General features: G+C 39.8%; 59 protein-coding genes and 1 CRISPR repeat array (1 of these 60 running past the window's edge). Of the genes, 44 read left to right on the forward strand and 15 right to left on the reverse strand.

What is annotated here, in order from left to right:
- The 6 genes from P2W72_RS00005 to P2W72_RS00030 all read left to right on the forward strand — a co-directional run.
- Nucleotides 1-772 (forward strand): tail fiber domain-containing protein (locus P2W72_RS00005; RefSeq protein WP_276358738.1); only part of this gene is annotated, 772 nt, incomplete at its 5' end.
- A gap of 56 nt (nt 773-828) precedes the next feature.
- The gene (locus tag P2W72_RS00010; RefSeq protein WP_276358741.1) at nt 829-3,447 is read left to right on the forward strand and encodes a hypothetical protein; all 2,619 of its coding nucleotides are present in this window, start codon (nt 829-831) and stop codon (nt 3,445-3,447) included.
- A gap of 29 nt (nt 3,448-3,476) precedes the next feature.
- On the forward strand, nt 3,477-4,184 hold the full coding sequence (locus P2W72_RS00015; RefSeq protein WP_276358742.1) for an FKBP-type peptidyl-prolyl cis-trans isomerase: 708 nt from the start codon (nt 3,477-3,479) through the stop codon (nt 4,182-4,184).
- 229 nt (nt 4,185-4,413) lie between these two features.
- Nucleotides 4,414-5,748: a gliding motility-associated C-terminal domain-containing protein gene (locus P2W72_RS00020; protein ID WP_276358743.1), complete on the forward strand. Its 1,335-nt coding sequence runs from the start codon at nt 4,414-4,416 to the stop codon at nt 5,746-5,748.
- 1 nt (nt 5,749) lies between these two features.
- A complete protein-coding gene (locus P2W72_RS00025; RefSeq protein ID WP_276358745.1) occupies nt 5,750-6,679 on the forward strand; it encodes a type IX secretion system membrane protein PorP/SprF in 930 nt (309 codons plus the stop codon).
- A 444-nt stretch (nt 6,680-7,123) separates the two neighbouring features.
- Nucleotides 7,124-8,329, forward strand: coding sequence for a hypothetical protein (locus tag P2W72_RS00030; protein WP_276358748.1), 1,206 nt, complete (start codon nt 7,124-7,126; stop codon nt 8,327-8,329).
- Nucleotides 8,330-8,352: 23 nt separating this feature from the next.
- Here the strand turns inward: P2W72_RS00030 and P2W72_RS00035 are convergent, their stop codons facing one another.
- Nucleotides 8,353-8,931: a hypothetical protein gene (locus P2W72_RS00035; protein ID WP_276358750.1), complete on the reverse strand. Its 579-nt coding sequence runs from the start codon at nt 8,929-8,931 to the stop codon at nt 8,353-8,355.
- Nucleotides 8,932-9,192: 261 nt separating this feature from the next.
- On the opposite strand from P2W72_RS00035, the gene rplC reads away from it, so the two are divergent.
- The 31 genes from rplC to P2W72_RS00190 all read left to right on the forward strand — a co-directional run bounded on the left by rplC (nt 9,193) and on the right by P2W72_RS00190 (nt 27,765).
- Entirely contained in the window at nt 9,193-9,810 is a 618-nt protein-coding gene (gene rplC / locus P2W72_RS00040; RefSeq protein ID WP_276358752.1) for a 50S ribosomal protein L3, read from the forward strand.
- A gap of 4 nt (nt 9,811-9,814) precedes the next feature.
- The gene (rplD, locus tag P2W72_RS00045; protein WP_276358754.1) at nt 9,815-10,444 is read left to right on the forward strand and encodes a 50S ribosomal protein L4; all 630 of its coding nucleotides are present in this window, start codon (nt 9,815-9,817) and stop codon (nt 10,442-10,444) included.
- A 1-nt stretch (nt 10,445) separates the two neighbouring features.
- A complete protein-coding gene (rplW, locus tag P2W72_RS00050) occupies nt 10,446-10,736 on the forward strand; it encodes a 50S ribosomal protein L23 (protein WP_276358756.1) in 291 nt (96 codons plus the stop codon).
- A 7-nt stretch (nt 10,737-10,743) separates the two neighbouring features.
- Complete coding sequence (rplB, locus tag P2W72_RS00055; protein WP_276358758.1) at nt 10,744-11,568, forward strand: 50S ribosomal protein L2; 825 nt, start codon at nt 10,744-10,746, stop codon at nt 11,566-11,568.
- Nucleotides 11,568-11,834: a 30S ribosomal protein S19 gene (rpsS, locus tag P2W72_RS00060; RefSeq protein ID WP_276358759.1), complete on the forward strand. Its 267-nt coding sequence runs from the start codon at nt 11,568-11,570 to the stop codon at nt 11,832-11,834. Before rplB ends, rpsS begins: the two co-directional genes overlap by 1 nt.
- A 3-nt stretch (nt 11,835-11,837) precedes the next feature.
- On the forward strand, nt 11,838-12,200 hold the full coding sequence (gene rplV / locus P2W72_RS00065; protein ID WP_276358761.1) for a 50S ribosomal protein L22: 363 nt from the start codon (nt 11,838-11,840) through the stop codon (nt 12,198-12,200).
- A gap of 6 nt (nt 12,201-12,206) precedes the next feature.
- Nucleotides 12,207-13,079: a 30S ribosomal protein S3 gene (gene rpsC, locus P2W72_RS00070; protein WP_276358762.1), complete on the forward strand. Its 873-nt coding sequence runs from the start codon at nt 12,207-12,209 to the stop codon at nt 13,077-13,079.
- 38 nt (nt 13,080-13,117) lie between these two features.
- On the forward strand, nt 13,118-13,540 hold the full coding sequence (gene rplP, locus P2W72_RS00075; protein WP_276358764.1) for a 50S ribosomal protein L16: 423 nt from the start codon (nt 13,118-13,120) through the stop codon (nt 13,538-13,540).
- Between the two features lie 90 nt (nt 13,541-13,630).
- Nucleotides 13,631-13,858 carry a 50S ribosomal protein L29 gene (rpmC, locus tag P2W72_RS00080; protein WP_276358765.1) on the forward strand — a complete coding sequence of 76 codons (228 nt, stop codon included), beginning with the start codon at nt 13,631-13,633 and terminating at the stop codon, nt 13,856-13,858.
- Between the two features lie 13 nt (nt 13,859-13,871).
- Entirely contained in the window at nt 13,872-14,126 is a 255-nt protein-coding gene (gene rpsQ / locus P2W72_RS00085) for a 30S ribosomal protein S17 (RefSeq protein ID WP_079702232.1), read from the forward strand.
- Nucleotide 14,127: 1 nt separating this feature from the next.
- The gene (rplN, locus tag P2W72_RS00090) at nt 14,128-14,496 is read left to right on the forward strand and encodes a 50S ribosomal protein L14 (protein WP_276358769.1); all 369 of its coding nucleotides are present in this window, start codon (nt 14,128-14,130) and stop codon (nt 14,494-14,496) included.
- Between the two features lies 1 nt (nt 14,497).
- Nucleotides 14,498-14,839, forward strand: a complete 342-nt coding sequence (rplX, locus tag P2W72_RS00095) for a 50S ribosomal protein L24 (protein ID WP_346429758.1) — start codon at nt 14,498-14,500, stop codon at nt 14,837-14,839.
- A complete protein-coding gene (rplE, locus tag P2W72_RS00100; RefSeq protein WP_276358772.1) occupies nt 14,839-15,405 on the forward strand; it encodes a 50S ribosomal protein L5 in 567 nt (188 codons plus the stop codon). The genes rplX and rplE overlap by 1 nt, the downstream gene beginning before the upstream one ends.
- Nucleotides 15,405-15,674 (forward strand): 30S ribosomal protein S14, encoded by a 270-nt coding sequence (gene rpsN, locus P2W72_RS00105; RefSeq protein ID WP_276358773.1) that lies wholly within the window; start codon nt 15,405-15,407, stop codon nt 15,672-15,674. The genes rplE and rpsN overlap by 1 nt, the downstream gene beginning before the upstream one ends.
- A 143-nt stretch (nt 15,675-15,817) precedes the next feature.
- Nucleotides 15,818-16,219, forward strand: coding sequence for a 30S ribosomal protein S8 (rpsH, locus tag P2W72_RS00110; RefSeq protein ID WP_276358964.1), 402 nt, complete (start codon nt 15,818-15,820; stop codon nt 16,217-16,219).
- 14 nt (nt 16,220-16,233) lie between these two features.
- Nucleotides 16,234-16,791, forward strand: a complete 558-nt coding sequence (rplF, locus tag P2W72_RS00115; RefSeq protein WP_276358775.1) for a 50S ribosomal protein L6 — start codon at nt 16,234-16,236, stop codon at nt 16,789-16,791.
- Between the two features lie 5 nt (nt 16,792-16,796).
- The gene (gene rplR / locus P2W72_RS00120; protein ID WP_276358776.1) at nt 16,797-17,150 is read left to right on the forward strand and encodes a 50S ribosomal protein L18; all 354 of its coding nucleotides are present in this window, start codon (nt 16,797-16,799) and stop codon (nt 17,148-17,150) included.
- 59 nt (nt 17,151-17,209) lie between these two features.
- On the forward strand, nt 17,210-17,728 hold the full coding sequence (gene rpsE / locus P2W72_RS00125; protein ID WP_276358777.1) for a 30S ribosomal protein S5: 519 nt from the start codon (nt 17,210-17,212) through the stop codon (nt 17,726-17,728).
- A gap of 5 nt (nt 17,729-17,733) precedes the next feature.
- Entirely contained in the window at nt 17,734-17,913 is a 180-nt protein-coding gene (rpmD, locus tag P2W72_RS00130) for a 50S ribosomal protein L30 (protein ID WP_276358778.1), read from the forward strand.
- A gap of 2 nt (nt 17,914-17,915) precedes the next feature.
- Nucleotides 17,916-18,362 (forward strand): 50S ribosomal protein L15, encoded by a 447-nt coding sequence (gene rplO / locus P2W72_RS00135; RefSeq protein ID WP_276358780.1) that lies wholly within the window; start codon nt 17,916-17,918, stop codon nt 18,360-18,362.
- A 6-nt stretch (nt 18,363-18,368) separates the two neighbouring features.
- On the forward strand, nt 18,369-19,697 hold the full coding sequence (gene secY / locus P2W72_RS00140; RefSeq protein WP_276358782.1) for a preprotein translocase subunit SecY: 1,329 nt from the start codon (nt 18,369-18,371) through the stop codon (nt 19,695-19,697).
- 5 nt (nt 19,698-19,702) lie between these two features.
- On the forward strand, nt 19,703-20,488 hold the full coding sequence (gene map, locus P2W72_RS00145) for a type I methionyl aminopeptidase (RefSeq protein WP_276358783.1): 786 nt from the start codon (nt 19,703-19,705) through the stop codon (nt 20,486-20,488).
- 156 nt (nt 20,489-20,644) lie between these two features.
- On the forward strand, nt 20,645-20,863 hold the full coding sequence (gene infA, locus P2W72_RS00150; RefSeq protein WP_026897900.1) for a translation initiation factor IF-1: 219 nt from the start codon (nt 20,645-20,647) through the stop codon (nt 20,861-20,863).
- A 4-nt stretch (nt 20,864-20,867) separates the two neighbouring features.
- Nucleotides 20,868-20,984 carry a 50S ribosomal protein L36 gene (gene rpmJ / locus P2W72_RS00155; protein WP_276358784.1) on the forward strand — a complete coding sequence of 39 codons (117 nt, stop codon included), beginning with the start codon at nt 20,868-20,870 and terminating at the stop codon, nt 20,982-20,984.
- A gap of 74 nt (nt 20,985-21,058) precedes the next feature.
- Nucleotides 21,059-21,436 (forward strand): 30S ribosomal protein S13, encoded by a 378-nt coding sequence (rpsM, locus tag P2W72_RS00160; RefSeq protein ID WP_276358785.1) that lies wholly within the window; start codon nt 21,059-21,061, stop codon nt 21,434-21,436.
- A gap of 126 nt (nt 21,437-21,562) precedes the next feature.
- The gene (gene rpsK, locus P2W72_RS00165; RefSeq protein WP_276358787.1) at nt 21,563-21,952 is read left to right on the forward strand and encodes a 30S ribosomal protein S11; all 390 of its coding nucleotides are present in this window, start codon (nt 21,563-21,565) and stop codon (nt 21,950-21,952) included.
- A gap of 71 nt (nt 21,953-22,023) precedes the next feature.
- A complete protein-coding gene (gene rpsD / locus P2W72_RS00170) occupies nt 22,024-22,632 on the forward strand; it encodes a 30S ribosomal protein S4 (RefSeq protein ID WP_276358790.1) in 609 nt (202 codons plus the stop codon).
- Nucleotides 22,633-22,703: 71 nt separating this feature from the next.
- The gene (locus tag P2W72_RS00175) at nt 22,704-23,696 is read left to right on the forward strand and encodes a DNA-directed RNA polymerase subunit alpha (RefSeq protein ID WP_276358792.1); all 993 of its coding nucleotides are present in this window, start codon (nt 22,704-22,706) and stop codon (nt 23,694-23,696) included.
- Between the two features lie 70 nt (nt 23,697-23,766).
- Nucleotides 23,767-24,315: a 50S ribosomal protein L17 gene (gene rplQ, locus P2W72_RS00180; protein ID WP_276358794.1), complete on the forward strand. Its 549-nt coding sequence runs from the start codon at nt 23,767-23,769 to the stop codon at nt 24,313-24,315.
- Nucleotides 24,316-24,676: 361 nt separating this feature from the next.
- Entirely contained in the window at nt 24,677-26,581 is a 1,905-nt protein-coding gene (gene dnaK, locus P2W72_RS00185; RefSeq protein ID WP_276358795.1) for a molecular chaperone DnaK, read from the forward strand.
- Nucleotides 26,582-26,691: 110 nt separating this feature from the next.
- Nucleotides 26,692-27,765 carry a hypothetical protein gene (locus P2W72_RS00190; protein WP_276358798.1) on the forward strand — a complete coding sequence of 358 codons (1,074 nt, stop codon included), beginning with the start codon at nt 26,692-26,694 and terminating at the stop codon, nt 27,763-27,765.
- 79 nt (nt 27,766-27,844) lie between these two features.
- Here P2W72_RS00190 and P2W72_RS00195 read toward each other — a convergent pair whose 3' ends face one another.
- The 6 genes from P2W72_RS00195 to P2W72_RS00220 form a co-directional block, all read right to left on the reverse strand.
- On the reverse strand, nt 27,845-28,759 hold the full coding sequence (locus P2W72_RS00195; protein WP_276358800.1) for a sugar phosphate nucleotidyltransferase: 915 nt from the start codon (nt 28,757-28,759) through the stop codon (nt 27,845-27,847).
- A 57-nt stretch (nt 28,760-28,816) separates the two neighbouring features.
- Nucleotides 28,817-30,343 carry a helicase HerA-like domain-containing protein gene (locus tag P2W72_RS00200; RefSeq protein ID WP_276358803.1) on the reverse strand — a complete coding sequence of 509 codons (1,527 nt, stop codon included), beginning with the start codon at nt 30,341-30,343 and terminating at the stop codon, nt 28,817-28,819.
- Between the two features lie 43 nt (nt 30,344-30,386).
- On the reverse strand, nt 30,387-32,816 hold the full coding sequence (locus P2W72_RS00205) for a prolyl oligopeptidase family serine peptidase (protein WP_276358804.1): 2,430 nt from the start codon (nt 32,814-32,816) through the stop codon (nt 30,387-30,389).
- Nucleotides 32,817-32,899: 83 nt separating this feature from the next.
- Complete coding sequence (locus P2W72_RS00210) at nt 32,900-34,006, reverse strand: M42 family metallopeptidase (RefSeq protein WP_276358806.1); 1,107 nt, start codon at nt 34,004-34,006, stop codon at nt 32,900-32,902.
- Between the two features lie 8 nt (nt 34,007-34,014).
- Nucleotides 34,015-34,425, reverse strand: coding sequence for a GNAT family N-acetyltransferase (locus P2W72_RS00215; RefSeq protein ID WP_276358808.1), 411 nt, complete (start codon nt 34,423-34,425; stop codon nt 34,015-34,017).
- Nucleotides 34,426-34,436: 11 nt separating this feature from the next.
- The gene (locus P2W72_RS00220) at nt 34,437-35,978 is read right to left on the reverse strand and encodes an acyl-CoA carboxylase subunit beta (RefSeq protein ID WP_276358809.1); all 1,542 of its coding nucleotides are present in this window, start codon (nt 35,976-35,978) and stop codon (nt 34,437-34,439) included.
- A 208-nt stretch (nt 35,979-36,186) separates the two neighbouring features.
- Here P2W72_RS00220 and P2W72_RS00225 point away from each other — a divergent pair, with 208 nt between their 5' ends.
- The 4 genes from P2W72_RS00225 (at nt 36,187) to can (ending at nt 40,364) form a co-directional block, all read left to right on the forward strand.
- Nucleotides 36,187-37,383, forward strand: a complete 1,197-nt coding sequence (locus P2W72_RS00225; protein ID WP_276358810.1) for a porin — start codon at nt 36,187-36,189, stop codon at nt 37,381-37,383.
- A gap of 142 nt (nt 37,384-37,525) precedes the next feature.
- A complete protein-coding gene (locus P2W72_RS00230) occupies nt 37,526-37,861 on the forward strand; it encodes a hypothetical protein (RefSeq protein WP_276358812.1) in 336 nt (111 codons plus the stop codon).
- 186 nt (nt 37,862-38,047) lie between these two features.
- On the forward strand, nt 38,048-39,655 hold the full coding sequence (locus tag P2W72_RS00235; protein WP_276358814.1) for a SulP family inorganic anion transporter: 1,608 nt from the start codon (nt 38,048-38,050) through the stop codon (nt 39,653-39,655).
- Nucleotide 39,656: 1 nt separating this feature from the next.
- Nucleotides 39,657-40,364 carry a carbonate dehydratase gene (gene can, locus P2W72_RS00240; protein ID WP_276358816.1) on the forward strand — a complete coding sequence of 236 codons (708 nt, stop codon included), beginning with the start codon at nt 39,657-39,659 and terminating at the stop codon, nt 40,362-40,364.
- 61 nt (nt 40,365-40,425) lie between these two features.
- Here the strand turns inward: can and pruA are convergent, their stop codons facing one another.
- From pruA to cas9, 6 genes are all read right to left on the reverse strand, one after another.
- Nucleotides 40,426-42,060, reverse strand: coding sequence for an L-glutamate gamma-semialdehyde dehydrogenase (gene pruA / locus P2W72_RS00245; RefSeq protein ID WP_276358818.1), 1,635 nt, complete (start codon nt 42,058-42,060; stop codon nt 40,426-40,428).
- 61 nt (nt 42,061-42,121) lie between these two features.
- A CRISPR array of direct repeats spans nt 42,122-43,983; the repeat unit is 46 nt; unit sequence GTTGTGATTTGCTTTCATTCTTTGAACTACTGATATTTACCACAAC.
- 90 nt (nt 43,984-44,073) lie between these two features.
- A complete protein-coding gene (gene cas2, locus P2W72_RS00250; protein ID WP_276358820.1) occupies nt 44,074-44,403 on the reverse strand; it encodes a CRISPR-associated endonuclease Cas2 in 330 nt (109 codons plus the stop codon).
- 3 nt (nt 44,404-44,406) lie between these two features.
- Nucleotides 44,407-45,441, reverse strand: coding sequence for a type II CRISPR-associated endonuclease Cas1 (gene cas1 / locus P2W72_RS00255; protein ID WP_276358821.1), 1,035 nt, complete (start codon nt 45,439-45,441; stop codon nt 44,407-44,409).
- Nucleotides 45,442-45,859: 418 nt separating this feature from the next.
- Complete coding sequence (locus tag P2W72_RS00260) at nt 45,860-47,029, reverse strand: ATP-binding protein (protein ID WP_276358823.1); 1,170 nt, start codon at nt 47,027-47,029, stop codon at nt 45,860-45,862.
- 90 nt (nt 47,030-47,119) lie between these two features.
- A complete protein-coding gene (locus tag P2W72_RS00265; RefSeq protein WP_276358825.1) occupies nt 47,120-47,317 on the reverse strand; it encodes a hypothetical protein in 198 nt (65 codons plus the stop codon).
- A gap of 18 nt (nt 47,318-47,335) precedes the next feature.
- Complete coding sequence (gene cas9, locus P2W72_RS00270; RefSeq protein WP_276358826.1) at nt 47,336-51,664, reverse strand: type II CRISPR RNA-guided endonuclease Cas9; 4,329 nt, start codon at nt 51,662-51,664, stop codon at nt 47,336-47,338.
- Between the two features lie 411 nt (nt 51,665-52,075).
- Here cas9 and lpxK point away from each other — a divergent pair, with 411 nt between their 5' ends.
- From lpxK to P2W72_RS00285, 3 genes are read left to right on the forward strand one after another with little or no spacing between them, the layout of a single operon-like run.
- Nucleotides 52,076-53,137, forward strand: coding sequence for a tetraacyldisaccharide 4'-kinase (gene lpxK, locus P2W72_RS00275; RefSeq protein ID WP_276358827.1), 1,062 nt, complete (start codon nt 52,076-52,078; stop codon nt 53,135-53,137).
- On the forward strand, nt 53,109-53,924 hold the full coding sequence (locus P2W72_RS00280) for a purine-nucleoside phosphorylase (RefSeq protein WP_276358828.1): 816 nt from the start codon (nt 53,109-53,111) through the stop codon (nt 53,922-53,924). The genes lpxK and P2W72_RS00280 overlap by 29 nt, the downstream gene beginning before the upstream one ends.
- Nucleotides 53,924-55,927: a putative porin gene (locus P2W72_RS00285; protein WP_276358830.1), complete on the forward strand. Its 2,004-nt coding sequence runs from the start codon at nt 53,924-53,926 to the stop codon at nt 55,925-55,927. The genes P2W72_RS00280 and P2W72_RS00285 overlap by 1 nt, the downstream gene beginning before the upstream one ends.
- A gap of 159 nt (nt 55,928-56,086) precedes the next feature.
- Here the strand turns inward: P2W72_RS00285 and P2W72_RS00290 are convergent, their stop codons facing one another.
- The gene (locus tag P2W72_RS00290) at nt 56,087-56,452 is read right to left on the reverse strand and encodes a four helix bundle protein (RefSeq protein ID WP_276358833.1); all 366 of its coding nucleotides are present in this window, start codon (nt 56,450-56,452) and stop codon (nt 56,087-56,089) included.
- Nucleotides 56,453-56,774: 322 nt separating this feature from the next.
- Nucleotides 56,775-57,671: the 3' portion of an asparagine synthetase B gene (locus P2W72_RS00295; protein ID WP_276358965.1), read on the reverse strand. Its footprint extends 291 nt past the window's final position; the window shows 897 of its 1,188 coding nt (coding positions 292-1,188); its start codon lies off the right edge, out of view; the stop codon is at nt 56,775-56,777.

Raw genomic sequence — 57,671 nt, forward strand, 5'->3', positions numbered from 1 at the left:
TGGCACAGGCGGTACTTTAGGCTCAAATGCCTACACCAGCACCGCATTTGCTCCATTGGCGTCTCCAACATTCACTGGTACAGTTACTCTACCAACCGGAACAGTAGCGGTTACTCAGGCAGCAAATAATAATTCAACAGCCCTGGCAACTACAGCTTATGCTGATGCTGCAGCTTTAACAGCTAAATTTGCTGATGGTACTGCAATAGGAAATACTCCATACTGGAATGGTACTGCATGGGTTGTTTCAAGCAGTAATATTTATAATGCGGGAACCAATGTAGGTATCGGAATGACACCTTCAGGTACGTATAAGTTTGAAGTAAATGGTAAAGTTAAATCAACCGGTATTAATGAAACTTCAGACATCAGGTGGAAAAAGGATATTACTACTGTTGAGGGTGCATTAGCTAAAGTTATGGCGATGAGAGGTGTGAATTACAACTGGAGAAAAGATGAATTCCCGGATAAGAACTTTGAATCAGATCGTCAGCTTGGTTTAATTGCACAGGAAGTGGAAACTATCGTTCCGGAAGTGGTTCGTACCGATGATAAAGGCTTTAAAACTGTTGAATATTCTAAACTGGTTTCTTTACTGCTGGAAGCTATTAAAGATCAGCAAAAATTGATCAGTAAGCAGGAAAGTGACATTTCTGCACTGAAATCTGAGGTAGGGAAAGCTGAAATAATGCAGGCTGAAATTAATGAGATCAAAGCTATACTGAAAAGTATGGATACTCAGGCTAAACCAGTAATTGCCAATAACCGATAATTATGATTTGCTTGTTTAACATATTTTTTGGGAAGTGCAGACATTCAATAATAAGAATGTTTGTGCTGATAGTTTTACTGGCAATCAGCTATACCGGTTATGGAGCAACTTATTATTCGAGGGTTGCAACGGGTAATTTTGCAACTGCAGGTTCATGGTCGACCAGTCCAACCGGAACACCAACAAATTTAATCCCAATTCTTGCTACCGATATCTTCATTATACAGAATGGACATAATATAACACTGGCGGCTGCTCAAACCGTTGCAGGAATTACCGTGGATGCTGGTGGAACTCTCACTGCTACAACTTTTACATTGACTGTTAATGGCAATTGGGCACATAATGGTTCTTTTATACGAGGTACCGGAACAGTTTTATTTAGTGCTGTAGCATCAGCAATCTCCGGGGGAGCTACTTTAGCATTAAATAATCTTACCATATCTGCTGCAACCACACTTACACTAAATAACAATGTAACAGTTGCGGGAAATGTGACAATGAATGTTCCTACAGGTACTACTGCCGGAATAACGATAAGTGGAACCAATTCTTTGGATGTGAGCGGTACCATGAATTTACCAGTTCCAACCACAAACGGCAGAGATATAACAGTTGATGTGGGTGCAGGAACTTTAACTGTCGGTGGCTTGTTTACAATGAGTGCAACAACCAGTGGAACAAGGTTGAATTTTTTTAATATTTCTACAGGTACAGCTAATTTAAATGGAGGGATAACCACCGGAACTTCAGCATGCCGTATTGTATTTTCAGGTTCTGGAACATTAAATATAGCAGGAACTGTTTCAACCGGCCCGCCAGCAATTACCGAATCTACCGGAACTATCAATTTTACAGGGGCATCCCAGAATATATGGCTTGAAACTTATTATAATCTTGGAATTTCCGGTACCGGAACAAAGGCTTTGAATGGAAATATTACGGTCAATAACGTGTTAAATGTGGCCAGTAGTATACTTGATCTTGGAACCCGTACCCTTACTCTATCCGGCACAGGCACTCCATTGCTTGTTGGAGGAACTTTAACACCCGGTACAAGTACAGTTATTTTTTCAGGAGCAGGAGCGCAAACTGTTGCCGGAACTACCTACAATAATTTAACCTTCTCAGGTGCCGGAACCAAAACCATCGCCGATGCCAGTACCCCAACAATTGCAGGTGCCTGGGTAGTTGGTAGTCCTCTGGACATGGCCGGAACAGGAAGCGCAACAGTGACAGGTGCCTTGAGCGGTGCAGGAGCCATAACCATGGGCTCAGGCACATTAACGTTAGGCACAACCTTTACTCATACGGGAACTTTTTCTGCCGGAACAGGAAAAGTGCTTTATAATGGAGCAGCTGGACAATCTGTGCGAAACGTGACCTATTATGATCTTGAATTTTCTGGTTCAGGAACAAAAACTATTGCCGCCTTTACAACACAAGTCGGCAGAGATTTGATAGCAGGAAGTACAATATCCATGACAACTACAGGAGGTGCCAATATTGCAGGTAATATCAGCGGTTCAGGCAACATTACAATGAGTTCGGGTACAATTACGCTTGGAGGATCATGGACAAATAATGGAACACTGACGGCTGGTACCGGAACTATTCATTATGATGGTTCCGGAGATCAGACCATTGCTGTACTTCCTTATTATAAGTTGCAAACATCTGTTGGTGGTATTAAAACTCTGAATGGAAATATTACCGTCACTAATGTGCTCACCGTAACCTCACCAAGTACACTTAATCTTGGTGTAAATACTGTTTTTTTAAGTTTTACAGGTGCACCACTAGTGAATACCGGAACTATCTCAGGAACAGGTGTTGTGAATTATTCAGGCGGAGGAGCGCAAACTGTTGCCGGAACTACCTATCCTAATCTTGAATTTTCAGGTGCAGGTACAAAAACTATTGCCGCCGGAACTACAGTAACCGTGACTAATAACTGGGTGGCTGGAAGTCCCACAGCCATGACTACAACCGCTGCTGCGATTGTAGGTGCAGATCTCAGCGGTACCGGCGCCATTACAATGGGCTCAGGTACGATAAACATTGCAGGTAGCTGGACCCATAGCGGTACCTTTACGAGAGGAACCGGTACCGTTATCTATGACGGTATAAACCAGACCATTGCAGGATTAATTTATTATAATCTGCAAACCTCCAATAGTGGGGTAAAAACACTGGCAGTCAATACAACAGTTGCCAATATCCTTACAATTAGTGCTTCAACTACACTTGATCTCTCAACAGTCACTTTGACCTTATCCGGCGCAGGAACACCACTGGTTAATAATGGCACCTTTACAAGCTCAACATCAACTGTAAGTTTCTCGAACGTAGCATCTGCCAATATACCGGCACTTAATTATTATAATCTGACTCTTACCGGAGGACCAAGAGTTCTCGCAAACACTGGTACAATTGGTATTGCCAATACTTTTACTCCTGGTGCCGGCGGCTTTACTGTAACAGGTAGTATAGTTAATTTTAATGGCAGCGGTGTTCAAATAATTCCTGCATTTACATTTAACGATGTAGTTCTGAGTGGTAGCGGAGCCAAAACTATTGCCTCTGCAACTGTAGTATCTGTCAGAATCATAGAGATTCAGGATGGCCCTACTTTGGATATTGCAGGTACCGGTGTATTAAATGTTACTAATTAAAATTAACCTGAAAGAAATAAATTAACGTCATGTATTTGTCGAGTCAAAAATATTTTCTGCTAATAATAGCATCAATTCTGGTTTCAATATCAGTAAATGCTCAAACCAGATCTAAGCTATTTACCGAAAAGCCTGTAAAACTCAATTCAGAGAATGATTCTCTTCAATATACTTTGGGAGCATACCTCGGTCAGTGGATTACTAATAATGGTTTCATCTTGTCCGATCCCGAGGCTTTCCGTAAGGGTATGGACGATGTATTGCTAAATAAAACCCTGATGGTTGATGCAGGCACTGTAGCTGCCAGACTCGACTCTTACCAGAAACGTTTAATCTCTGAGCGCAGCAGTCAGCAGGAGAAATTGCTTTTTGAAAACATTAAAGGAAAAGAAGGGGTAGGAATGCTTCCAAGTGGGGTAGGTTATTTGATTATGCGACCCGGAAATGGAATCAGACCTCAGCTGAATGATTCTGTATTGATTCATGTTAAAGGCTTTTTGCCTGATGGTAAATCATTTGAAAATACATACGCTAAAAATACGCCAATCAGGGCAACACCTGCGGGGTTGATTTCAGGAATGAGTGAAGCTTTGCAAATTATGCCGGTGGGTTCAATCTGGCGAATGTTTATTCCTTCTGCAATGGCTTATGCTGAAAAGGGTGTTCCGGGACTGATTCCTGCTTATTCTGCCCTTGTTTTTGAAGTCGAGCTGGTTAATGCAGTCAGAAATCAATAGAACATATCCTGCTACAGCAATTGAAAGAGTGCTCAAAGGGTACTCTTTTTTTATTCTTATAAATCTGCATTCAAAATCAATCGTTATGAGTTGAATCTAATCTGCATGCAAAATCATCTGGTTAAATTTTAAAATCTTTGTTATTCAATCCTGATAAGTATTTAACCTTAACAAAAAAACATTTGCAAATTGTCTTAACTTTTTTCTGCTCAGCCCGTATAATCGTTGCGTGAAACAAAAAAATAAAATAGGTATCATACAGCCTGGACTGAGGGCTATGCTTTTCCTGTTTTTGTTTTTACCACAGATGATCTTTGCTCAGACGGTAAATCAGGTTTACATTTTCCCCTCGGCAAATATGTATGCCCATCCCAATTCAAATCTGAACATCTATTCTGATATCTCTCATTCCGGAACTTTGGTATCATATAATTCTGCAATTATCAATTTTTATGCAGGTGTATGGCAGAATAATAGCGGAAGCCGTTTGCCGGATGAAAGTGCACGTGGTATCGATGGAATCGGGGGTGTATTTGTGTTTTCTGATCTGCGTCAAAATGCGCAGCGAATCAACAGTGTTAACTCAGTACCCTTCAACGGGTTCCCTAATGTGAGACTGGATAATGCACTTAACGTTACAGCTGATATGGGCGACCTCCATGTAAATAATAACCTTGATTTTTTGAACGGGCACCTCATTCTCAACAATGTAAATCTTACAGTGGGGCGTGCAGGTACCGGAACCATTACCGGATACAGTCAAACGAATTTTGTGGTTACCGGTCCGGGTATGAGCGGAGGAAACCTGGTACGTCACTTAACAGGTAACACAACTGCGATGGAATTCCCCGTCGGAACTGCCATCGGAAGTTATACTCCCATAAGTATTAACTATACAGGTTCAATTCCGCAAACATTGAAATTCAGAGTGGCTGATAATGTATATAATAAATTGAATTTCCCTGAATATGTGTATAAAACATGGATTATGACTACTACCTCGCCGGATGCAAGTGCAAAAGTGGACATTACCCTTCAGCATAATTCAGCAGAAGAAGGGAACACCTATTTCAGAAACCGCAGTGAGTCATATATTAGTCGTTACGACCCCAATCTCACAGGATTATGGGATATCATGCCGCCGATGACAACAAATACTCCCGGAAGCATAACCAAAAGAGCTGCCATTTTTGGAGCCTATATGAATACCCGGCTGAATGTGGGTAGCATCAAACCTGTTGAGTATTTCAGCAAATCAGTGATCAAGAAGGATATTGATGAAAATACTCCGGTCAATATCCCCGATGCAATATCTCCCAATGGAGATGGTCTGAACGATACTTATATCATTACCAAACGGCTCCCAACAGATATAGTGCGTTTTGAAGTTTACAGCCGTAATCAGGTTTTGGTTTACCAGGATTTTAATTATCTGAATAACTTCGATGGTACCGGAAATAAGGGAGGGTTTCTGGGAAATACACTTCCGGATGGAATTTATTATTATTTAATCAGTGTGAATGGTGCCAAAGGAATCCCCGGATACCTTGTCATAAACAGGTAGAATGATGAAAAAGGGATACCTACTTGCAATAATCGTATTTCTGAACCTGGTACCTTTCTGGCTTCAGGCACAGCAGCTGCCCCTTTATTCGCAGTATATGTTCAATACGCTGGAGATCAATCCGGCCTATGCAGGCTTCAAGCAGGCGATGCAGTTTACCAGTATCTACAGGAAGCAATTTAACGGAATTAAGGGCGCTCCTCAAACTGCCATGATTTCTGGCGATATGCCAATAGGAGATACCAGGCTGGGTATCGGATTGAAATTGGTCGATGATCGTTTTTCAATTATTCATAGCCTTGGAGCACAGGGATCGATGTCTTACCGCATAGAAGGCGACAATTCGAATATCGCATTCGGTCTGCAGATGGGAGCCCTTAATAATAAAACAGATTTCAGTGAGTTGAATATCACCAGTCCCGGCGATCCGGTATTTGCCCAGAACCTGAATACGCTTACTGCGAATTTCGGAACCGGAATTTTCTTTAATACAGATAAGTTTTATGCCGGACTTTCGGTTCCTAATCTCGTAAGAACGCACCTGCGAAAGACAGATGTGGCACTTTCTGAATATGCTGTGAAACAGGATGCACATATGTATCTGAATGCAGGATATCTGATTACGCTGAATGATAATTTTATTCTGAAGCCTTCATTCCTTTTACGTGGGGTAAAGGGTATTCCATTAAATTACGATATCAACGCCAATGTTTTCTATCGCGAAGCCATGTCGGCAGGGGTATCCTATCGCCAGGGAAGTGCCCTGGTTGGTTTGCTTGATTTCAGGCTGATTCCAACATTACGGTTAGGATATGCTTATGATTATAACCTCGGGCGACTGAATAATTTTGCAAAGGCAACACATGAAATTATTTTAAGGTATCATATCCCATTTGACAGGGATGAATTGATGCCGAGTTATTTGTTTTAAGGGAGTATTTAGTATTGAGATTTGATCCTGGTTCATTTAAAATTTGTTGTTTTGGATGAATAACAGACAACTGAACCAGTATCGTTCATGTCCTCCTTTGGCGGGGGTGCGAAAGGCCTGAGCGAATGAAGGGGGATAAGCATAGCGCTTAGGGATGGTGCTGGATTGGTGACAGGGAATGGGAACCGATTTTAATGGCAATTAGATCCCTCCTGCGTCGGGACAGTGGGTATGAGGGATGACTGTTGTTCGGATGGGCTGCCGGCAGGCTGGAATGACGATCGGCAAGGAATTTAGATATTACTATAAATAAACAAAACACTAATAAATTGGCAAACAGCTTTCAGCTTTCTGCTTTTAGCTTTCTGCTTTCAGCCAATCATTTGACAATTAACGATAACATATTACTTACAACGTACAACGTAACACGTAAAACTTACAAATATGCGTCTAATTAAACTATATTCTTTTGCTCTGATAATTGCATTCATCTTTTCGGCAGGCAAAGCAACGGCCCAGATCAAGATTGGAACGAACGGAACAGTGATAGCCCCCTCATCACTGCTCGAACTGGAAAGTGCTAATCAGGGATTATTACTTCCGCGTATGGCCGATACTGTAGCAATTAACGCGCTCAATCCCCCAAACGGAATGCTGATCTATCTCACTAAGCAACCTGCAGTAGGGTTGTATGTGCGTAAAGTAACCGGATGGGAATACCTGACCGGCTCATTGGGTGGTAATGGCAATTTTACCTCCCTTACTGTATCAGGCGCTGTAACGGCAGGCAGTTTCAGCGGCCCCCTGACAGGTAATGCCAGTTCAGCAACAACTGCAGTTACTGCAACCAATGCTATTAATTCAGCGGTTACTGATGATGTAAATAATACTGCTGTCGTTTTCCCAACATTTGTTACAACTTCACCTGGAAATACCGGATTGAGAACAAGCAGTACCAATCTCAGATTCGTACCTAATACCGGGATTCTGACAGCTTTAGGGTTTAGTGGTCCGCTTACCGGAAATGTTACCGGAACAGCTACCCAGTCTATTGATGCAACCAATGCTGCAAATGTTGCAATTACAAATGACCTCACCAGTAATGCTACCTTTTATCCCACTTTTGTTTCAGGTACAAATGGGAATTTTCCACAAAGAACAAGCAGTGCCAGATTTACCTTTAATCCATCCTCCGGACTTTTGAGTGCAGGCAGTTTCAACGGAACCTGGAATGGTGCCGTTATTGGCAGCCAGTTTGGAGGCACAGGAGTCAATAATCAGGGCAGAACATTAACGCTGCAGGGGAATTTATCTTTAGTAGGGACAAATTCTGTGATATTGCGGTCGAGCGGCCCAACCGATGTAACCTTGCCAACAAGCGGAGAAATTTTGGCCGGGATAAGAGCTTCTCCAACTCTTGATTTTCCTTCGGTTGCTGCCGGTTCATTTTACGAACAAATAACTACTGTTGCCGGTGCTGCTGACGGAGATGCTGTAGTTGTCGGGGTTCCTTCAGCAATAATAAATCTTGGCACATCATTTACTGCATGGGTAAGCGCCCCTAATGTAGTGACTGTAAAAATTACAAATAATTCAGGAGGAATAATAGATCCATTGCCGAATACCTTTAATATCAGAATTATAAAATAGATATCTGCAGGTCAAGCATAAATTTAGCTTTTATTAGCTTTTAATTCTTCAATCTTATTCCGCTCATCCTGCAGTTCCCGGGCAAGTTTTCTTTCCTTTTCATTAGCCTTGCTTTTGAAATCACGGTACTCTGCATTGAGTTCATCATAGCGTTCATTGTATTGTTTCGCTTCATTCAGGGCATTCCTGCTTCTGAGAAAGACAAAAACCAGTGCGGCACCAAATAATATAGACAGTCCCCAGGGTATACTGGTATCAGCAGAATTCTTTATCGAAGTCCCCAAACCATCCAGTTTACCCTTTGCAGATCCCGACTCCTTTATTACCGTTTCCATTTCGGCAATACGCTGTTTAGTTTTTTCCAGTTCAGTTTTGCTCTGTATCAATTGCTGCTTTTGTTGCTGAAGGGTATCATTTATATTTTTCCAGAAAGCTTCAATCTTTGTTTTCTTAATGTTTTTATAAACCTTGTACGAACCTGACTTTACAACCACTTCATTGTATTGCTGGGCAAGTGTGGTATCAGTCTGCCAGGCATAGGTATTAATGCTGAATGTGGTAAATAGTAATACCATCACTTTTTTAAAAAATGTTTTGTTCATAAAGCAAGGATTTGGATACCTAAATATATGTAATTAACTGTTAACAGTTATCAGTTAACGGCTATCAGCAATAGCCAACAGATAACAGCCAACAGATAGCATCCTCTCAAAATTTCCTGTCATCTGAAAATTATTGAAAAATAAACTCGCAACTATTTGATAATTAATAAGACTTTCCTATCTTTGCCCTCCCTTTAAAGGGGTTTACTATGTCTTGAACGAAGCCCTACTGCTTCGATGGACACAAATTGATTAAAGAAAATGTCAGGAATTATTGGAAAAAAAGTAGGAATGACCAGCATTTTCGATGCTGAAGGGAAAAACATCCCTTGTACAGTGATCGAAGCTGGCCCATGCGTAGTTACCCAGCTACGTACCGTCGACAATGACGGCTACAGCGCAGTTCAGTTAGCTTTCGACGACAAGAAAGAGAAAAACACAACCGGTTCATTAAAAGGACATTTCGCAAAAGCAAAGACAACTCCAAAGCGCAAGCTTGTTGAGTTTAAGACTTTTGAGGATGAGAAGTCTTTAGGGGATATTGTGAGTGTTGAAATTTTTGCCGAAGGAGATTTTGTTGATGTAGTTGGTACTTCAAAAGGTAAGGGTTTTCAGGGTGTTGTAAAACGCCATGGATTTGGTGGTGTGGGTGGTCAAACCCACGGTCAGCATAACCGTTTAAGAGCTCCGGGTTCACTGGGTGCTTCTTCATGGCCTTCACGTGTATTCAAAGGAATGCGCATGGCAGGACGTACGGGTGGCGACCGCGTTAAGATTCAAAACCTTCAGGTATTGAAAGTTTACGCAGATCAGAATTTATTAGTAGTTAGCGGTTCAATTCCGGGAGCTAAGGGTTCATACGTAATCGTTGATAAATAAGAAGATGGAAGTTAAGGTTATAAATATATCAGGTAAAGAAACAGGGGCCAAGGTGCAACTTCCTGATGCGATCTTCGCAGTAGAACCCAACGATCATGCGATCTATTTGGACGTAAAGCAGTACTTAGCCAATCAGCGCCAGGGAACTCACAAGTCTAAGCAACGTAATGAAATCGCAGGATCTACCAAAAAATTATACAAGCAAAAAGGTACAGGTGGTGCCCGTGCAGGATCTATCAAATCTCCATTGTTCAATGGTGGTGGTCGTGTATTCGGTCCGCAGCCACGCGACTATAGTTTCAAGCTGAACAAAAAGCTTAAATCTTTAGCCCGTAAATCTGCACTTACATATAAAGCAAAAGACAACAACATTCTTGTATTGGAGCCTTTCACTTTTGATTCAATCAAAACAAAAAGCTATGCAAAGATTGTAGCTGATTTGAAACTAACTGACTCTAAGTCATTATTGGTTTTACCTGCAGCAAATAATAATGTTTATTTATCAAGCAGAAACTTAAAGAAAGCAAAGGTGGTTACCGCAGCTGAATTAAACACTTATGATGTGTTAAATGCAGGTACATTATTGCTTACTACTGAGACTGTTAAAACATTGGAGGAAGCTTTCGCTAAGTAAGATGGAAATTTTAAAGAAACCTATTTTAACTGAAAAAGCATCAGCGTTAACTGAGAAGTTAAACCGCTTTTCTTTCAAAGTTGATCACAAAGCCAACAAATTAGAGATCAAACAAGCGATCGAAAAAATGTATGGTGTGAACATCCAGGCTATCAACACGATAGTTGTTTATGGAAAATTAAAATCACGTAACACTAAAGCAGGTGTTGTAACCGGAAGAACTCCGAAATACAAAAAAGCGATAGTTACGCTGAATGATGGTGAAACTATTGACTTTTACAGCAATATTTAATTAAGACATGGCAGTAAGAAGATTTAAACCGGTTACCCCGGGTACTCGTTTCAGAGTAGGAGGAGTTTTCTCTGATGTAACTACTAACGTTCCTGAAAAATCGTTGGTTACCAGCATCAAGAAGTCCGGCGGTAGAAATAATTCCGGTAAAATGACTATGCGTTATCTCGGTGGGGGACATAAAAAGTCATACCGATTGATTGATTTTAAACGCGATAAAAACGATATCCCCGCAACTGTTGCCACAATAGAGTACGATCCGAATCGTAGTGCACGTATCGCCCTGGTAAATTATGCCGATGGTGAAAAACGTTACATTATCGCTCCGGAAGGCTTAAAAGTTGGAATGAAGATCGTTTCGGGTGAAGCTTCGGCTCCTGAGATTGGAAATGCGCTTCCTTTGAAGAACATTCCTCTTGGATCTATTATTCATAACATTGAGTTAAACCCTGGTCAGGGTGCTATCATTGCTCGTAGTGCAGGTGCTTATGCACAGCTTTCAGCACGTGATGGTAAATATGCGATCATTAAAATGCCATCAGGCGAAACACGTATGATCCTGGCTACCTGTATAGCAACTATCGGAACCGTTTCAAACTCCGAGAAAGCAAATGAAGTATTAGGTAAAGCCGGTAGAAAACGTTGGTTAGGACGTCGTCCAAGAGTTCGTGGTGTGGCTATGAACCCTGTCGATCACCCTATGGGTGGTGGTGAAGGAAGATCATCAGGTGGTCATCCGCGCTCAAGAAAAGGTTTATTGTCTAAAGGCTTTAAAACCCGCGACAAAAAGAAATCGTCTGATCGTTACATCATAGAGAGAAGGAAGAAATAATGGCTCGTTCAATAAAAAAAGGACCCTATATAGATCATAACGTAGCGAAGAAAGTAGCTACGCAGAATGAGGGTAACAAGAAAACTGTGATCAAAACTTGGTCACGCAGGTCAATGATCTCTCCGGATTTCGTGGGCCACACATTTGCGGTACACAACGGAAACAAGTTTATTCCGGTGTATGTAACTGAAAACATGGTTGGACATAAACTTGGTGAATTCGCTCCGACCAGAACATTTAGAGGTCACTCTGATAAGAAAAAATAAACAATGGAAGCAATAGCAAAATTAAATAATTGCCCTACCTCACCACGTAAGATGAGATTGGTTGTTGATCTGATCAGAGGTGAGAGGGTTGAGAAAGCCTTGTATATTTTGAAATATACCAATAAGGAAGCAGCAATACGTGTTGAAAAACTATTATTATCTGCCATCAAAAATTGGGAGTCAAAAAATGAAGGTCAGCGCCCTGAAGACAATGAATTGTTTGTGAAAACAATTATGGTTGATGGCGGACGTCAGTTAAAGAGATTAAGACCAGCTCCTCAGGGTCGCGGACATAGAATTCGTAAGCGTTCTAACCACGTAACTCTGATAGTTGACAGTAAAAACAGTGAACCAAAAACTAAGTAAGGAGAAATGGGACAAAAAGCACATCCAATAGGTAACAGATTAGGAATCATCAAAGGTTGGGATTCTAATTGGTTCGGTGGTAACGATTACTCTGATAAATTAGTTGAGGACGAAAAGATCAGAAAATATCTGGCAGCACGTATTTCAAAAGGCGGTATCTCTAAAGTAGTTATCGAGCGTACTTTGAAGCGTATTACCATTACTATTCACACTGCCCGTCCGGGTATCGTGATTGGTAAAGGTGGTCAGGAAGTTGATAAGATCAAAGAAGAATTAAAGAAACTGACAAAGAAAGACGTACAGATCAATATATTTGAGATCAAACGTCCTGAGTTAGACGCACAATTAGTAGGAGAGGGAGTAGCTAAGCAATTAGAAGCCCGTATTTCTTTCCGTCGTGCCATGAAAACTTCTATCGCATCTACAATGCGTATGGGAGCTGAAGGTATCAAGATTATGTGTTCAGGTCGTTTAGGTGGTGCCGAGATGGCGCGTACCGAGCAATATAAAGACGGACGTGTTCCATTGCATACTTTCCGTGCTGATATTGATTATGCTTTATCTGAAGCGCTTACTACTTATGGTAAGATCGGAGTTAAAGTATGGATCATGAAAGGTGAAGTTTACGGTAAGCGTGATCTTTCTCCAAACATTGGACAGACTACAGGTGTAAAAGGAAGAGGTGCTGAAGGTGGTGCTGCTCCATTTAGCGGTGGTGCTGACAGACGTGGTGGTGAAAGACGTGCAGACGGACGTGGCGGCGACAGACGCGGTGGAGATAATCGTGGTGGTCAGAACCGTGGCGGACAGAACCGTGGTGGACAAGGTGGCCAGAACCGTGGCGGAAACGCAGGTGGTGGTTTCAGAGGAAAGAAATAATTTAGAAAGACATCGTATAACGATAAAAAAATAAGAAGATGTTACAGCCAAAGAGAACGAAGTTCAGAAAGATGCAGAAGGGCAAAATGAAAGGTCTGGCCGGTCGCGGTTCAGAATTAGCCTTCGGTTCTTTCGGGATCAAATCATTAGAGCCGGCCTGGATTACCAGTCGTCAGATAGAGTCTGCTCGTATTGCCGTTACCCGTTTCATGAAAAGGGAAGGTCAGGTTTGGATCCGTATATTCCCTGACAAGCCGGTTACAAAGAAACCAGCTGAGGTACGTATGGGTAAAGGTAAAGGTGCTCCTGAGTATTGGGTAGCAGTAGTTAGACCAGGCAGAATGATTTTTGAAGCTGAAGGCGTGCCTTTGGAAGTTGCAAAAGAAGCCATGCGTTTAGCTGCTCAGAAACTACCTGTTCAGACAAAATTTGTGATCAGAAGAGATTTTGTAGAAGCATAAAGGAGTTAGAAGTATTACGTTATACGTTATACGTGCAAAACGTACATTTAACGTAAAACGTAAAACGTAAAACGTACAACTTAAAGAAAAATGAAAAACTCAGAAATACATGAGCTTACAACTGAAGAAGTTGTGGCCAGAATTAATGAAGAGAAAGCCAATCTCAGCAAAATGAAATTTGCACATACTGTTTCTGCAATCGAAAATCCAACAAGGATTACCAAGATCAGAAAAGATATTGCACGTTTAAACACAGAATTGACTAAGCGCAAGGCGGAAGCAAAAGCATCTGCTACGACAGAGTCCGCTTCTGAATAAATTAAAGTCCAAAATGGAAAGACAATTAAGAAAAACAAGAACCGGGTTGGTAGTAAGCAACAAAATGGAGAAATCTATTGTAGTTGCGGTAGAACGTAAGGTGAAGCACCCGATCTATGGTAAGTTTGTTAAGAAAACTACCAAATTTATGGCTCATGACGAGACTAACACTTGCGGTATCGGTGATACAGTGTTAATTATGGAAACTCGTCCGCTGAGTAAGACCAAGAATTGGAGATTAGTGGAAATTTTAGAAAGAGCTAAGTAACATGGTACAACAGGAATCAAGACTGAATGTTGCTGACAACAGCGGAGCTAAAGAAGTTTTAGTTATCCGCGTTTTAGGTGGTACCGGAAAGCGTTACGCATCCATAGGTGACAAGATCGTTGTCACAGTAAAAAGTGCGCTTCCATCAGGAAACATCAAAAAAGGATCTGTCTCTAAGGCAGTTGTTGTGAGAACAAAAAAAGAGATCAGACGTAAAGACGGATCATATATCCGCTTTGACGATAATGCAGCTGTATTGCTGAACGCTCAGGATGAGCCGCGTGGAACGCGTATTTTCGGTCCTGTAGCAAGAGAGCTACGTGAAAAACAATTCATGAAGATTGTATCATTAGCACCGGAGGTTTTGTAAAATGGAAAAGAAGATAAAATCACAACCTAAATTGAAAATCCGTAAAGGAGACCTGGTACAAGTTACTGCAGGTGATTCTAAAGGTAAACAAGGACAGGTTTTAGAAGTTCAGTTAGCTACTAACCGAGTTATAGTTGAAGGTGCCAATATGGTGTCTAAACATACAAAACCAAGCGCTGCCACTCCAAACGGTGGTATCGTTAAAAAAGAAGCCAGTCTTCATATTTCTAATGTAATGCTGGTTGATGCCAAATCAGGCAAACCAACCCGTATTGGCAAAAAGAAAAATGCTGATGGTAAATCAGTTCGCATCGCTAAAAAATCTGGGGAGGAAATTAAGTAATGGCTTACGTACCAAGATTAAAATCAAAATATAATGAGGAAATCGTTACTGCTTTAAAGGATAAATTCCAGTATAAAAGCGTAATGCAGGTTCCACGTTTACAGAAGATCGCTATCAACCAGGGTGTTGGTGGTGCTTCTACCGATAAAAAGTTAATTGATACTGCAGTAAACGAAATGACCACAATTACAGGTCAGAAAGCGGTTCCTGCAAAATCTAAGAAAGATATTTCTAACTTTAAGTTACGTAAAGGAATGCCGATTGGTGTTCGTGTTACTTTGCGCGACAATCATATGTATGAGTTCCTTGATCGTTTGATCGCTGTAGCTTTACCACGTATCCGTGATTTCAAAGGAATCAATGATAAAGGATTTGACGGACGCGGTAACTATACATTAGGAATTACCGAGCAGATCATCTTCCCCGAGATCAATATTGATCAGATCAATAAGATCATGGGTATGGATATCACTTTCGTAACTACTGCTAAAAATGATGTTGAAGCATTAGAATTACTTAAGCAATTTGGTTTACCATTTAAGAATCAAAACACAAATCAACAATAATGGCTAAAGAAGGTGTAAAAGCACGTGAAGTAAAACGTGCCAGATTAGTTGCCAAGTACGCAGATAAAAGAGCAGCACTTAAGGCTGCGGGAGATTTCGAAGGTCTGGATAAATTACCAAAGAACTCTTCTCCGGTACGTTTGCACAACCGTTGTAAATTAACCGGTCGTCCTCGTGGTTATATGCGTCAGTTTGGTATATCAAGGGTAACATTCCGCGATATGGCATTGGCAGGTAAGATCCCGGGAGTACGTAAGGCATCCTGGTAGAGTTGACAGTTGACAGTTGAGAGTTGACAGTTGCAATCGTCTGGTATGATTGTGCTGATACCTGACAGCTGATACCTGACAGCCCCAAAAAAATGAGTATTAACCGATGGCAGGTCCAAGGAAACCACCATCATAAACAATAAATAATGAATACAGATCCAATAGCAGATTATCTTACAAGAGTAAGGAATGCCATTAAGGCTAACCACCGCGTTGTAGAGATTCCTGCATCCAACCTGAAAAAAGAAATGACAAAAGTTCTTTTTGACAAAGGTTACATCACTAATTACAAGTTTGAGGATAACAACGTTCAGGGTACGATTAAGATCGCTCTGAAGTACAATCCGATCACTAAAATTTCGGCTATTCGTAACATTTCACGTGTAAGTACTCCGGGATTAAGAAGATATGCTGGTGTTGAAAACATGCCACGCGTATTAAATGGTTTAGGTATCGCTATTCTTTCTACTTCTAAAGGTGTTATGACTGATAAAGAAGCAAGAAGTTTGAATATCGGCGGTGAGGTTTTATGTTACGTTTATTAATAGGAGGATAAGAGATGTCAAGAATAGGAAAAGCCCCGATTAATATTCCGGCCGGAGTTACAGTTACAGTTTCTGAAACTAATGTTGTAACCGTTAAAGGTCCAAAAGGTCAGTTAACTCAGGATGTAGATACAGATATTAAGATCAGCCAGGAAGATGGTATCTTAACTGTTCAGCGTCCGTCTGAGCAAAAACGTCATAAAGCTCTTCACGGTTTATACCGTTCATTGATCAATAACATGGTTGTTGGTGTAACTGAAGGTTATAAAACTCAGCAGGAACTTGTAGGTGTTGGTTACCGTGCTACTAACGTAGGTAATACACTGGATCTGGTATTAGGATTTTCTCACCACTTCGTGTTTGAATTACCGAAGGAGATCAATGTAACTACTACATCAGAAAAAGGTAAGAATCCTGTCATTATATTAGAGAGTATCGACAAACAATTACTGGGACAGGTAGCAGCGAAAATCCGCTCATTACGTACTCCTGAACCTTATAAAGGAAAAGGTATTAAATTTGTTGGTGAAGTATTAAGAAGAAAAGCTGGTAAATCAGCCGCTAAAAAATAATCGATATGGCAGGAATTAAATTATCTCGCAGAGAGCGAATCAAAAGAGGAATCAGAAAGAGATTAACAGGTTCTGCAGAGCGCCCGCGTCTGTCAGTTTACAGAAGCAATAAAGGGATCTATGCTCAGATTATCGATGATAATAGCGGAAAAACCATTGTATCAGCATCATCTTTATCAAAAGATTTTACTGCAAACGGTAACAAATCTGAACAGTCTAAAGCAGTTGGTAAATCAGTAGCAGAGAAGGCATTAGCAGCAGGCATCAGCCAGGTTGTTTTTGACAGAAATGGTTACCTGTACCATGGCCGTGTTAAATCATTGGCAGAAGGTGCACGTGAAGCTGGTTTAGTATTTTAATTTAGCATCGGTTACAGCGATCATTATCAAATAATCGGTGTTATCATAAAATAAAGAGAATGTCAACTATCAATATAAAAAGAGTAAAGTCAAGCGAAATTGAATTAAAAGATCGCTTAGTTAGCATCCAGCGTGTTGCTAAAGTTACCAAAGGTGGACGTACCTTCAGTTTTTCAGCTATCGTTGTGGTAGGAGATGAAAACGGAATCGTAGGATTCGGTCTTGGTAAAGCAAAAGAGGTTACTGAGGCTATTGCTAAAGGAATTGATGATGCTAAGAAAAACCTGGTGAAGGTTCCTATTATCAATGGTACTGTTCCTCATGAGCAGATCGGTAAATATTCAGGAGGTTTCGTATTCATTAAACCAGCTGCTCCGGGTACCGGTGTTATTGCTGGTGGTGCAATGCGTGCGGTTCTTGAAAGTGCCGGTGTACATAACGTACTTGCTAAGTCTAAAGGTTCTTCTAACCCGCATAACGTGGTTAAAGCAACAGTTGTGGCATTATCACAATTACGTGATGCTTACACTGTAGCTCAGCAACGTGGTGTTAATTTAAATAAAGTATTTAACGGATAATCATCATGGCTAAGATTAAAATAACCCAGATTAAAAGCGTTATCGACAGAAGCGAGCGTCAGAAAAGAACTATGCAGGCTTTAGGTTTGAAAAAACTGAACCAGTCTGTAGAGGTTGAAGCTAATCCGGCAATTATCGGAATGGTGAGAAAAGTTAATCATTTAGTAGCAGTAGAAAGTATCTGATCATGAACTTAAGTAACTTACAACCTGCAGAAGGTTCAACAAAAAATAGAAAACGTATCGGTCGTGGTACCGGTTCAGGTCGCGGTGGAACTTCCACCCGTGGTCATAAAGGTGCCGGATCCCGTTCAGGATACAAGAGCAAGATCGGTTTTGAAGGTGGTCAAATGCCTTTACAGCGCCGTTTGCCTAAGGTAGGATTCAATCCGATTAATCGTACAGAATATGTAAGTATTAATCTGGATGCATTACAGGGCCTTGCTGATAAATATAATTTAACTGCAATTGATTTTGATACATTCAGAGAGCATGGTTTAGCTTCTAAGAATGATCTTGTTAAAATCTTAGGCAGAGGTGAAGTAAAATCCAAACTGGATGTTAAAGCCCATGCTTTCTCAGCATCTGCTCAAAAAGCAATTGAAGCTGCTGGTGGTGCAATAGCTAAATTATAATTATTCATGAAGAAGCTTTTTACAACGCTATCCAACATCTGGAAGATTGAAGACTTAAGAGCGCGGATTTTATTCACGCTCTTATGCCTTTTAATTTATAGAATAGGTTCATTTATTGTAATTCCCGGAGTTGATTCTGCTTCACTTGACAGTGGACAGGCTAAAGAAGGATTACTTGGATTGCTGAATATGTTTGCCGGTGGATCTTTTTCCCGTGCATCTATTTTTGCATTGGGTGTAATGCCATATATTTCTGCATCTATCGTAGTGCAGTTATTGGGTATTGCAGTTCCGTATTTCCAGAAGCTGCAGAAAGAAGGTGAAAGCGGCCGTAAAAAGATTAATCAGGTTACACGCTATCTGACCATTATTATTACTGCATTGCAGGCAATTGGTTATGTACGTTCCCAGATCAGTCCTGATGCCCGTCTTTTATCAGAACCATTATTTACTGTATCTTCAATGTTCATCCTTACTGCCGGAACCATGTTTGTTATGTGGTTAGGTGAGAAGATTACAGACAAGGGTATAGGTAATGGTATTTCTTTGATCATCATGACTGGTATCATTGCACAATTACCGTTCGGTATTATTTCTGAGTTTACGTCACGTATGGGTGCTCAGGGCGGTTTGATCTCATTTATTGTTGAGATTGCAGCTCTGTTCCTTATCGTAATGTTTACCATCCTGATTGTTCAGGGTGTCAGAAAAATTCCTGTACAGTATGCAAAGAAGATCGTTGGTGCTAAACAATATGGTGGTGTACGTCAGTATATTCCTTTAAAGGTTAATGCTGCAGGGGTTATGCCGATTATTTTTGCTCAGGCAATTATGTTCATTCCAACTACTATCGGATCATTCTTCCCATCTGCGCAATCATCATTCCTGACTGCATTCAGCGATTATACTTCTTTAACGTATAACCTGACTTTTGCTTTCATGATCATTGCCTTTACTTTCTTCTATACCGCTATCACTGTTAACCCGGTTCAGATGTCGGATGATATGAAGAAAAATGGAGGTTTCGTACCTGGAGTAAAACCTGGTGCAACTACCGGTGCATATATTGATGAAGTTATTTCTAAAATTACTCTTCCCGGATCTGTATTTCTGGCAATAATCGCAATTATGCCTTCTATTGCAATTATCCTGGGTGTTAACAGTCAGTTCGCAAATTTCTATGGCGGTACTTCATTGTTAATTCTTGTAGGGGTAGTTCTTGATACTTTACAGCAGATCGAAAGTCATTTATTAATGCGTCACTATGACGGTTTAATGAAGACCGGAAGAATTAAAGGACGTACTCCTGTTCAGGCAGGTGGTCCGGCAATTTAAGATTCATGTCTAAGATCTATTACAAATCTTCTGAAGATATTGAGAAAATCAGGGAAAGCTCCCTGCTTGTATCAAAGAGCCTTGCCGAAGTGGCAAAGCTTATCGGTGAGGGAGTAAAGACTATTCAACTTAATAATTTAGCTGAGGAATTCATCCGTGATCACGGAGGAATTCCGGCTTTTTTAAACTATAACGGATTTCCATATTCACTTTGTATTTCACTGAATGACCAGGTTGTTCATGGTTTCCCGGGAGAGTATGTAATCAAAGACGGAGATATTGTTTCTGTTGACTGCGGAGTTATTCTGAATGATTTTTACGGAGACTCCGCTTATACTTTCCCAATCGGGAATGTGGCTGCAGAAACCTTGCGTTTGCTTCAGGTAACTAAAGAATGCCTGAATCTGGCAATTGATAAGGCGGTTGTAGGGATGAGGATCGGTGATGTGGGCTATGCCGTTCAGGAGCATGCAGAAAAGAACGGTTTCGGTGTAGTTAAGGAACTGGTTGGTCATGGTGTAGGAGTTAAGTTGCATGAAAAACCGGAGGTTCCAAACTATGGAAAGCGCGGCTCAGGTATTAAACTGGAAGAAGGAATGGTTATCGCAATTGAGCCGATGATCAATGCCGGACGTGCCGGAGTTAAATTCTGGGATGATGGATGGACAGTAAGTACCGTAGATAAGAAACCTTCTGCTCATTATGAGCATACGGTTGCGATAAAAAAGGGCAAAGCAGACGTACTTTCGACATTTGATTACATTGAGGAAGTTTTAAAACAAAAAGATTAAATATTAAAATTTTTTATTTAATTTTGCATCCCTGATACGAAGGGCTGATTGGTTCATAATCTGTTATAAATACTCTTGTTTTATAGGGTTTTAATGATAGAACAAAATAAATGAAGCTTCGGAGCTTTTTAAATTCAGGAGAAATTAAAGAAATATATGGCCAAACAGGCTTCAATTGAACAAGACGGTATAATCAGAGAAGCATTGTCAAATGCAATGTTTCGTGTTGAGCTGGAAAACGGGCATGAGATCATTGCTCACATCTCAGGAAAGATGAGAATGCACTACATTAAGATCTTACCAGGTGATAAAGTGAAACTTGAAATGTCTCCATATGATTTAAGTAAAGGCAGAATAACATACAGATATAAATAAGAAGATGAAAGTTAGAGCATCAATCAAAAAACGTAGCGCTGATTGTAAGGTGATTCGTCGTAAAGGAGTACTTTACGTGATTAATAAGAAGAACCCTAAATTTAAGCAACGTCAGGGATAAAATATTGACAGGAATAGATGATGATCCGTTAAAGTGGTAATCATTGTTTATTCATTCAATCATTAACTATAAATATGGCAAGGATAGCAGGTATTGATTTACCAAGAAACAAAAGAGGAGAGATCGGACTTACTTACATTTTCGGTATCGGAAGGGCAACCGCACAAAGGATCCTGAATGATGCAGGAATTGATGTAAACATTAAAGTACAGGACTGGACCGATGATCAATTAGCAGCAATTCGTGGTTTCATTAACGATGAGATCAAAGTTGAAGGAGCGTTACGTTCCGAAGTTCAGTTAAACATTAAACGTTTAATGGACATCGGTTGTTACCGTGGTTTACGTCACCGTAAAGGGTTACCTGTTCGTGGTCAGCGTACCAAGAACAACTCACGTACCCGTAAAGGAAAGCGTAAGACAGTTGCAAACAAGAAAAAAGCTACTAAATAGTAATTAGATATGAGTATTGAGTATTGAGATATGGGAATATCAGCAATACCCTGCTCATGATTATAAAAAGAAATAGATATGAGTGCCGGGATCAGGTCTCAAGTCTCATATCTCAAATCTAAAAAAATGGCAAAAACTAAAAAAGTTACCAAAAAACGTATTGTTGTTGTTGAACCGATTGGTGAAGCACATGTGAATGCTACATTCAACAATATCATTATTACCCTAACTAATCTTCAGGGACAGACTATTTCATGGTCTTCGGCCGGTAAGATGGGTTTCAAAGGTTCTAAGAAAAATACTCCTTATGCTGCCGGACAAGCTGCAAGTGATTGCGGTAAAGTTGCATATGATCTTGGACTGCGTAAAGTTCAGGTTTATGTAAAAGGTCCTGGTTCTGGTCGTGAGTCAGCTATCCGTACTCTACAGACTGCAGGTATCGAAGTAACTACTATCCAGGACATCACTCCGCTTCCACACAATGGTTGCCGTCCTCCAAAAAGAAGAAGAGTTTAATATAAATAATCAATTTTTAAAGCTAAGATTCAGCAGCTACAGGCTGCATGATACTTTAAAAACACACAAACATGGCTAGATACACCGGACCGAAGTCCAAAATCGCCCGTAGATTCAGAGAACCAATTTTTGGTCCTGATAAGGCATTAGAAAGAAAAAATTATCCTCCGGGAATGCCTGGTACCTCAAGAAAAAGAGGTAAGCAATCAGAATTTGCTGTGCAGTTAATGGAGAAGCAAAAAGTTAAATACACTTATGGTGTATTGGAACGTTATTTCGAGAACCTTTTCCACAAAGCTTCTGCTAAGGAAGGAATTACCGGAGAAAACTTACTTAAGTTTTTGGAAGCTCGTTTAGATAATACTGTTTATCGTTTAGGTATTGCTCCAAGCCGCTCTGCTGCCCGTCAGTTAGTTGGTCATAAGCATATCACCGTTAATGGTGAAGTTGTGAACATTGCTTCTTACTCAGTGCGTCCGGGTGATGTGATTGCAGTACGTGAGCGTTCTAAATCTCTGGAAGCTATTGCTAATTCAGTAGCTGGCAGAACTATCAATAAATTCAGCTGGTTAGAGTGGGATGCAAATTCCTTAACAGGTAAATTCCTGAACTATCCGAGCCGTGATGAGATTCCTGAGAATATCAAGGAAAATCTGATCGTCGAGTTGTACTCTAAGTAATATAAGCGGCCCTGTTCTTCGGAACAAGGCCATTATTACATAACATTAACTATTCATTAGCAAAATATTAAATGGCAATTTTAGCATTTCAGAAACCTGATAAAGTTATCATGCAGAAATCTACGGATTTCGACGGAACATTTGAGTTCAGACCTTTAGAGCCTGGTTTCGGTGTTACCATTGGTAATGCTTTACGAAGAATACTTTTATCTTCCCTGGAAGGTTTTGCAATCACTTCAGTACGTTTCTCAGGCGTTTCTCACGAATTCTCTACTATTAAAGGGGTTGTGGAAGATGTAACCGAGATCATCCTTAATCTGAAGCAGGTTCGTTTCAAGAAAACAGGCGATTCAGGTGATTCTGAGAAAATCTTCGTGATTGTAAATGGTCAGGATCAATTCAAAGCCGGCGATATTACCAAGTTCTCAAATAACTTTGAGGTTCTTAATTCTGATCTTGTTATCTGTAACATGGAGTCTTCAGTAACTCTGGAGATTGAATTGACAGTAAACAAAGGAAGAGGTTATATTTCTGCTGAGGAAAATAAAAATGCAGATGCCGCATTAGGTGTTATTGCTATTGATTCGATCTATACTCCAATCAAAAACGTAAAGTATTCAATTGAAAACTTCCGTGTTGAGCAGAAGACAGATTATGAGAAATTAGTTCTTGATATTGCTACTGATGGTTCAATCCATCCTGAAGAAGCATTAAAGGAAGCTGCTAAGATTCTTATCCACCACTTCATGTTATTCTCTGACGAGAACATCATGCTTGAGTCTCAGGCTAAAGAAGAAACTAAAGAAGTTGATGAGGAAATCCTGCATATGCGCAAGATCCTTAAGATGGAATTAGTTGACCTTGACCTTTCAGTTCGTGCATTAAACTGCTTAAAGGCAGCGGATATCCGTTCACTGGCTGATCTTGTTTCTTATGATGTGGCTGATATGCTTAAGTTCAGAAACTTTGGTAAGAAATCATTAACTGAGATCCAGGACTTAGTAAAATCTAAAGGTTTATCTTTCGGAATGAACCTTTCAAAATTTAAATTAGACGAAGAATAATAAGCGAAATGCATAATTCCCGATCCCGAAAGGTTGATCGACGGTATGCACGTGCAAAACCTAACAAACAATGAGACACGGTAAAAAAGTAAACCATTTAAGTCGTACTGACAGTCACCGCAAAGCGATGCTGGCAAATATGGCTTCTTCGCTTATCTTACACAAGCGTATCACTACTACATTAGCTAAAGCAAAAGCTTTGCGTGTATATGTTGAACCAATCATTACAAAATCAAAAGACGATACTACTCACTCACGTCGTACGGTATTTAGTTACCTGCAGAACAAAGATGTAGTTTCTATCCTTTTCCGTGATGTTGCAGCTAAAGTTGCTAACCGTCCGGGTGGTTATACCCGTATTCTGAAAATGGGTAACCGTTTAGGTGATAATGCTTCTATGGCTTTAATTGAGCTTGTTGATTACAACGAGATCTACAAATCTGGTGAAGCAGCGGCTGAGAAGAAAACTACTCGTCGTCGTGGTTCAAAAGCTAAGAAAGCTGATGCTCCTGCTGCGAAAACTGCTCCAAAAGCAGAAGTTGCTGAAGAAGTTGTTGAGGCTCCGGTTGAGGAAACTCAGGCTCCTGCAGTTGAAACTGAAGAGAAAAAAGAAGAATAGTATTTCTTCACTTATATTTATGAAGCCTGCTCAGATGAGCAGGCTTTTTTTGTACTTTCCCATCCTGAAAAACCTGAATTTGAATGTTCAGGTGATGAAAAATTATCTCTGATATCTAATTTCAGGGAACTTATAAGTTCTGATGTTCCTTACTGAATTAAGGACTACAGCACTGGCAATAGATAAGTATTGATAAGCAACCATAATTAATTATTGAATTAATCTGCCATCCTGTCATTTTGAAAATGACTGATTTGGATAGGTTCAGCTTAAAAATACTGTCATTATTGGTTATGTTTTATTTGGCACAAGGCTTGTTAATTAACCCATGTTAAACTAAAACAAATTAAAGAGGGTTAATATGGCAAAGATAATTGGTATAGACTTAGGAACTACAAATTCATGCGTATCAGTAATGGAGGGTAATGAGCCTGTAGTTATTCCAAACAGTGAAGGTAAGCGTACTACGCCTTCAATTGTGGCATTTGTTGATAATGGAGAGCGTAAGGTAGGAGATCCGGCAAAACGTCAGGCGATCACCAACCCAACTAAGACCATATCTTCAATCAAGCGATTTATGGGTAATAGCTTCGCAGAAGTAAGTAATGAAATTTCGCGTGTACCTTACACCGTTGTTAAAGGTGATAATAATACTCCGCGTGTAAAGATCGATGATCGTTTATATACTCCGCAGGAGATCTCTGCAATGGTATTGCAGAAAATGAAAAAGACTGCTGAAGACTTCCTGGGCCAGGAAGTGAATGAAGCTGTTATTACTGTTCCTGCATATTTCAATGATGCTCAGCGTCAGGCTACTAAAGAAGCAGGTGAGATCGCAGGATTAAAAGTTTCACGTATCATCAATGAGCCAACCGCTGCAGCATTAGCTTACGGTCTGGATAAAGCTCATAAGGATATGAAGATTGTTGTGTTTGATTGTGGTGGTGGTACACATGACGTATCAGTTCTTGAGCTTGGTGATGGCGTATTTGAAGTAAAATCTACTGATGGTGATACCCATCTTGGTGGTGATGACTTTGATGCTGTGATTATCGACTGGATGGCAGATGAATTTAAGAGCGATGAGGGCATTGATCTGCGTAAAGATCCAATGGCACTTCAGCGTTTGAAAGAAGCTGCTGAGAAAGCTAAAATTGAGTTATCAAGTACTTCTCAGACTGAGATCAATCTTCCATACATTTCTGCCGGTGATGGTATGCCAAAGCACCTTGTTAAAACATTGACACGTGCTAAATTTGAGCAGCTTGCCGATAGTCTGATCAAACGTACTATTGAACCTTGTAAAAAAGCGTTGAAAAATGCAGGTTTAAGTACTTCAGATATTGATGAGATCATTTTAGTAGGTGGTTCTACCCGTATCCCTGCTATCCAGGATGCAGTAAAAGCATTTTTTGGCAAAGAGCCTTCTAAAGGAGTGAATCCGGATGAGGTTGTTGCTATCGGTGCAGCTATCCAGGGTGGTGTATTAACCGGGGAGGTTAAAGACGTATTATTACTTGATGTAACCCCGCTTTCTCTTGGTATTGAAACTATGGGTGGTGTAATGACCAAACTGATCGAAGCCAATACCACTATTCCATCAAAGAAATCGGAAGTGTTCTCAACAGCATCTGATAACCAGCCTTCTGTAGAGATTCATATCCTGCAGGGTGAGCGCCCAATGGCCAATCAGAACAGAACTATCGGAAGATTTCACCTTGATGGTATTCCACCTTCACCGCGTGGCATTCCTCAGATTGAAGTAACTTTTGATATCGATGCGAATGGTATCCTTCATGTTGCTGCAAAAGATAAGGCAACCAATAAAGAACAAAAAATTCGTATTGAAGCTTCTTCAGGTTTAACTGATGAAGAGATCAAGAAGATGAAAGATGAAGCAGAGGCAAATGCAGAAGCAGATAAGAAAGCACGTGAAGAAGTTGAAAAGCTGAATGCTGCCGATGCGCTGATCTTCTCAACTGAAAAGCAACTGAAAGAGTATGGTGATAAATTATCTGATGATAAGAAAGCGCCTATCGAAGAAGGCTTGAAGAAATTGAAAGATGCTCATGCAGCTAAAGATTTCGCAAGTATTGATACTGCTCAGGCTGAGCTTCAGGCTGCATGGAATGTAGCTTCTGAAGAGATGTACAAAGCTTCTCAGGGAGCTGAAGGTGCACCTCAGGGTGAAGCTTCAGCACAGGATGCAAGTGATCATGTAACTGACGTCGATTTCGAAGAAGTAAAAGAAGACGATAAGAAGTAATTCTGATCATATATTTTTAAACAGGCCGCTCCGATAAGGGCGGCCTGTTTTGTTATTTATTATTTTTAAGATAATTATAGATAATAACAGGGAATGCAGTGTATTCAGGAGTGATTAAGCCTTTAATTTTTGTGTTTATATCCGGCTTTGGCTCGTTGGTCTGCTTTGCCCAATCAGTCCCGGATCCGATCCTGCTTAAGCAGGAAAAAATCAGCTCCCCGGGCTGGGATTATTTTATCGATAAAGTAATTGATGATCGTGCTCAGGGACAGTCATTTGCCAATATCTGGTATGCAGGAGAGGGGCTGAAAGCAAGAAGCTATCCCATAGATATTGCCGGAGGAAGTGGTAATGCGCTTCGTGAATTTCTGCAGGGCGGATTGCCGAGAAATACTGCAGGAACCGCTATTAATATCCGAATTCTGGAATGTAAAATCAGGGAAACAAATCAGGATAACACTGTTTCGGGGCAGATTCTTTTAAAACTTCAATTTGAGCTTCAGAAAAACTGGGGAGTTCAGCCCTTAACCACCTACAGCACGTCACTGAAGTATGCCCGTTCAATTCAAAGGCCCGACCGTATCGAACCTGCATTGAGAACAATGTTGGGGAATAGTCTGAAATTTATTCAGGAATGGGTAAAGAAAGAGTCGGCGACAAATATTGTACTTGCCAGAAGTGTAAAGCTATCGTTCACTGATTATCAGAAACAAGATCCGGATACAGTATACTATCAGAAATCGAGACCTTTAAATTTTAATGATTTTAGGGCGAAAGTACCGCAAAATTCAAGATACCATGCGGCTATTTTTCCCTCTTTTGGTTATGATATGATACAGAATTTTAACAATGGTATCATACAGGTGCAGATCGATCTGAAAGTGTATATGGTTAAAAGTGCTTCCTGGGCATTACAGTTCATAAAGAACCCCTATAGCCTCAATCATGAACAACGCCATTTTGATCTGGTTAAAGTAATCGCAGAGCGGTTTAAGAAAAAACTGGCTTCAGAGCAATTAAGCCCTGATAACTATGAAGGAATCATCAATTTTGAGTATCTGGAGTTTTACAGACAGATGAATCAGATACAGGAAAAATATGATGAGGAGACCGGGCACGGTACGAACAGGATTATGCAGGATGTTTGGAACCGGCGTATAGATCGTGATCTGAAAGAATTGTAGGGCAGCTCAGGGATTTGAGGGGATATAGGTACTTAAATGATAATCCCTGATGTTTAAATCACATCAGGGATTATTTAAGTTATTCCCAGAGATTATCAGGATACTCTCCCGAATCAACCAGCCTGTCTATATTTTCCTGAACAAATGGCTTATCTTCTACATAGGTTACACCAAACCATTGGGTTTGTGTAGGAATAACCCTGAAACTTGCCTGTTTATTTCTGATCAGCTTCTCAGCAACTATCGCAATGAAAAACTCTGCTTTGGGATTATCTGTATGTGATAATGCAAACTCTTTGAACATGCTTGCAGACAATTCAAATATTTTAGGTGTAAAACCCCAGAAATTCATAGATACTCTGGTTTCTGCCTGTAATGGATACTGGCGGCCGTCTTCTTCAAAAACGATTCCCTTATTTCCAGATTCATCATTCTTGAAATATACTTTTGTACGTTCGTGGATCTCAGTAAGATTGCCATCTGCATCCACGTCACATACTCCTCTTGATACTGAGCCATGTTCAGATAAGGTCTTGTCAATCTGGAACCCGATCATTGAGAACTGAGAGTCGGTAACTTCATTATTCAGAAAATCGGCTATCTTCTGATAAGATTCCCTTCCATAAAAATCATCTGCATTGATTACACAGAAAGGTTCCTTAACTGCATCTCTGGCAGCCAGAACCGCATGTGCAGTTCCCCATGGTTTAGCTCTTTCTATTTCAATGTCGATTCCGAATGGTTTGAGATCAAAGGATTGAAATACGTAATCAGTTTCAATCTTTCCTTTTAGTTTTGGTTCAAAAATATTTCTGAAATTTTCGGCAAATTCTTCACGGATAATGAAGACAACTTTTCCGAAGCCGGCTTTGATGGCATCATAAATTGAATATTCAATAATTGTTTCTCCGTTTGGCCCGAATCCGTCTGTTTGCTTCATACTGCCATAACGACTTGCCATTCCTGCTGCCAGGATCACTAAAGTGGGTTTCATGCTTGTACTTATTCTATGTTTATTTAAAATCTTGTTTATCTGCTGTTCAACGCTGTTTTAATAGCGGCCTCTGCTTCTTTTCCCTGTCAGCATCCCGAACAGCCCTCTGACGATTGCTGTACCTATTTGTCGTGTAATCGGTGCATTGATTACTTTTTCAAAGGTACTTTTTTCTACTCTTCCCGCATTGGCCGGTTTACTTTGGTTTATTTCTTCTTCGGCTTCAAGTTTTTCATTTATTCTTTGGGTCAGAATATCATAAGCACTGATTGGATCAATAACTTCCTGATATTTTTGATATAGCGAACTCGACTGCATCAGGGTGTCAAGATCTGCTTCTGACAGGGGACCCATTATTGCTCTTGGCGGACTAAGATGAGTTGCCACCACCTCAGTAGGGATCCCTTTTTCATTCAGAACAGTGACCAGTGCCTGCCCTGTTCCTAATGATGTAAGTATACGGTCTATTTCATAGAAGTCTGACCTTGGGTAAGTATTTACTGTTTTTTTGAGTGCTTCAACATCGTTCGGGGTAAATGCTCTCAGGGCATGCTGAACTCTGTTGCCTAATTGACCTAAAATACTTTCCGGAACATCCATTGGGGTTTGGGTACAGAAAAATACTCCGATACCTTTTGAGCGGATCAGTCTGATGATGGTTTCAATCTGTTCAAGAAATGCTTTCGGGGAATCCTTAAACAGTAAATGTGCTTCATCAAAGAAGAATACCAGCTTTGGTTTGTCAAGGTCTCCGGCTTCGGGCATTGTATAAAATATCTCTGCCAGTAAGCTTAATAAAAAGGTTGAAAATAATACGGGCTGATTCTGTACGTCAGAAATATTAAGCAAACTGATTACACCCTTTCCATCAATTCTGTTAATCAAATCCTGGATATCGAACGATTTTTCACCAAATATCCGGGACAAGCCCTGTTGTTCAATCGCAACAATCTTCCGGAGGATGGTTCCGGCCGTGGCTCCTGAAATACTTCCGTAGCTTTCTTTGATTTCGGCAGCTCCTGGACCGTCAGATAAATAGGAAACGACTTTTTTCAGATCATTCAGATCAACCAGTTGCAGTTTATGATCATCAGCGTATTTGAAAATCACAGCCATTACACCTGCCTGAGTATCATTCAGCTCAAGGATTTTGGAGAGTAAAACCGGGCCGAATTCAAAAACCGTGGCACGCATCTGTGCACCGTGCTTTCCACTGAGGGAATATACTTCCACAGGAAATCCGCTGGAAATGAATGGTTTATTTAATGCTGTAGCCCTTTCTTCAATTCCTGAATTATTGATCCCGGGATGGTTAAGTCCTGAAAGATCACCTTTAACATCCAGCATAAATACAGGAACTCCAGCATCAGAAAGCTGTTCGGCAAGCAGCTGCAGGGTTCGTGTTTTTCCTGTTCCTGTTGCTCCGGCTATTAAACCGTGACGGTTCATCATTTTCAGAGGAAGATTAACCTCTGCATCAGCAATAACCTCTCCGTCAAGTATACCGGCACCCAGATAAATACCTGATCCCTGGCTTGTATAGGATTTTTTTATCTTATCAATAAAGGCAGAAGTTCTTTCCATGGTAATGAATAATTAGTAAAGAAAATATTTTAATATTAACGGCCTATTTATTTTTTACGTATTTATCGAGCCATTGATTCATTTCCCACATCATATGCATGACAGATTCTTTTGCACGGTATCCATGAGATTCTGAAGGCAGTAATACCAGACGTGCTGTAGCTCCATGTCCTTTGAGTGCACTGTACATTCTTTCACTTTGCATAGGGAATGTGCCGGTATTATTATCAGCTTGTCCGTGTATCAGTAGAATAGGTGTTTTAATCTTATCTGCATAAGAAAAAGGAGACATTTTAGCGTACACTGCAGGTGCCTGCCAGTAGGTTCGTTCTTCAGCCTGAAACCCAAATGGAGTAAGGCTTCGGTTATAGGCACCGCTTCTTGCTATACCTGCAGCAAACAGATCAGTATGTGCCAGCAGATTCGCAGTCATGAATGCACCATAGGAATGACCACCAACCGCAATGCGTTTTTTGTCGCTGACACCCATTTTTGTCAGTTGGGTAATTGCTGCTTCTGCATTGTATCTGATCTGTTCAACAAATGTGTCGTTTGGCTCCTGATTGCTTTCACCAACAATTGGCATATCAGCATTGTCGAGGATGGCATATCCCTGTGTAACAAGGTAAACAGGAGAACCCGCACTGAGGGTGCTGAATTTGTAAGGCGAGCCTTTTACCTGCCCTGCAGCTGCTGCGGTTTTAAATTCTCTGGGATATGCCCAGATCAATGTGGGTAAAGGAGCATCTCCGCTTTTAAAACCTGCAGGTAAATACAGAGTGCCACTCAGGTTGATTCCGTCAAGACGGGTATAATTTAACTGTTGTTTCTGCACACCTTTTAAATCCGGATATGGATCAGAAAAGTTAGTAATCCTGCCTGAACTTTTATCCTCAGTATTATAGGTAAAGTAATTCAGTACTGTGTCTTTTGCCTCTCTGCTTATAATGATGTTTTTCTCATTATTGAAGAATACGGGACGCTCATAATATGGGGCAGAAGAACGGAAGAGGGTATCCTGTAATTTTGTTTTGATGTTAAATTTTAAAACGAAGGGGCGGTCACCTTCTGGTGATGCACCATCACTGATACTGAATATTGCGACATTGTCAGGATCGCTGATCCGCTTCAGGGCATTAAATTCGGTGAGCAGAACTTGCCGGTTATATTCATTCTTACGGGTTACAAAAGTACCCGGATCGCTGTATCCGTCTTCATAATAACGATCATAAAGATTTACCCTGAATGTCTCATTGGAAGGTTTAATGAATGATCTCCTTTCAAAACGGGTCTTCCACCATCTTTCGGTCATTATGGCTACCTTGTCGTCGCCCCAGTGTATTGAATTGAACCTGAAATAACAATCAGCAAGTTTAAGTGCATTCTGATTGAACGGAGCTTCCAGTGTATATAACATATCCCTGATAATAGCCTGCTGTGATGGATTTCCCTTATCCTGAGCTTCTACCCAATACAGAACCGCTCCTTTATCAGTACGCCAGCCAAACTCTCTCGGCCCTTCGGGTACGCCATCAAAGCCTGCCGGGATATTTTCAGCAAGTGGGGCATCATATAGTTTTTTAACGAGCTTGCCTTTTTGATCATACAAAGAGGTACTGTATGGAAAGCGGGCGATTGGAACCTGATAAGAGTAGGGCCTGCTGATGTTAGATAAAAGAAGATATCGTCCGTCAGGAGAATATTCCATATTCCGTATGATATGCGGCTGCAGATACTCTTCACTGCTTCCATCCAGTTCTACAATTCTTAGCTGCGAATGGAAATAATGATCGAACAGACTTTCGTCATACGGATTCTTCAGCAGATCCTGATAGGTTGGAACCGGAGCTGCTTTGCCGGTGTTTTCCTGAATAAGCGGCCCTGAGGGAATATTGTCAGGTTCCTGTGGTAATTTCTGATTGTCAGGAATAAACTTTGCCATTAAGCTCTTCCCGTCAGGATGCCAGATAAAGCTCTGGCCATAGCTGTCGTTCAGCTTATAAGTGCTCAGTCGTTTTGCTTCCAGAGTCTTCAGATCAGCAATCCATAATTCTATCCCATTGCCACCGGTATGTGTGAAAGCAATTTTCTCTTCATCGGGCGACCAGGTGATATCTGCCAGTGCCGGCTGAGCAGGTAAACCGGTAAATGTTGACTCTGTTCCGCGATTGACTGATATTAATTTTATCCCTGAATAGGATAATGAACGGCTTTTACCATTTGTTGCAGGGTTGATCCTGAGCCCGGCCAGGCGCAGTTCAGGTTGGGAAAGCTCAGCGATAGAAGGTAATCCGGACATATCAAGCAGGAGCATATTTTCTCCGTTTGAGCTGATCATTACTACAGGATTGGGTTTTGCATCCAGCAGATTTATAATTGCCTTCGGTGGCTTTTGATAAACAGTGTTATCCTGAGCAGAAATAGCACCGCTCAGGATAACAAGCCCTGTAAATAGAAGGCTTGATTTCTTCATATTAGTCTGCAAATTGCTGCCAGGTTCATATTGTATATTGTAGGCTATCTGTTTTAGTAAACTTTAAGACTTCCGGCCTGATTTTATTTAATTGTTCTGAAGTCATGATTTACTTTGATATTCAGCAATGATTCATAGATCAGTCGGATTACATTGTCGACATCTTCTTTGTGGATCATTTCAACAGTGGTATGCATATATCTTAATGGAAGAGAAATCAGCGCCGATACTACACCATCATTGGAATAAGCAAAGGCATCCGTATCTGTGCCTGTTGAACGTGACGAAGCCTGTCGCTGGAATGGGATATCATTCGTCTCAGCAGTTTTGATCAATAGTTTATTCAGGTTGGTCTGCACTGCAGGGGCGTAAGAAACAACAGGCCCCTTACCGCAGGCCAGATCGCCCTGAGTAATTTTGTTGATCATCGGAGTTTGTGTATCATGGGTAACATCAGTGATGATAGCAACATTTGGTTTGATGCGGTGTGCAATCATTTCAGCTCCGCGCAGACCTATTTCTTCCTGAACAGAATTAACGATATATAGCCCAAAAGGGAGTTTCTTTTTGTTTTCTGAAAGCAGACGGGCAACTTCAGCAATCATGAATCCTCCGGCACGGTTATCCAATGCCCGGCCAACATAATAACGCTCGTTCAATATAGTGAACTCATCTTCATAAGTGATCACACATCCTACATGGATGCCCAGTTTCTCAACTTCTTCTTTGCTGGTACATCCGCAGTCGAGGAAAATATTTTTAAGGGTAGGAGCTTCTTCTTTTTCACCACTGCGGGTATGAATAGCCGGCCAGCCGAAAACGGCTTTTACAATTCCTTTATCGGTATGGATATTCACTCGCTTGGAAGGAGCAATCTGATGGTCAGAACCTCCATTTCTGATCACGTAGATCAGCCCGTCTTTGGTAATATAATTTACGAACCAGGAGATCTCATCTGCATGGGCCTCAATAACAACTTTGAACTCAGCCTTAGGGTTAATTATTGCAACAGCGGTACCATAGTTGTCAACAAAATGTTCGTCAGTATATGGTTTGATATAATCAAGCCATAAACGCTGTCCTTCCCATTCAAAACCTGTGGGAGAGGGGTTGTTGATATATTTTTCAAAAAACGCCAGTGATTTTTTTGTAACCACCGGAATGTGTTTCTGTTCTTTCTTTTTTGCCATTTTCTTTTTTATTTTAATATTTTTTCCATAATCACAAAATCGTTTCCGTCTTTATGATAGGTTTTATCTGTTTCTGAAAAGCCAAATTTAGTATAAAATCCCAATGCATTTTTGCGTGCATTACACCAGATCATCCTGCAGTTTTGTTCTTCTGCAATACGAATCAGATAGTGTAATAGCTGGCTTCCATAACCCATGTTTTGAAAATCACGGATAGTGGCAAATTTTCTGAATTGCATGCAGCCTTCCCTGATAAATAGTGAAACTACACTGATCAGCTGATCCTTGTCGAAAAGCCCTAAATGCATACCCTCATCATCGTCTTCAAGAATTGCTTTGCTAAAGTCCTGATCAGGATATAAAACCTGTCTGCGAATACGCCAGGTTAATTCCGGAGGTATTTGTTCGATGTGAGACATTCAATTAAGAATTACAGAGGAATATTCCCATGCTTCTTTCTGGGGTTATTTACGACCTTGTTTTCCAGCATTTTGAAGGCCCTGATCAGTTTGTTTCTGGTTTCGGAAGGAATAATGACCTCGTCAATGAAACCTCTTTCTGCTGCCCGGTATGGATTGGCAAAAATATCAGAGTACTCTTTTTCTTTTTCAAGCCAGCGTGCATTCGGGTCTGCGGCAGTACTGATCTCTTTTTTGAAAATGATCTCAGCCGCACCTTTAGCACCCATAACTGCAATCTCAGCACTTGGCCAGGCATAGTTCATATCAGCGCCAATATGTTTTGAGTTCATCACATCGTAGGCACCTCCGTAGGCTTTTCTGGTAATCACAGTTATTCTGGGAACTGTAGCTTCGCAGAATGCATAAAGCAGTTTTGCGCCGTTCGTAATAATTCCATGCCATTCCTGATCCGTGCCGGGCAGGAATCCGGGAACATCTTCAAGTACCAGCAATGGGATATTGAAGCTATCGCAAAAACGAACGAAGCGGGCACCTTTCACTGAGGAGTTGATGTCCAGTACTCCTGCCAGAAATGCCGGCTGATTGGCAACAATTCCGATGCTCCTTCCGGCAAGACGGGCAAAACCAACTACTATATTTTCAGCAAAGTCTTTATGTACTTCAAGGAAAGAACCTTCATCTGCAATTTCAGAAATCACTTCCCGGATATCATAAGGCTGAGAATTATTTTCAGGGATTATTTCATTCAGCTTAAGTCTGGTCTCATCCGATGCTTCATACGCAAGTGCCGGGGCTGTTTCTTCACAGTTTTGAGGCATGTATGATAGAAGCTTTTTGATATGGTTAATCGCATCAAGTTCATTACTGCAGGCAAAATGTGTTACTCCCGATTTTGTGGAATGTGTAGATGCCCCACCCAGCTCTTCAGAACTTACGATTTCATGGGTGACCGTTTTAACCACATTCGGTCCGGTGACAAACATATAGGATGTATTTTCAACCATCAGCACAAAATCGGTAATGGCAGGAGAGTAAACAGCACCTCCGGCACATGGCCCCATAATTGCAGAAAGCTGTGGCACTACTCCTGAAGCCATTGTATTGCGGTAAAAGATATCAGCATAACCGCCTAATGATACCACTCCTTCCTGAATTCTTGCTCCTCCCGAATCATTCAGACCAATTACCGGTGCTCCGTTCCTGATTGCCAGATCCATAATCTTACAGATTTTTTCTGCATGAGTTTCTGAAAGAGAACCTCCGAAAACTGTAAAATCCTGCGAAAATACATAGACCAGTCTGCCATTAATAGTACCATAGCCAGTCACCACCCCATCACCGGGATATCGTTCCTTCTCCATTCCAAAATCTGTGGAACGATGCATGACAAGCATTCCAATCTCTTCGAATGAGCCCTCATCCAACAGGAAATGAAGCCTTTCCCTTGCAGTGAGCTTTCTCTTTTTATGCTGGCTTTCTACTCTTTCCTTTCCACCACCCAGCAGTGCTTCTTCTTGTTTCTGCCTTAAAATTTCTGTTTTATTATTCAAAATATGCAGGTTTAAACTGTACTGTGAAATTAATAAAAAAAGCTAAAAGCCTTTCAGTTATAAACTCCTTACAGGAAATTATGTTGTTGATGTGCGTATAATTGAAGCTGACACCTCCGATATACCAGGAGCCGTATTAAATCATGTTAATTTTGAGTTTATATAAGTCTGGGTAACCTTGATTATGTAAATTTGCCGAAAAACAGTCATGTCCGGGTTAAAGCTATTTGCAATTTTAATATTCTTATTTATCTCTACTCAGGTCTTTGCACAAAGCGAACGTGATGAAAGTGCGATGATTCATGATTTTAAGGGATTACAATATAAATCTGCAGATTCATCTTTTTATATCAATTTCCGTTTCCGTATGCAGAATAGAATCGGAGCATATACAAACTCAGGCACAAACCTTAATTTTAATGAATATGATGTCCGGGTTCGCAGGTTAAGGATGCGGGTAGATGGTTTTATAATGAATCCAAAGCTGACTTACAGTATACAGCTGGCATTTACACGAGGCGATCAGGATGTTGATAATACCGGTATTGCAAACATTGTAAGAGACGCAATTATCTTCTACCATTTTACACCCAATTTTTATGTTGGATTTGGACAGAATAAATTACCGGGTAACAGACAGCGTGTAAACTCATCCGGTCAGCTTCAGTTTGCCGACCGTTCTATTGTAAATGGGGCAATGACAATTGACCGGGACTTTGGTTTGAAAGCATATTATAGAAATAAAATCGGGGAAATGGACTATCACCTTAAGGGTGCAATCTCTGCGGGAGAGGGTAGAAGTGTTAACTCTACAGATGATGGTCTGGCTTATACCGGACGTGTAGAATTACTTCCATTGGGTGCATTTACCGGTGAAGGGGATTATTCAGAAGGTGACCTGGAACGTGAGCCCAAACCAAAAATTTCTCTGGCTGCAGGGTACAGTATGAATAAGAAAACAAACAGAACCGGCGGACAGCTTGGTAAAGAGTTGTATAAACCTCTTGACATGGCTACCTGGATGATCGATGCAATCGGAAAATACAGAGGTTGGGCATATTCTATTGAATATATAAAGAGGCATGTAGATAATCCTATGACTTATAATTCATCAGGTAGTTTAAGTTATGCATTTACCGGAGATGGAATTAATCATCAATTTTCATATGTTTTCCCAACCAATTTTGAATTAGCATTTCGCTATTCCCGCTTAACTCCATCCGCTAAAATATCAGCGTTAGAAGACAAGAAAAACATTCTGGAGTTCGGGACAACTAAATATTTGAATAAGCATAGAGTTAAAATGCAGTTAAACCTCAACTATATGGCAGCCGATGGAGATTATTCATTAAGACATACAGGGAACCGGTGGGGAGTACTTGCACAATTTGAATTGGGAATCTGATTGATGAGTCGCCGGTTATTTGTTATCAAAATGTAACTCTTTCGTTAATTTATGCAATTCTGGTTCAAAATTCTTAATTGAAAATAAAAATACCTTAGGTTTGTACCAGCATATCAATAGTTGTATTGGCTTTACATAAAAAATGACAAAAGAATTCTTCAGGATACTATGCAGTTTTGTCTTTTTATTCATCTTCTTCGCAAAGATGCTAATTTCGATTGCACCTTTAATTGCCACCCATTTTGACAGTAATGTTGTTAATGCTGTAATTATGCAGTTGGAGATCGAAACCAACTCAACAACATCCACAGATCAGGCAAAAGATTCTCTGACAAAGGGTGAATGGCTTAGCGGGATATTTAAATTCAACTTCGAACAAGCTCAACCACTGATTGCTATTAATAAGTATCTGGCAATGCAGGATTTTCATATCGAGGGCTTTTATCCCTCTGTACCCACTCCTCCTCCGAACTGCTAAGTTCAATCTCTTTTCCGGCTTATTTTAACCATTTAGCATTTATAGACTTTAGTTTCATTGCTGAGCATTATGATGTTGCTTTGTATTACATAATTACTGTGCTTAATTCGGTCGGAATTCCTTAAAAAATTATCATTTGACTAAAAATAGCAGTGCAGGATTTAATCCTGACATAAAATATTATATATGAATAATCAACAAAATAATGGTGCCTTTTTTGATATTGGCAAATACTTTTCAAAAGCAAGTTTAAAGAAGGATCTCCCTTCAAGTATTGTTGTATTTCTGGTTGCTTTACCCCTTTGTCTGGGGATAGCCCTGGCATCCGGAGCACCGTTGTTTGCAGGTGTTCTGACAGGAATTATTGGAGGTATTGTTGTTTCTGCAATCAGTGGTTCGCAGTTGAGTGTCAGCGGACCGGCAGCAGGTTTAACGGTTATCGTTTTTGGAGCCATCGCATCATTAGGCTCTTATGAAACCTTTCTTCTTGCTGTAGTTCTTGCAGGGATACTTCAGATCATTCTGGGGATTTTGAAGGCAGGAATTATTGCAAACTACTTTCCTTCGTCTGTCATAGAAGGTATGCTTGCAGCTATTGGAGTTATATTGATTCTCAAGCAATTGCCTCATGCGCTGGGTATAGATTCTGATTTTGAAGGTGATGAAAGCTTTTTTCAGGCTGATCACGAGAATACATTTTCCGCAATTTATGCTGCATTTAACATGCTCTCGTACGGAGCAATAATCATCAGCGTACTTTCTTTGCTGATTATGATATTCTGGCCAAAGATTAGACAATTGGCTGCTGTACCTGCTCCGGTTATTGTTGTAGCATCGGGAGTGATATTTGGTATTTTATTTCAGAATACCGGACTGGCTTTGAGGCCAGAGCAGTTAGTGACTATCCCTGTGGTAAACTCATTTGACCAGTTTTTGGATTTATTTTCTTATCCTGATTTTACTCAGATCAGTAATCAGCAGGTATGGACTGTGGCATTTACACTGGCAATTGTGGCCAGTATTGAAACTCTGTTAAGTATAGAGGCTGTTGATAAGATTGATCCCATGAAAAGAGTATCGCCAACTAATCGTGAACTTGTTGCCCAGGGTTTTGGGAATATGGCAAGTGGCATGCTTGGCGGATTGCCAATGACCTCTGTAATTGTAAGATCGTCGGTGAATGTAAACTCAGGAGGGAAAACAAAAATGAGTGCTATATACCATGGATTCTGGCTATTGCTTTCAGTGCTGTTTATACCAATAATCCTGAACAAAATTCCATTGGCATGCCTGGCGGCAATTCTTCTTATAACCGGGTATAAACTCGCCAGGTTTGACCTGTTCAGGAAAATGTGGCAAAGCGGTAAAGATCAGTTTATACCTTTTGTAGTTACTGTTCTTGCCATAGTATTTACAGATTTGTTAAAGGGAGTGGCTATCGGAATGCTGGTCGGTGTTTTTTACATCCTTCGTACAAATCTTCGCAATCCTTATTTTTATAAGTTTGAACAAAGCGGAGGTAAGGAGATAATACGAATCAAACTGGCACAGGAAGTGTCATTTTTAAATAAGGCAGCTATTCAATACACCTTGTCAAATCTTCCTTCAGAATCACATGTGATTATTGACGGAACAGATTCAATGTTCATTGACAGGGATGTTTTGGAAATTATCCATAACTTCAGACACAATGCATTTTCTAAAGGAACAGTGGTGGAAATATTAAATGTGAAGGAACAATATGATGTTCCGGGTCTCAAAGAATTAATTTATAAACCAACAAAAATCAGCTAAAATGTCCAAAGAAAATATAAAGAAAATGTCTTCTGAATTAAGTCAGGAAAAATCTGAAAAGCAAAAGCGGGGTTATCAGGAGTTATTGCAGGGAAACCGGGATTGGGTAAAGACTGAACTGGACAGAGATCCTGATTACTTCAATAAGCTGGCAGCAGGACAGGAACCTGATGTACTATGGATAGGTTGCTCTGATAGTCGTGTACCCGCAAATGAAGTAACCAATACCCGCCCGGGGCAGGTTTTTGTTCACCGTAATATTGCCAATGTATGTGTGCATTCAGACATGAATATGCTGAGTGTGCTCGATTATGCAGTAAACGTTTTAAAAGTAAAACATGTGATCGTTTCAGGTCATTACGGTTGCGGGGGTATTGCTGCTGCATTGAGTAATCAGCAGTTTGGATTGATAGATAACTGGCTCAGGCATATTAAAGACGTTTATCGTCTTCACAGCAATGAACTTGACAGGATAACAGACGAGAGCATTAAGCTTGATCGTCTTGTTGAGCTGAATGTAATTGAGCAGGTATACAATTTATGTAAGACAACGATCGTACAGAACGCATGGCGGGAACGTGAAGATCTCGAAATTCATGGCTGGGTGATTGATCTGAAAACCGGACTTGTAAAAGATCTGCAGGTAACAGCAAAGTCGAGCGAGAATCTTGGTAAAATATTCAAACTGGATGAATCGAAAGTGAGATAATTAATGTGTATCAAATAAAAAGCGGGGTTTTTGAATTATTTCAGGAACCCCGCTTTTTTGTCTATTCCTTTTCCATAAAAGGATAACGATAATCTTTAGGAGGGTCGAATGTTTCCTTAATGGCTCTTGGTGAGACCCATCTCAATAAATTGATCATTGATCCTGCTTTATCATTGGTTCCAGAACCTCTGGCTCCTCCAAACGGCTGCTGCCCAACTACAGCTCCGGTACATTTATCATTGATGTAAAAATTTCCGGCCGCATTTCTGAGGGCATGGCCTGCCTTTTCTATGGCGTAGCGATCCTGTGCCAGAATTGCACCGGTGAGTGCGTAAATAGAAGTATTATCTATAAGATGAAGCGTGTTTTCAAAATCACTGTCTTCATAAACATAAACAGTAAGGACCGGTCCGAATAGCTCTTCACACATCGTAACATAGTAAGGATCTTTGGTCAGTAATACGGTTGGCTCAATGAAATAACCTTTTGACTTATCATAATTGCCACCTGAAATGATCTCTAAGTCTTTATCGCTTTTAGCTCTGTCAATATAACCACTAAGTTTATCAAACGATTTTTCGTCGATCACTGCATTAATGAAATTGCCAAAATCTTCAGTGCCACCTATTTTGAGGCCGGCCAGATCCCGTTGTAATAATTCTTTGATTGCAGGCCATACTGAAGCTGCAATATAAACTCTTGATGCGGCAGAGCATTTTTGTCCCTGATATTCAAATGCCCCGCGAAGTATTGCTGTTGCAGAAGCCTCAACGTTTGCAGAACCGTGAACCAGAATAAAATCTTTTCCCCCGGTTTCACCTACAATGCGGGGGTAGGTTTTGTATTGATGAATGTTATTACCAATTGTTTTCCATATATTCTGGAAAACTGCAGTAGATCCCGTAAAGTGAATTCCGGCAAAATCCGGGTGACTGAAGATCACATCTCCCGCATCCGGTCCGGATACATAGATCAGGTTAATTACTCCGTCAGGTAATCCGGCCTCACGGAAAATCTCCATCAGTACATTGGCAGAGTAGATTTGGGTATTTGAAGGCTTCCATACAATCACATTTCCCATCATAGCTGCTGAAGTTGGGAGGTTACCCGAAATTGCTGTAAAATTAAACGGAGTTAATGCAAATACGAATCCCTCAAGTGGTCTTTGTTCCACACGATTCCAGCTTCCTCCGGGTGATACAGGCGGTTGCTGAGCATAGATATCGCTCATGTATTTGATATTAAATCGCAGAAAATCAATAAGCTCGCAGGCAGAGTCTATTTCAGCCTGATAAGCATTTTTAGATTGCCCCAGCATGGTGGCGGCATTCAGTTTGTAGCGGTATGGTCCGGCTATGAGGTCAGCGGCTTTTAAAAAAATAGCGGCACGATGTTCCCATGCTAAATTTTCCCATGCCGGTTTGGCTTTTAAGGCAGCTTTGATGGCAAGTGAAACATGTTCTTTGGTTCCTGAATGGTATTTACCCAGCAGGTGCTGATGATCATGAGGTGGAAAGATGCTGGTCTGATGATCTGTTCTGATTTCTTTACCCCCGATATACATCGGGATATCGATCACTTTTGAACGGGCTTCAGCAATCGCCTCTTTTAATAATTTGCGTTCCTTTGATCCGGGAGAATAAGTTAAAACAGGCTCATTGACCGGATGAGGGACATTGAAAAATCCTTTGAGCATAATTGGTTGTTTAGTTCTGACAAAGATAAGGCTTTGGGTGAAAAAGTGGGATTTTTCAGGGGTTGTGATTTGCTTTCATTCTTTGAACTACTGATATTTACCACAACAACTTAAAGAGTTGACGCTCCAGCTCATCGTTGTGATTTGCTTTCATTCTTTGAACTACTGATATTTACCACAACCCTGTAAGTGTAGGTACGTAAGAATTATAGTTGTGATTTGCTTTCATTCTTTGAACTACTGATATTTACCACAACTAAAGCGGTCGCTAACATCGGTTATCGTACGTTGTGATTTGCTTTCATTCTTTGAACTACTGATATTTACCACAACGACACGGTACATGCATAGTACCATGCTTGATGTTGTGATTTGCTTTCATTCTTTGAACTACTGATATTTACCACAACCAATACTTTTTGGATCAGAACTATCTGCAGTTGTGATTTGCTTTCATTCTTTGAACTACTGATATTTACCACAACTGAGTAAAGTCGATCTGATCGCATTCAAGTGTTGTGATTTGCTTTCATTCTTTGAACTACTGATATTTACCACAACGGTTCTCAAATTCTGCCTGACTTAATAAGTGTTGTGATTTGCTTTCATTCTTTGAACTACTGATATTTACCACAACTATTACATTCCATACTTTGCCACAAGTACGTTGTGATTTGCTTTCATTCTTTGAACTACTGATATTTACCACAACCAGAATGGCCGTGAGGTAGGCAATAATTCCGTTGTGATTTGCTTTCATTCTTTGAACTACTGATATTTACCACAACTGATACCCTGATGAAGATGCTTGATTTCCGTTGTGATTTGCTTTCATTCTTTGAACTACTGATATTTACCACAACGGAGAAAAGAAATATCATAGTGAGAACTGAGTTGTGATTTGCTTTCATTCTTTGAACTACTGATATTTACCACAACGGTATGCTATTAGTCGTTGAACCTTCTATAGTTGTGATTTGCTTTCATTCTTTGAACTACTGATATTTACCACAACATCAATATTATTTATCCAAAAGTTAGATAGTTGTGATTTGCTTTCATTCTTTGAACTACTGATATTTACCACAACTTAGAAGTTGAGACAGGTAAGCTAATATTGTTGTGATTTGCTTTCATTCTTTGAACTACTGATATTTACCACAACTTATATCGGTTTAAGTAAACATCGCCGGTAGTTGTGATTTGCTTTCATTCTTTGAACTACTGATATTTACCACAACAATAGTCCAGACCTTTGAGCAAGCTGGATAGTTGTGATTTGCTTTCATTCTTTGAACTACTGATATTTACCACAACTTGAATCGAAGTTTGATGCAATTGGCAATGGTTGTGATTTGCTTTCATTCTTTGAACTACTGATATTTACCACAACATTAGCATATCTGTTCAGATATATAATTCCGTTGTGATTTGCTTTCATTCTTTGAACTACTGATATTTACCACAACTCATAGGCCGTGATTTTGAAATACTCATAGGTTGTGATTTGCTTTCATTCTTTGAACTACTGATATTTACCACAACGTCTTGCCAGTTCTCATTACTATCATCCGGGTTGTGATTTGCTTTCATTCTTTGAACTACTGATATTTACCACAACAAAAGATCAAATCAATATAAAGGAACTAAGTTGTGATTTGCTTTCATTCTTTGAACTACTGATATTTACCACAACTTCCTGAGGGCTTTAACCCGACAGTAGGGGGTTGTGATTTGCTTTCATTCTTTGAACTACTGATATTTACCACAACACTTTTCAGGAAGGATTGGTACGGCAAATAGTTGTGATTTGCTTTCATTCTTTGAACTACTGATATTTACCACAACTTTGCTTTTTTCTGACCATCTGATGCCCTGTTGTGATTTGCTTTCATTCTTTGAACTACTGATATTTACCACAACATACCATGGTTCAAAATATTCATTATCAGCAATTTAGTTCGAAAATTAGAATTAAAAAAATCCGGTTGCCAGGCTTCCGGATTTTAAATTCTAAAACAATTCCAATTGCTGTGGAGTATCAGGAAGTGCTTTTTCTTCTCTGCCATAGAATAATTCCATCATGCCGAACTGCTTATCGGTAATGGTCATGATGCCAATATGCCCTTTAGGAGGTAAAAGTTTTTTGACTCTTTTGATATGTACATCCGCATTTTCTCGGCTGCTGCAATGCCTCAGATAGATCGAAAATTGAAACATAGTAAATCCATCTTTCATAATATCCTTACGAAACCTGCTGTATATCTGCCTTTCTTTTTTTGTTTCAGTGGGCAGATCGAAAAATACCAGTATCCACAAAATCCGATATTCGTTTAAGCGCATTGATCAAAAGGGTAATGCGTCATCATGGTTTGTACTGTTCTTATATTCCATCGGTTCATCGGCTGCTCTCGCTTCAAACTCGTCAGTCGAATCATCGTAAATAGCTTTAAGCCTGGGGTTAAATCGCTTTATGGCCGGATAGTTAATTCTTCGCAAGGTTCCTTCATAACATTTAGCAAGGGAAGAGGTAGTGCTCTGTAATCCAACCATTAAGGGGCTTGTCCCTTTTTCAAATTGTACATCAACTGTGGCAATACCTAAAAGCTGTGCTTTGATGGAAGTACCCAGCTCCAGAAAGTTTTCGCCCTTATCAATGATCTTTAAAACGATGCGGTCAACATAAGGGCGATAGGGCTCCATGATATCGTCGGCCAGACAGTAGGCATTGTATTTATTCCGGTGGTGAATTCCAAGTGTTGGTAATAAACCCGAACAGACCAGTCCGCGGGCAACAATCGCCCTCAGAATGGCATAACCGTAATTCAAGAGATTATTAGGCGGATCGCCTTCGTGCCCTCTGAAGAATTCTATTTTCTTAGGGAAAACATTTTTCCAGTAATAGGCTGCTGCACGTCCTTCATAATTGTCCGGATCGCCCGAGCGTACCGACCGCGCCCAGTACAGCATATTTTCATGTTCAATATCCCGCTCCGCAAGTACTGCAGCCTGATTCATGATCTTGGCCTGAACGGTTTGCTGCCAGAGTTGCTTTTTTAAAGGTTGTGAAGCATCAATCTGATAACGGAAACGCTCACTTTGTACATCATGCCCATCAATTGGTAACATCATGCCGGTAGGGTGGTGGGTATGGTTACAGGTAATAATCGCGGCATTATTTTCCAGAAGTGCCGCCATACAGCCATGGGTAATGGTAATCTGTTTATGGTCTAATAATACAATTCCAATATCTTCGATCGGGACTGATTTTTTCGACTCTTTTTCTCCTAATTCCTTTAGATGAGGGAGATCAATGAGCAGCTGATCCTGCTGCAGACTGAGGTAGGCCGGATTGCCAAAATGGAGTGTGCGCTTAATCATAAGACGTAGAGCAAAGTGATTTTGTGATCCAATATACGAATCGATGCTTATAAATTAAGCTGTAATTTAATATAATATATTGTTTTACAGATGATTATAGGTTGAAATTAATGTATTGTTTAATTCCTTGCAATTAATAGATGCCTGCCGGATGCTGATTATGTTTACCGCTGCATTTTCAGGATTTAAATAAATTTCCGGGCACTCTTTTAAATTCCATCATAGTCTTATAATGTTGTATCCGATAGTATTTATCCGGGAATAGTTAGCTTTTAGTTTGCTAATCTTAATTAAGTTTGGATGATAGCGTTTTTAATCCTCCGCCGGTATGGGTAAATGGAATAGGTCAATGATCTCTTAATAGTATCAGGTTTGATAATAACGAGTAAATTCAAAATATAATATTGAATTTACTCGGTCAGATTTTTCCTAAAAGGTTTTCTAAAACGTTGAGAAGCGGGGTGTAAATAATACCCTCTCTTCCGGCATAAGGTTCTTCTCCTGAGTAAATAATCCAGTTTTGAGTAGTTTGAAGATCTTTAATGCACTGATAAAATCCTGCTTTAACTACCGGAGCTTTACTATATTTTATTTCTATACACACCACCGGTTTCATTCCTTTTACCAGAATAAGATCAGCCTCGGCACCATGTTGGGTGCGATAATAAAATGGCCTGATGGTAGCAGGTAAATGACGTATGATTTCTTCTATGACATAACCCTCCCAGCTGCCGCCAACTACAATGTTTCCGGGAAGTTCCTGTGCAGCAGGTATACCGCATAGCGAATGCACAATGCCGCTATCGCGAACATAAACTTTCGGCGATTTAATAATGCGCTTGTTTACATTCGCAAACCAGGGCTGAAGCCGGCGTATCAGAAACGCGCCTTCCATATAATCAAGGTAACGCTTTACACTGGGGCCGCTAATGCCTAATGCCCGTGCATAATTTTCAATATTCAGTATGTTACCGGTGCCATTGGCCAGCATTTCCCAGAAATTTCGGATAATCACTGCAGACAGATTAACACCAAACATCATGGAAAGGTCGCGCTCTACATAGCTTCGGATAAAACTATCAGCCCATCGGTGAAAAGCAGGATCATCTTTTGCCGTCAGTGCCGGAGGATATCCGCCCCTGAACCAATGGCGCTGCATTCCGTAGCGGCTGCTTTTAGCTTCACTGAGATTGATCGGACTGAGTTCTACATAGGCAATACGACCCGCCAGACTTTCACTGACACCTTTTACCAGATCCGGGCTGGCAGAACCGGTTAGCAGGAAACGGCCTGGTTTACGTAATTCGTCAATTTCAGGACGAAGGGCAGCAAACAGTTGAGGCATTAGCTGCACTTCATCCAGCAGTATGACTTTGTTGCGGTTGCTTTCAAAGAAAATTTCAGGATCGGCCAGTTTACGCTGATCAGAGATGCGCTCCAGATCAATGTAAACCACATCTTTCTTCAGTTTGCGGGCTATACTTTTAGCCAGGGTAGTTTTGCCCACTTGCCGCGGTCCGAGGATTGCCACAGCGGGAAACTCCCGAAGCAGTACATCAATTTTTTGTAGGGCATCTCTACGTATCATGATGCAAATGTAGAAAATTAAACCGAGTAAATTCAAAATTTAATTTTGAATTTACTCGGTAAATATAGAGCCTGATTCTAATGTTTCGGCTCATTGATTGACATTTGCCGGATGTGTAAAATCGACTTCCGGGATACTTTCCCTGATTTTCTTAAAATCATAATGTACCAATCCCCGGATATAATTGTCGTATATTTTTACAGATTGCGTACTGATTAATGGATTTAGTGGTAAGATCAGATCGCTTGTGCCTAAACCTAAAGATCTGATAAAATCGGGACGGTTCATGGTTTATGCTTTGGAGAATTATAAAGTTTGTTTTAACCACTCTATTGTTCCGTCCATTTTTATTTCAAAATCGTAGCCCTCAACTAAGAAATCGTACTTAGCATAGCCAAAGCGAAGAGTTGGTTTTGGATTTTCAAAGTTAATTTCAGATTCCACGTAACTTTCTTCTATTTTGCTCCTTGCCTCCAAATGGTAGTTGAAATTTAATCGTGCTGAAGGTCCATTCTTCTCAAACGAAGTATAAACATATAACCGTTTTAAAATTTCATTCTGAGACAGCACTTTAATTTCTTCATTTGATTCCTTTTTAAAGATAACTTTTAATCCAGGCTCTAGAACAAAAGAAAGTGGGTATTCTACCGATAATTTGCTCTTGGTAATAACTTTTGACGGTTCAAAAAGTTCCAACGGCTTCTTTATTTTATTTGCAGAAAGTACTTTTGCAGTATCGTATAAATTCCTGAAAGCAAACGCCTTCTTTCCTTCTTTTGAATAGATAGCAAAAAAGCTATTGGTGGCATTCGCTGCCCAATAACTTTGCTTGTATTCTTTATCAGAAAGATTGCTTTGTTTTTTAATTGCCAACGGCTCTGAAACACTTGCCCAGACGCGAATATGGCGTATTTTATTCCCATGCGGTTTGCCATATTTGTCCAACAAATAAATTCCTTCTTCAAATGCTTTTTTGAAACTTCCTACTCTTTGAACGTATTCTTTTATCTGCTTTCTGAGCCCTTCATCAACAATCTTATCAACGTTGGCGAAATCAGCATTAAATGGAACTCTAAGTACATATTTTATTTTTTCTTCCTGCACAAATTTTCCGTTTTCATCTTTCAATAAATTTCCGTTTTCACCTTTTTTTGCAGGTTTAATGGCTCCGTAAAAAGTTTCTTGATGTAATTGGCCTCTTATACTGTCGCCTGTTGCCCATTTCTGAGCTTTTGTTCCATCTGGGTTTTCAATAAATACTTCTTTACCACGTTTGCGGACTTTTCGTTTAGCTGGCGTGAGTTCTTGGTTATTTGTAATGTTGTTAATTAAAATACTGTCGTCAATACTCCACACAAATTCACGTTTAAATCCTGCAAAAGGAGGTTCAGCATTAAATGCAGTTTTGTTTTCTTTTGCCTCGTAATATTTTTCGAGAATGGAATCACGTTTTGCAGCTACAGGGATAAGTGTCAATACAGCTGCGTCTTTAGCGTGGTGCGAGTGTTTACTTCTGTCTTTCTTTTCATCGACAATCTGTAATTGATATATTTTTCTGAACTCAGCTGTAATGCTTCCTTTCTGCACATCGACTTTGTCAAAATATGTTTTTAAATAATGAAACGCATATTTAGAAATCAATTGTGTATCTACTTTTTGGCTATTTTTAAAACCGCTTGTGATTTCTGTAATGGTAAATCTGTCTAACTTGTTTTGCCAATAATCCAATTCCATTTGCCACAAGTGACGCTGACGGATAGCATCATCTTTCCACTGCTTATCAGATGCTTTTTTTGATTTTGTTTTCCAAAAATCAATTTGTTGTTTTATTCTCTCTACCTTATCTTCCCATGTTATTAATCTTTGTTTAATAGGTCCACACTTCCCTAGACTTCCACCGAAATCGTATTCTTTATCATAATTAGGAAGCTTCGTTGGAATTTGGTTTTTTTTGATAGTGCGGTTGTAATCATGATAACAGACAGTAAGGTTTGCCAATGAATTATCAAATGATTTACTTCTTGGAACGGTATGTTCAAAATCAATTACATTTTCATTAAACAAATCGTTTAGTTTAATAAGTTTACCCGTGTACAAGCATTGATACCCCTGTTCTCTCCACAAGCGATATTTGTCTATGAGTTTTTTACCGTGTCCGCCCCATCTTACAGCTTCATCTTTTTCGACTGAATTTTTCTTTTTACCTTTTACTTCTTCTTCAGCTTCTACAAATGACGGAAGTGTTTGTTCCATATTTTGTTCGTAGAACAGACGTATCTTATCAATATCGTCGCCACTTTCGGCATTGGCTTTAACGTTCTTATCTGCATTTAATAGCTGTTTAATTGCTTCTTCAAATTCCTGATTTTCGGATTCTCGTTGCCTTTGCCATGCTTCAATCGCCCAACGTTTGTTTGAATCATTCAAGTCCCGTGCTACTTCAACAACAATCCTTGTTTCGTTATCTATCTGATCGGTTTCAATCATATAGTTCATCAGATTGCGTAGCTCGTGCATTGTACGCATGGCCATTGGATTTTTGAAAGAGCCTGTTTTTGGACTTCCCAACTTCAAGGTGCCGTCTTTATCCGGTTTTGCTGGTGGATAAATATTGATTTCTGACGGATGATATATTTTTTGAAGTTGCTTATCGTCCACCTCGAAATTTAGTAGTAAGAATTCAACTAAGGTGTTAATCAACTTTGGCGAACGGTAATAACCAGACTCCGTTTTGTAATAATTTTTACCGTTTGACTGTACGATCACTATTCTTTCCTGATTCCCATTGTCTCTAATTATACCGTTTCTAGAAAAATAGGCTTGATAACAGTCTTTTACAGTGTCAAAAACTTCCCTTTTGGTCTCATCAGAAAAATCATCCCATCTGTTTGTGCTGAATTGTTCTTCAATGGCAGTTTGAATAGCTTCTAAATCACTTTTAACTAATTTATAACTGTTGTCCTTGTATCCGAATTTTTCGTTGGCTTCCAGATTTTTATGTTTGGAAATAAGATTATTTACGATGTTCAATATTGATTTTTGTAGACGGTTTTCTGCAATCACATTGCCGATGTTATCCAACAATAATTTTTCATTCTGTAGCCATAAATCCTTACCAATAACTTCAGGAATGTTTGCCAATAAGACCGCTTCGGTGTAAATTAATCCCTTTTGTAAAAACACATTGATTTTGGTTATGGCATTCAAACTCAACATCCCATAACCCACAGGCAAGGCATTCCACGCGATAATAAACTGCTTTACTTTTTCGGGTTCAAGTTTTAGCTTTTGTTCGGCAAACTCAGCAACACATTCCTGATCTTCGTAATTGAATAAAATATGCCATATATCTTCAATATCATAAAATGCTTTATCCGATTTTGGCGCTTTTGTTTTTATGATTTTAACATTCAAATAATGATCACCAAAAATATCTTTAAGTCTTGCAGAAACAGGGCAGCCGGTTACGGTCGTTTTGGGTTTGTAATTCAGTTCCCAGTTTTTACCCTTTTTCTTTAGGAAAGTAATTATTTCAGAAAATGGGAAGTATGATTTTGATTTTCTGAAAAATAATTCTGAAAAAATCTCTTGTTTCAAATCAAGTGGGAATTGTTTCCAATCATTATTTTCTTTGTATTTGACGTTATTTAAAAATGACCATGCTCGAAATGTTTCAAACGCAGGATGATTTATAGGTACACGATATTTATTCGGCTCCAAAGTACATTTCCCTACTAATCCTTTTTGAGAACGTAAGGGACGTTTGTAAAAGATTGTTCCGCCAATACAGTTTTTATTTTTGTTATCCTTAAAGCTTATACAAGTAGAAACATAAACAGGATGTTTAAGTCCTAACCCTTGAAATTGAAAAATGAATTTGATTTCGTCTTTGTAATTTTCACGAATTGCGTATTGTGTGATGCTCTCACGAATTCTGATATTATCATTTTCCAACAGTGCGAAAAGCCACCCAATAGTTTTAGCTTCTGTATATTTTTCAAATAATTCTGCAATGATTTTGTTTTTCTTTTTTTCAGAATATTGCAAATCCATTACTTCATTGTCGTTTGTTTCTTTGTCTTTGGTATCATCTGCTCCTTTACGACTACTTTTGAAACCTCTGCGTTGAGCAATGTGATAAAAGGCTCTGCCTAATTTGAAACGGTTGATTTCCTGAGAAAAGTCCAATTTGTCTTCGGCTAATTCTTTTCTCAATTGGTATGGGCTTGCATAATCTGGCTTTCCGTCATTATCGAAATCCAACTTTATCCATGCATCAAATGCAATATTCCCAATAGGGTAAACCCGTCCTGCATTATTGTTTTTATGAGCTTCTTCTTTATTGTAGCGTCGCCATATGTTTAAATCTTTCATAGACAACGGGCAATAACCTTCGGCTATCAAATGTTCAAGTGTAGCCCATAGTCTGTATTTTCGGGCTTGATACAACCGTCTTGTAGAACGTTTTTTTGTACGTTCTGCAGCATAGGAGTATTCGCCGGTTTTTCCGATACCAATACCTTTATTAAAAGTCAATACACCAAATTTTTCAATTTGATTTCCTGTTAAATCGGGATTACGTAATGCCCACCCAATAGAGTTAGTTCCCAAATCAATTCCAAAAATTTTGCTCATAATATTAGGGTATTGGTTAATTATTCTTAGCTTAGTTTTGCAAATCACAATAAGGCTATAAGCCGAAGATTTTCTTAGCCCTGCTTCGGTGGGGCTTTTTGCTTAATTATTCCCAGAAACTTCCGAGTTTTATTTGTTTCAGACATTTTAAATCTTGACAACTCATTTGTTTATTCTTCATTAAGGTATAATTTATTTTTTATTCAGATAAGCATTTGTACCTATTTCATTAAGTTTTTACTGCTTCGAAGCAATTAGATATCCTTAATTAGCTTTGAAAGCTTTTTGGCTTAAAATAGTAAGCTGTAGTTAATCATTATTTTTATTCTATCAGCTGAAATTTCTGAATTATAGATTAAGCAGGCATGAGATGCTTCCAATCAATTATGTATTTTTGCTGCAAGCTGAATAATGAAATTACTTCGACTGCTCTTATTCCCTTTTTCTGTACTCTATGCTATCGGGGTCATATTGCGCAATCTGGCCTATGATATGGGCATATTTAAGTCGCGGAAGTTTGATCTGCCTGTTATTTCAATAGGGAATTTGTCGGTTGGCGGCTCCGGTAAAAGTCCGATGGCCGAATATCTTATTCGTTTATTAAAGAATGAGTATAAAATCGCCACATTAAGCAGGGGGTATGGCCGTCAGACTTCCGGCTTTTTATACGTCAACACCGATTCTGTCAGCTCTGAATCGGGTGATGAACCTCTTCAGTTTAAGCGTAAATTCAATGATATTACTGTTGCGGTATGCGAAGACAGGGTCGCAGGAATCAGAAAGCTTGAAAAAGATCATGAACTGATCATTCTGGATGATGCCTTTCAGCATCGTGCAGTGAAGCCGGGCTTCAGTATCCTGCTTTTTGAATACAGCACTTTCTCAACTCCGCAATTACTGCTTCCTGCCGGAAATTTAAGGGAACCGCTTTGGGAATCAGCCAGAGCCGATCTGATTATTGTCAGCAAATGCCCGGTATACCCTGATTTGCATGAGCAGGAGAGAATAAAGAAAAAATTAAATCCTGGTAAGAGTCAGAAAGTATTCTTTTCTTATTTAAAATATGCTGATCTGAAGTCTTTCAATCATCAGGAAAAAAGGAAACTGAATACCATTAATTCTAAAACCGGGATCATTTTACTGACCGGAATTGCCAATCCTGACCCTATTTCAGGGGAATTGAATCAATACAAACCCTGTTTAATTCATCATCGATATCCCGACCATCATCCCTTCACTGAAAAAAATATCATTAAACTTGTACAGTCTTTTCACAATATGCCGGAAAAGGATAAGCTGATCATCACTACTGAAAAAGATGCTCAGCGTTTAAATATTAGTGGTTTAAAGGAACAGCTTTTGGGTCTTCCGTTATATATTTTGCCGGTAGAGACAGAGTTTAATGAACCTGAAAAGACAATTTTTAATCAAATAATTAAAGCATATGCTTCAGAATCTGCAGGAAACAACTGATTTTATAAGTGAGAAAACAGAGAACTTTGAGCCGGAAATCGGAATTATTCTTGGTACCGGTTTAGGAGCCCTTGTGGATGATATTGAGATCAGATATAGTCTGATGTATTCTGAAATTCCGAATTTCCCGATCTCCACGCTGGAGTTTCATTCAGGGAAACTGATTTTCGGAATACTAAGCGGTAAAAGGGTTGTGGCTATGCAGGGCCGTCTTCATTATTATGAAGGGTATGATATGAAGCAGATTACCTTTCCGGTAAGGGTTCTGAAGATGCTTGGGATTAAGAAGTTATTTGTTTCTAATGCCAGCGGAGCTTTAAATCCTGATTTCAGAAAGGGCGACCTGATGATTATTCATGATCATATCAATATGCAGAGTGATAATCCTTTAAGAGGTAAAAATTATGTAGAATTAGGCTCCCGTTTCCCGGATATGTGTGAACCATATAGTCAGGAACTTATAGCCAAAGGGCTGGAAATTGCTGAAAAGTATAATATCCGATGCCATAAAGGAGTTTATGTTTCTGTGAACGGGCCAAATCTCGAGACCAGAGCTGAATATCGTTTTCTGCGTATAATCGGAGCAGATGCCGTTGGAATGAGCACGGTTCCTGAAGTGATCGTAGCTAATCATATGTCATTGCCTGTTTTCGCTATTTCTGTACTTACTGATGAAGGTTTTCCGGATACGCTGCAGCCGGTATCGCTTGAAGAGATTCTCAAAGTTGCTGAAGAGGCAGAACCTAAGATGACCACAATTTTAAAAGATCTTATTCTGGAACTTTAATGATCAGGCTTTTTGGTATAGTATCTTTTATGCTCCTGCTTTTGTCGGGGTCAGAGCTATTTGCTCAAAGAACCATGAGGGCTGAGGGTTCCTTTGGAGGATCGGGTATGCGTGGTGCAGGAGATAACTCACAACAGGGGCAGGAAATGGGAAAAGAGGACTCTGTTGTATACTCTGCAAAGCATATTCGATATACCAATCTGGCTATGTTAAAGGAGGGTACACAAACAAAGGGTATTGACACTACTCTTGCTAATTTTCAGAATTATAGCCCTTTATATAAACCTGATCGTCCGACTATCGGATTGGGAAGTGCAGGGCTGGCGTACAGGGAACTTCTGTTCAAACCTTCAAAAACAATAGGTTTTGATGCCGGATTTCATTCTCTTGAGACTTATCGCCTGACTCAGGATTCTATGCGTTTTTATCGTACCAGAACCCCGTATACCGAACTGTATTATGTGAATGGACGCAAGGAGGAGCAGACCTTTAAAGTGATACATACTCAAAATGTAAAGCCAAACTTAAACATTGGGGCTATGTATAATCGCTTAAGTGCTGAAGGCTTTTATGTAAATCAGAAGGCCGAACACCTGAATGCAGCGCTTTTTGCATGGTATGAGAGTCCGAAGAAACGTTATAATATCGTTGGCGACGCATTATTCAACACGATAAAAGCCGGTGAAAACGGATCTACAACCAATGATACCTTGTTTAATGGCGACCCGATTGACAGGGTGGCAGTTCCGGTTCGTTTGAGTGCAACAGGCTCAGACCGGCCGATGCAAATCTGGCGTCAAACACAGTTTTTTATTAAACAGTCGTATTATATTGGTCGTAAAGACAGTTTGCCTGATGGAGAATTTGCTGAAAAGATATTGCCCACACAAAGAATTTCACATGCATTAACCTATACCCGGGATCGTTATAAGTTTTACAGAAATGAGGACGATGCCAGGGGAGCCTTTCCTATTTTGCCATCGCAGGCATTTACTTTAACAAACGATTCGACAAAAGTATCGAATCTTAGAAATGAGTTCAATTACAGTTTTTACCTGAGAGGCAAGTCACTTAGTTTTATTAAAAATGAATTGAAACTGGATCTGGGTCTTCAGAATGATCTTTATCATTATGAGCAGCTGGAATATGAGTCTGATTTTTCAAATACCAGTCTGAAGGCAGCGCTGGCTTATCGTTTCAGTGATAAGGTGAGTATTGAAGCTGATTTGAACCAAATTGCTCAGGGCAGGCATGCCGGCGACTTTCTTTATGAGGCTAATACCAGTTTCTTATTGAGTAAGTCGATTGGAAGGATCGTTCTGGGAGCTTATGTACAGAACAAATCTCCTGAACAGATGTTTGAACGGGTTAATTATCAGTACCATAGCTGGGACATGAATTTTAACCGTACCAAGTTGAGTAATCTCTCTTTTAAATATGAGAATGCAAAATATCAGCTATCAGCAAAGGCTGAATACTTTCTGATCTCTGATTATTTATATTACAAAGAAACATCCAGCGCAAAACAGATTTCGCCTGATCAGTTCGGTACTAATATTAATTTGCTGAAGCTGAGCCTTGCCAGGAATTTTAAAATGGGGAGGTTCAATCTGGATAATTATCTGGTTTATCAGAAAACAGATTTTCAGGATGTACTGAGGACTCCTGAAATTTATACCTACAACAGTTTTTACTATTCAAGCAGGTTTTTTAAAGTTCTTTCTACAAATTTCGGTTTTGATGTTCGTTTCAATACTCCCTTTAAAGCACCCGCTTATGCAATCAATGCAGGTCAGTTTTATAATGATAATGCTTCTCTTGAATATTCTGCTTATCCGGTTATTGATGTTTGGGTAAGAGCAACACTTAAAAGGGCTAATCTCTTTTTAAAATATGATTATGTCAATCAGGGTGCTTTTTCGAAAGGCTATTATACAGTGAGAAGTTACCCGATGCAGGATAAATTGATGAAGTTTGGGATAAGCTGGAAATTCTATAATTAATTGACAGTTGACAGTTGACAGTTGACAGTTGACAGTTGACAGTTGACAGTTGACAGTTGACAGTTGACAGTTGACAGTTGACAGTTGACAGTTGACAGTTGACAGTTGACAGTTGACAGTTGACAGTTGACAGTTGAACCAATAAAATTACATAAATTTTCAGGGATTTTTAGGTTTGCTCAAATTGCTTTTTGTGGTTTTTACAATACTGATAAGTAGTTTGAGTACTTCTGAACAATCATGATTGATCGTGCTATATTCATCCTGATTTATAAATCCAGTATCTTTTAAAAGACTTATCCAATATTCAGTTTCATTAGCTTCTTTCAGGGCTATATTCATTTTATGGAGAAAGTCTGCAGATGATTGGGCATGTTCGGCCTCTTTAATTTGTGCACCTATTGATGTGCCGCTTCTTAATAGTTGTTTTGAAAGAACAAATTCTTTGCGTTCCTCCGACAGCAGTTTGTAAAACCTGATTGTTTGGATTGCAAAGGCATAAGATTTTGTTGCGACGATACTCATTAGTTTAGTTGATAATTGATAGTTGACAATTGATAATTACAAAGGTTAACTTCAATATCATCTACTGAAACTCTGATCAAAATCTTTTCTTAGGTAGCCACGATTTATTTAACGGTAAATAAAAAATGTCAGCGGGATTAATTGACAATTGACAGTTGAAAATTGATAATTACAAAGATTAGTTTCAATATTAAATACTGAAACCCCAATCAAAATCTATGTTTAGGCAGCAAAGATCTATTTAACACTAAATCAGAAATAGCAGTAGAGTTTTATAACTACCACCATTCAAATTGTCAACTGTCAATTGTCAACTGTAAAATCAAGTTTTTTGTTTCTTCTTCTTTGCTGCCGGGAACAGCACATTATTAAGTATCAGCCGGTATCCCGGCGAGTTGGGATGGAGGTTGAGATCGGTAGGAGGGTCGCCAACCATATGCTGATAATCTTCAGGATCATGCCCTCCGTAGAAAGTCCATTGTCCTTTGCCCAGTTCTCCATGAATATATCGGGCTTCATCACTGGTTTTTGTTTCGCCCATCACCAGCACATTAGCCTTGATCACATTTTTTCTGAATGCAGTAGTCTGCCCCATAAATCCTTTTACCACTTTATCATGATTCTGAGTCAGCATTGCCGGTACAATATCCCATTTCGCTGAGAAATCAAAGAGTGTAAAAAAATCGTTGGTACGGTTCAGGCTTTGTGACCTGACAGAAGTTGCGTCAATATTTGAGAATTCGTTATTTGAAGGATTCTGATCCAGTTTAAAATTCTGAAAGGCAAAGGTCTGATTAAAGTCCAGCCTTGACTGTGCATTTGGGTCGGCGGAGTCTCCGTCAAATACCCTTTCAGCGATATCGGTTCCATTTGCAGCAAGGGCAATATCAATGGTTTCAGGGCCTGAGCACATGGCAAACAGAAAGCCTCCGCCACCGCAGAAATTCCTGATCGTTCTGGCAACCTCGAGCTTCATCTCCGTTACTTTTTTGAACCCATTCCTTTTGGCTGTTGCTTCCTGAAGTTTTACATCTTCAATATACCAGCCGGCATTTCTGAATGCACTCCAGAACCTGTTGTACTGTCCGGTGAAATCTTCGTGATGCAGATGCAGCCAGTCGTATTTAGGAAGTTCTCCCTTCAGTACCTCGTCATCGTACAAAATGTCGTAGGGTATTTCTGCATAGGTAAGAACCATGGTTACGGCATCATCCCAGGG

Source organism: Daejeonella sp. H1SJ63 (assembly GCF_029360775.1).
Classification (GTDB): domain Bacteria; phylum Bacteroidota; class Bacteroidia; order Sphingobacteriales; family Sphingobacteriaceae; genus Daejeonella.

What these genes read in the sequence shown, in the direction of transcription:
- P2W72_RS00285 (WP_276358830.1), top strand. Translation starts at nt 53,924, where the DNA reads ATGATCAGGCTTTTTGGTATAGTATCTTTTATGCTCCTGCTTTTGTCG.
- rplB (WP_276358758.1), top strand. Translation starts at nt 10,744, where the DNA reads ATGGCAGTAAGAAGATTTAAACCGGTTACCCCGGGTACTCGTTTCAGA.
- rplW (WP_276358756.1), top strand. Translation starts at nt 10,446, where the DNA reads ATGGAAATTTTAAAGAAACCTATTTTAACTGAAAAAGCATCAGCGTTA.
- rplO (WP_276358780.1), top strand. Translation starts at nt 17,916, where the DNA reads ATGAACTTAAGTAACTTACAACCTGCAGAAGGTTCAACAAAAAATAGA.
- rpmC (WP_276358765.1), top strand. Translation starts at nt 13,631, where the DNA reads ATGAAAAACTCAGAAATACATGAGCTTACAACTGAAGAAGTTGTGGCC.
- P2W72_RS00030 (WP_276358748.1), top strand. Translation starts at nt 7,124, where the DNA reads ATGCGTCTAATTAAACTATATTCTTTTGCTCTGATAATTGCATTCATC.
- P2W72_RS00230 (WP_276358812.1), top strand. Translation starts at nt 37,526, where the DNA reads ATGACAAAAGAATTCTTCAGGATACTATGCAGTTTTGTCTTTTTATTC.
- rplR (WP_276358776.1), top strand. Translation starts at nt 16,797, where the DNA reads ATGGCAGGAATTAAATTATCTCGCAGAGAGCGAATCAAAAGAGGAATC.
- rplQ (WP_276358794.1), top strand. Translation starts at nt 23,767, where the DNA reads ATGAGACACGGTAAAAAAGTAAACCATTTAAGTCGTACTGACAGTCAC.
- cas9 (WP_276358826.1), bottom strand. Translation starts at nt 51,664, where the DNA reads ATGAGCAAAATTTTTGGAATTGATTTGGGAACTAACTCTATTGGGTGG.
- P2W72_RS00265 (WP_276358825.1), bottom strand. Translation starts at nt 47,317, where the DNA reads ATGAACCGTCCCGATTTTATCAGATCTTTAGGTTTAGGCACAAGCGAT.
- P2W72_RS00200 (WP_276358803.1), bottom strand. Translation starts at nt 30,343, where the DNA reads ATGGAAAGAACTTCTGCCTTTATTGATAAGATAAAAAAATCCTATACA.
- P2W72_RS00280 (WP_276358828.1), top strand. Translation starts at nt 53,109, where the DNA reads ATGCTTCAGAATCTGCAGGAAACAACTGATTTTATAAGTGAGAAAACA.
- infA (WP_026897900.1), top strand. Translation starts at nt 20,645, where the DNA reads ATGGCCAAACAGGCTTCAATTGAACAAGACGGTATAATCAGAGAAGCA.
- P2W72_RS00235 (WP_276358814.1), top strand. Translation starts at nt 38,048, where the DNA reads ATGAATAATCAACAAAATAATGGTGCCTTTTTTGATATTGGCAAATAC.
- rpsS (WP_276358759.1), top strand. Translation starts at nt 11,568, where the DNA reads ATGGCTCGTTCAATAAAAAAAGGACCCTATATAGATCATAACGTAGCG.
- rplE (WP_276358772.1), top strand. Translation starts at nt 14,839, where the DNA reads ATGGCTTACGTACCAAGATTAAAATCAAAATATAATGAGGAAATCGTT.
- rplC (WP_276358752.1), top strand. Translation starts at nt 9,193, where the DNA reads ATGTCAGGAATTATTGGAAAAAAAGTAGGAATGACCAGCATTTTCGAT.
- rpsN (WP_276358773.1), top strand. Translation starts at nt 15,405, where the DNA reads ATGGCTAAAGAAGGTGTAAAAGCACGTGAAGTAAAACGTGCCAGATTA.
- rpsK (WP_276358787.1), top strand. Translation starts at nt 21,563, where the DNA reads ATGGCAAAAACTAAAAAAGTTACCAAAAAACGTATTGTTGTTGTTGAA.
- P2W72_RS00210 (WP_276358806.1), bottom strand. Translation starts at nt 34,006, where the DNA reads ATGGCAAAAAAGAAAGAACAGAAACACATTCCGGTGGTTACAAAAAAA.
- dnaK (WP_276358795.1), top strand. Translation starts at nt 24,677, where the DNA reads ATGGCAAAGATAATTGGTATAGACTTAGGAACTACAAATTCATGCGTA.
- rplP (WP_276358764.1), top strand. Translation starts at nt 13,118, where the DNA reads ATGTTACAGCCAAAGAGAACGAAGTTCAGAAAGATGCAGAAGGGCAAA.
- cas1 (WP_276358821.1), bottom strand. Translation starts at nt 45,441, where the DNA reads ATGATTAAGCGCACACTCCATTTTGGCAATCCGGCCTACCTCAGTCTG.
- P2W72_RS00225 (WP_276358810.1), top strand. Translation starts at nt 36,187, where the DNA reads ATGTCCGGGTTAAAGCTATTTGCAATTTTAATATTCTTATTTATCTCT.
- rplF (WP_276358775.1), top strand. Translation starts at nt 16,234, where the DNA reads ATGTCAAGAATAGGAAAAGCCCCGATTAATATTCCGGCCGGAGTTACA.
- P2W72_RS00215 (WP_276358808.1), bottom strand. Translation starts at nt 34,425, where the DNA reads ATGTCTCACATCGAACAAATACCTCCGGAATTAACCTGGCGTATTCGC.
- P2W72_RS00205 (WP_276358804.1), bottom strand. Translation starts at nt 32,816, where the DNA reads ATGAAGAAATCAAGCCTTCTATTTACAGGGCTTGTTATCCTGAGCGGT.
- map (WP_276358783.1), top strand. Translation starts at nt 19,703, where the DNA reads ATGTCTAAGATCTATTACAAATCTTCTGAAGATATTGAGAAAATCAGG.
- rpsM (WP_276358785.1), top strand. Translation starts at nt 21,059, where the DNA reads ATGGCAAGGATAGCAGGTATTGATTTACCAAGAAACAAAAGAGGAGAG.
- P2W72_RS00010 (WP_276358741.1), top strand. Translation starts at nt 829, where the DNA reads ATGTTTGTGCTGATAGTTTTACTGGCAATCAGCTATACCGGTTATGGA.
- rpmD (WP_276358778.1), top strand. Translation starts at nt 17,734, where the DNA reads ATGGCTAAGATTAAAATAACCCAGATTAAAAGCGTTATCGACAGAAGC.
- P2W72_RS00035 (WP_276358750.1), bottom strand. Translation starts at nt 8,931, where the DNA reads ATGAACAAAACATTTTTTAAAAAAGTGATGGTATTACTATTTACCACA.
- secY (WP_276358782.1), top strand. Translation starts at nt 18,369, where the DNA reads ATGAAGAAGCTTTTTACAACGCTATCCAACATCTGGAAGATTGAAGAC.
- P2W72_RS00015 (WP_276358742.1), top strand. Translation starts at nt 3,477, where the DNA reads ATGTATTTGTCGAGTCAAAAATATTTTCTGCTAATAATAGCATCAATT.
- rplD (WP_276358754.1), top strand. Translation starts at nt 9,815, where the DNA reads ATGGAAGTTAAGGTTATAAATATATCAGGTAAAGAAACAGGGGCCAAG.
- rplN (WP_276358769.1), top strand. Translation starts at nt 14,128, where the DNA reads ATGGTACAACAGGAATCAAGACTGAATGTTGCTGACAACAGCGGAGCT.
- lpxK (WP_276358827.1), top strand. Translation starts at nt 52,076, where the DNA reads ATGAAATTACTTCGACTGCTCTTATTCCCTTTTTCTGTACTCTATGCT.
- can (WP_276358816.1), top strand. Translation starts at nt 39,657, where the DNA reads ATGTCCAAAGAAAATATAAAGAAAATGTCTTCTGAATTAAGTCAGGAA.
- rplV (WP_276358761.1), top strand. Translation starts at nt 11,838, where the DNA reads ATGGAAGCAATAGCAAAATTAAATAATTGCCCTACCTCACCACGTAAG.
- rpsE (WP_276358777.1), top strand. Translation starts at nt 17,210, where the DNA reads ATGTCAACTATCAATATAAAAAGAGTAAAGTCAAGCGAAATTGAATTA.
- rpsC (WP_276358762.1), top strand. Translation starts at nt 12,207, where the DNA reads ATGGGACAAAAAGCACATCCAATAGGTAACAGATTAGGAATCATCAAA.
- rpmJ (WP_276358784.1), top strand. Translation starts at nt 20,868, where the DNA reads ATGAAAGTTAGAGCATCAATCAAAAAACGTAGCGCTGATTGTAAGGTG.
- P2W72_RS00025 (WP_276358745.1), top strand. Translation starts at nt 5,750, where the DNA reads ATGATGAAAAAGGGATACCTACTTGCAATAATCGTATTTCTGAACCTG.
- rpsQ (WP_079702232.1), top strand. Translation starts at nt 13,872, where the DNA reads ATGGAAAGACAATTAAGAAAAACAAGAACCGGGTTGGTAGTAAGCAAC.
- P2W72_RS00290 (WP_276358833.1), bottom strand. Translation starts at nt 56,452, where the DNA reads ATGAGTATCGTCGCAACAAAATCTTATGCCTTTGCAATCCAAACAATC.
- P2W72_RS00175 (WP_276358792.1), top strand. Translation starts at nt 22,704, where the DNA reads ATGGCAATTTTAGCATTTCAGAAACCTGATAAAGTTATCATGCAGAAA.
- P2W72_RS00195 (WP_276358800.1), bottom strand. Translation starts at nt 28,759, where the DNA reads ATGAAACCCACTTTAGTGATCCTGGCAGCAGGAATGGCAAGTCGTTAT.
- cas2 (WP_276358820.1), bottom strand. Translation starts at nt 44,403, where the DNA reads ATGCGCTTAAACGAATATCGGATTTTGTGGATACTGGTATTTTTCGAT.
- rplX (WP_346429758.1), top strand. Translation starts at nt 14,498, where the DNA reads ATGGAAAAGAAGATAAAATCACAACCTAAATTGAAAATCCGTAAAGGA.
- P2W72_RS00260 (WP_276358823.1), bottom strand. Translation starts at nt 47,029, where the DNA reads ATGATACGTAGAGATGCCCTACAAAAAATTGATGTACTGCTTCGGGAG.
- pruA (WP_276358818.1), bottom strand. Translation starts at nt 42,060, where the DNA reads ATGCTCAAAGGATTTTTCAATGTCCCTCATCCGGTCAATGAGCCTGTT.
- rpsD (WP_276358790.1), top strand. Translation starts at nt 22,024, where the DNA reads ATGGCTAGATACACCGGACCGAAGTCCAAAATCGCCCGTAGATTCAGA.